The organism is Paractinoplanes durhamensis, assembly GCF_016862175.1.
Lineage (GTDB): Bacteria > Actinomycetota > Actinomycetes > Mycobacteriales > Micromonosporaceae > Actinoplanes > Actinoplanes durhamensis.
Genome location: NZ_BOML01000065.1, coordinates 1 through 57671, shown reverse-complemented (window position 1 = coordinate 57671; position 57671 = coordinate 1). Strand labels below are relative to the sequence as shown.

The 57671-nt window shown below is 71.5% G+C and carries 46 protein-coding genes and 1 pseudogene (1 of these 47 running past the window's edge); 29 read left to right on the top strand and 18 right to left on the bottom strand.

Annotated features, from left to right (window positions below; genetic code table 11):
• From Adu01nite_RS39640 to Adu01nite_RS39615, 6 genes are all read left to right on the top strand, one after another.
• A protein-coding gene (locus tag Adu01nite_RS39640) for a glycosyltransferase family 4 protein (protein WP_203734488.1) crosses the window boundary here: on the top strand, positions 1 to 568 show its 3' portion. 530 nt of this gene lie to the left of the window's left edge; the window shows 568 of its 1098 coding nt (coding positions 531–1098); its start codon lies off the left edge, out of view; it ends in the stop codon at positions 566 to 568.
• Positions 565 to 2901, top strand: coding sequence for a DUF2206 domain-containing protein (locus tag Adu01nite_RS39635; RefSeq protein ID WP_203734487.1), 2337 nt, complete (start codon positions 565 to 567; stop codon positions 2899 to 2901). Before Adu01nite_RS39640 ends, Adu01nite_RS39635 begins: the two co-directional genes overlap by 4 nt.
• The gene (locus Adu01nite_RS39630; protein WP_203734486.1) at positions 2898 to 4013 is read left to right on the top strand and encodes a glycosyltransferase family 4 protein; all 1116 of its coding nucleotides are present in this window, start codon (positions 2898 to 2900) and stop codon (positions 4011 to 4013) included. The genes Adu01nite_RS39635 and Adu01nite_RS39630 overlap by 4 nt, the downstream gene beginning before the upstream one ends.
• Complete coding sequence (locus Adu01nite_RS39625; RefSeq protein WP_203734485.1) at positions 4010 to 5263, top strand: MATE family efflux transporter; 1254 nt, start codon at positions 4010 to 4012, stop codon at positions 5261 to 5263. Before Adu01nite_RS39630 ends, Adu01nite_RS39625 begins: the two co-directional genes overlap by 4 nt.
• Complete coding sequence (locus Adu01nite_RS39620) at positions 5260 to 6417, top strand: glycosyltransferase family 4 protein (protein ID WP_203734484.1); 1158 nt, start codon at positions 5260 to 5262, stop codon at positions 6415 to 6417. Before Adu01nite_RS39625 ends, Adu01nite_RS39620 begins: the two co-directional genes overlap by 4 nt.
• Positions 6418 to 6502: 85 nt before the next feature.
• A complete protein-coding gene (locus Adu01nite_RS39615; protein WP_203734483.1) occupies positions 6503 to 7642 on the top strand; it encodes a glycosyltransferase family 4 protein in 1140 nt (379 codons plus the stop codon).
• Here the strand turns inward: Adu01nite_RS39615 and Adu01nite_RS39610 are convergent.
• Positions 7577 to 8542 (bottom strand): endonuclease/exonuclease/phosphatase family protein, encoded by a 966-nt coding sequence (locus Adu01nite_RS39610; protein ID WP_203734482.1) that lies wholly within the window; start codon positions 8540 to 8542, stop codon positions 7577 to 7579. The two genes, Adu01nite_RS39615 and Adu01nite_RS39610, sit on opposite strands and share 66 nt — an antisense overlap.
• A gap of 48 nt (positions 8543 to 8590) precedes the next feature.
• Between Adu01nite_RS39610 and Adu01nite_RS39605 the strand changes: the two genes are divergently transcribed.
• Positions 8591 to 9700: a cellulase family glycosylhydrolase gene (locus Adu01nite_RS39605; RefSeq protein ID WP_203734481.1), complete on the top strand. Its 1110-nt coding sequence runs from the start codon at positions 8591 to 8593 to the stop codon at positions 9698 to 9700.
• Positions 9701 to 9731: 31 nt separating this feature from the next.
• Entirely contained in the window at positions 9732 to 13139 is a 3408-nt protein-coding gene (locus Adu01nite_RS39600) for a serine protease (protein ID WP_203734480.1), read from the top strand.
• A 3-nt stretch (positions 13140 to 13142) separates the two neighbouring features.
• Here Adu01nite_RS39600 and Adu01nite_RS39595 read toward each other — a convergent pair whose 3' ends face one another.
• Both Adu01nite_RS39595 and Adu01nite_RS39590 read right to left on the bottom strand, forming a co-directional pair.
• Positions 13143 to 13694, bottom strand: coding sequence for a hypothetical protein (locus Adu01nite_RS39595; RefSeq protein WP_203734479.1), 552 nt, complete (start codon positions 13692 to 13694; stop codon positions 13143 to 13145).
• Positions 13678 to 14457: a hypothetical protein gene (locus tag Adu01nite_RS39590; RefSeq protein WP_203734478.1), complete on the bottom strand. Its 780-nt coding sequence runs from the start codon at positions 14455 to 14457 to the stop codon at positions 13678 to 13680. The genes Adu01nite_RS39595 and Adu01nite_RS39590 overlap by 17 nt, the downstream gene beginning before the upstream one ends.
• A gap of 56 nt (positions 14458 to 14513) precedes the next feature.
• Here Adu01nite_RS39590 and Adu01nite_RS39585 point away from each other — a divergent pair, with 56 nt between their 5' ends.
• On the top strand, positions 14514 to 14966 hold the full coding sequence (locus tag Adu01nite_RS39585; protein WP_203734477.1) for a hypothetical protein: 453 nt from the start codon (positions 14514 to 14516) through the stop codon (positions 14964 to 14966).
• A 7-nt stretch (positions 14967 to 14973) separates the two neighbouring features.
• Positions 14974 to 15807 carry a pentapeptide repeat-containing protein gene (locus Adu01nite_RS48220; RefSeq protein ID WP_239133053.1) on the top strand — a complete coding sequence of 278 codons (834 nt, stop codon included), beginning with the start codon at positions 14974 to 14976 and terminating at the stop codon, positions 15805 to 15807.
• On the opposite strand, the gene Adu01nite_RS39575 is transcribed toward Adu01nite_RS48220, so the two are convergent.
• Entirely contained in the window at positions 15789 to 16277 is a 489-nt protein-coding gene (locus Adu01nite_RS39575) for a hypothetical protein (RefSeq protein ID WP_203734476.1), read from the bottom strand. The two genes, Adu01nite_RS48220 and Adu01nite_RS39575, sit on opposite strands and share 19 nt — an antisense overlap.
• A 108-nt stretch (positions 16278 to 16385) precedes the next feature.
• Between Adu01nite_RS39575 and Adu01nite_RS39570 the strand changes: the two genes are divergently transcribed.
• A complete protein-coding gene (locus Adu01nite_RS39570; protein WP_203734475.1) occupies positions 16386 to 17435 on the top strand; it encodes a sensor histidine kinase in 1050 nt (349 codons plus the stop codon).
• On the top strand, positions 17432 to 18082 hold the full coding sequence (locus Adu01nite_RS39565; RefSeq protein WP_203734474.1) for a response regulator transcription factor: 651 nt from the start codon (positions 17432 to 17434) through the stop codon (positions 18080 to 18082). Before Adu01nite_RS39570 ends, Adu01nite_RS39565 begins: the two co-directional genes overlap by 4 nt.
• An 11-nt stretch (positions 18083 to 18093) precedes the next feature.
• Here the strand turns inward: Adu01nite_RS39565 and Adu01nite_RS39560 are convergent, their stop codons facing one another.
• A complete protein-coding gene (locus Adu01nite_RS39560) occupies positions 18094 to 18195 on the bottom strand; it encodes a zinc-ribbon domain-containing protein (protein ID WP_203734499.1) in 102 nt (33 codons plus the stop codon).
• 190 nt (positions 18196 to 18385) lie between these two features.
• Here Adu01nite_RS39560 and Adu01nite_RS39555 point away from each other — a divergent pair, with 190 nt between their 5' ends.
• Positions 18386 to 18733 carry a response regulator gene (locus tag Adu01nite_RS39555; protein ID WP_203734473.1) on the top strand — a complete coding sequence of 116 codons (348 nt, stop codon included), beginning with the start codon at positions 18386 to 18388 and terminating at the stop codon, positions 18731 to 18733.
• A gap of 61 nt (positions 18734 to 18794) precedes the next feature.
• Here the strand turns inward: Adu01nite_RS39555 and Adu01nite_RS39550 are convergent.
• The 3 genes and pseudogenes from Adu01nite_RS39550 to Adu01nite_RS39540 all read right to left on the bottom strand — a co-directional run.
• A pseudogene (locus tag Adu01nite_RS39550) lies at positions 18795 to 22505 on the bottom strand (DNA gyrase subunit A); the annotation flags it as partial.
• A gap of 109 nt (positions 22506 to 22614) precedes the next feature.
• Positions 22615 to 24666, bottom strand: coding sequence for a DNA gyrase/topoisomerase IV subunit B (locus tag Adu01nite_RS39545; protein ID WP_203734471.1), 2052 nt, complete (start codon positions 24664 to 24666; stop codon positions 22615 to 22617).
• Between the two features lie 182 nt (positions 24667 to 24848).
• Entirely contained in the window at positions 24849 to 25478 is a 630-nt protein-coding gene (locus Adu01nite_RS39540; protein WP_203734470.1) for an adenylate/guanylate cyclase domain-containing protein, read from the bottom strand.
• A gap of 177 nt (positions 25479 to 25655) precedes the next feature.
• Here Adu01nite_RS39540 and Adu01nite_RS39535 point away from each other — a divergent pair, with 177 nt between their 5' ends.
• Positions 25656 to 28475, top strand: coding sequence for a helix-turn-helix transcriptional regulator (locus Adu01nite_RS39535; RefSeq protein ID WP_203734469.1), 2820 nt, complete (start codon positions 25656 to 25658; stop codon positions 28473 to 28475).
• Positions 28476 to 28631: 156 nt separating this feature from the next.
• Positions 28632 to 29408, top strand: coding sequence for a DUF5995 family protein (locus Adu01nite_RS39530; RefSeq protein WP_203734498.1), 777 nt, complete (start codon positions 28632 to 28634; stop codon positions 29406 to 29408).
• Positions 29409 to 29457: 49 nt separating this feature from the next.
• Here the strand turns inward: Adu01nite_RS39530 and Adu01nite_RS39525 are convergent, their stop codons facing one another.
• The 6 genes from Adu01nite_RS39525 to Adu01nite_RS39500 all read right to left on the bottom strand — a co-directional run bounded on the left by Adu01nite_RS39525 (position 29458) and on the right by Adu01nite_RS39500 (position 34263).
• Positions 29458 to 29940 carry a hypothetical protein gene (locus Adu01nite_RS39525; protein WP_203734468.1) on the bottom strand — a complete coding sequence of 161 codons (483 nt, stop codon included), beginning with the start codon at positions 29938 to 29940 and terminating at the stop codon, positions 29458 to 29460.
• A 35-nt stretch (positions 29941 to 29975) separates the two neighbouring features.
• Entirely contained in the window at positions 29976 to 31331 is a 1356-nt protein-coding gene (locus tag Adu01nite_RS39520) for a HAMP domain-containing sensor histidine kinase (protein ID WP_203734467.1), read from the bottom strand.
• On the bottom strand, positions 31324 to 32013 hold the full coding sequence (locus tag Adu01nite_RS39515) for a response regulator transcription factor (RefSeq protein WP_203734466.1): 690 nt from the start codon (positions 32011 to 32013) through the stop codon (positions 31324 to 31326). The genes Adu01nite_RS39520 and Adu01nite_RS39515 overlap by 8 nt, the downstream gene beginning before the upstream one ends.
• Positions 32014 to 32017: 4 nt before the next feature.
• Complete coding sequence (locus Adu01nite_RS39510) at positions 32018 to 33232, bottom strand: RNA polymerase sigma factor (protein ID WP_203734497.1); 1215 nt, start codon at positions 33230 to 33232, stop codon at positions 32018 to 32020.
• A gap of 136 nt (positions 33233 to 33368) precedes the next feature.
• Positions 33369 to 33716, bottom strand: a complete 348-nt coding sequence (locus Adu01nite_RS39505; RefSeq protein ID WP_239133057.1) for a YciI family protein — start codon at positions 33714 to 33716, stop codon at positions 33369 to 33371.
• Between the two features lie 115 nt (positions 33717 to 33831).
• Complete coding sequence (locus Adu01nite_RS39500; protein ID WP_203734464.1) at positions 33832 to 34263, bottom strand: helix-turn-helix domain-containing protein; 432 nt, start codon at positions 34261 to 34263, stop codon at positions 33832 to 33834.
• Between the two features lie 48 nt (positions 34264 to 34311).
• On the opposite strand from Adu01nite_RS39500, the gene Adu01nite_RS39495 reads away from it, so the two are divergent.
• The 5 genes from Adu01nite_RS39495 (at position 34312) to Adu01nite_RS39475 (ending at position 41097) form a co-directional block, all read left to right on the top strand.
• On the top strand, positions 34312 to 35577 hold the full coding sequence (locus Adu01nite_RS39495) for an MFS transporter (protein ID WP_203734463.1): 1266 nt from the start codon (positions 34312 to 34314) through the stop codon (positions 35575 to 35577).
• 716 nt (positions 35578 to 36293) lie between these two features.
• Positions 36294 to 39257, top strand: a complete 2964-nt coding sequence (locus Adu01nite_RS39490; RefSeq protein WP_239133052.1) for a galactose-binding domain-containing protein — start codon at positions 36294 to 36296, stop codon at positions 39255 to 39257.
• A gap of 66 nt (positions 39258 to 39323) precedes the next feature.
• A complete protein-coding gene (locus Adu01nite_RS39485; protein WP_203734461.1) occupies positions 39324 to 40040 on the top strand; it encodes a hypothetical protein in 717 nt (238 codons plus the stop codon).
• Between the two features lie 88 nt (positions 40041 to 40128).
• On the top strand, positions 40129 to 40380 hold the full coding sequence (locus Adu01nite_RS39480) for a hypothetical protein (RefSeq protein ID WP_203734460.1): 252 nt from the start codon (positions 40129 to 40131) through the stop codon (positions 40378 to 40380).
• A 159-nt stretch (positions 40381 to 40539) separates the two neighbouring features.
• Positions 40540 to 41097: a DUF305 domain-containing protein gene (locus tag Adu01nite_RS39475; RefSeq protein WP_203734459.1), complete on the top strand. Its 558-nt coding sequence runs from the start codon at positions 40540 to 40542 to the stop codon at positions 41095 to 41097.
• A gap of 49 nt (positions 41098 to 41146) precedes the next feature.
• Here Adu01nite_RS39475 and Adu01nite_RS39470 read toward each other — a convergent pair whose 3' ends face one another.
• Positions 41147 to 42565: a DUF1996 domain-containing protein gene (locus Adu01nite_RS39470; RefSeq protein ID WP_379132267.1), complete on the bottom strand. Its 1419-nt coding sequence runs from the start codon at positions 42563 to 42565 to the stop codon at positions 41147 to 41149.
• Positions 42566 to 42863: 298 nt separating this feature from the next.
• On the opposite strand from Adu01nite_RS39470, the gene Adu01nite_RS39465 reads away from it, so the two are divergent.
• Positions 42864 to 43901 (top strand): LacI family DNA-binding transcriptional regulator, encoded by a 1038-nt coding sequence (locus Adu01nite_RS39465; RefSeq protein WP_203734457.1) that lies wholly within the window; start codon positions 42864 to 42866, stop codon positions 43899 to 43901.
• Positions 43902 to 43945: 44 nt separating this feature from the next.
• Here Adu01nite_RS39465 and Adu01nite_RS39460 read toward each other — a convergent pair whose 3' ends face one another.
• Positions 43946 to 44185, bottom strand: a complete 240-nt coding sequence (locus tag Adu01nite_RS39460; RefSeq protein WP_203734456.1) for a hypothetical protein — start codon at positions 44183 to 44185, stop codon at positions 43946 to 43948.
• A gap of 399 nt (positions 44186 to 44584) precedes the next feature.
• Complete coding sequence (locus tag Adu01nite_RS39455) at positions 44585 to 45685, bottom strand: calcium:cation antiporter (RefSeq protein ID WP_203734455.1); 1101 nt, start codon at positions 45683 to 45685, stop codon at positions 44585 to 44587.
• A gap of 45 nt (positions 45686 to 45730) precedes the next feature.
• On the opposite strand from Adu01nite_RS39455, the gene Adu01nite_RS39450 reads away from it, so the two are divergent.
• On the top strand, positions 45731 to 46735 hold the full coding sequence (locus Adu01nite_RS39450; RefSeq protein ID WP_203734454.1) for a glutathione S-transferase family protein: 1005 nt from the start codon (positions 45731 to 45733) through the stop codon (positions 46733 to 46735).
• Here Adu01nite_RS39450 and Adu01nite_RS39445 read toward each other — a convergent pair.
• Positions 46732 to 47379, bottom strand: coding sequence for an NAD-dependent epimerase/dehydratase family protein (locus tag Adu01nite_RS39445; protein WP_203734453.1), 648 nt, complete (start codon positions 47377 to 47379; stop codon positions 46732 to 46734). The two genes, Adu01nite_RS39450 and Adu01nite_RS39445, sit on opposite strands and share 4 nt — an antisense overlap.
• Before the next feature lie 71 nt (positions 47380 to 47450).
• Between Adu01nite_RS39445 and Adu01nite_RS39440 the strand changes: the two genes are divergently transcribed.
• The 7 genes from Adu01nite_RS39440 (at position 47451) to Adu01nite_RS39405 (ending at position 57509) form a co-directional block, all read left to right on the top strand.
• Positions 47451 to 50222 (top strand): SWIM zinc finger family protein, encoded by a 2772-nt coding sequence (locus Adu01nite_RS39440; RefSeq protein WP_203734452.1) that lies wholly within the window; start codon positions 47451 to 47453, stop codon positions 50220 to 50222.
• Positions 50219 to 51280: an ATP-binding protein gene (locus tag Adu01nite_RS39435; RefSeq protein ID WP_203734451.1), complete on the top strand. Its 1062-nt coding sequence runs from the start codon at positions 50219 to 50221 to the stop codon at positions 51278 to 51280. The genes Adu01nite_RS39440 and Adu01nite_RS39435 overlap by 4 nt, the downstream gene beginning before the upstream one ends.
• Positions 51273 to 53780 carry a DUF5682 family protein gene (locus Adu01nite_RS39425; protein ID WP_239133051.1) on the top strand — a complete coding sequence of 836 codons (2508 nt, stop codon included), beginning with the start codon at positions 51273 to 51275 and terminating at the stop codon, positions 53778 to 53780. Before Adu01nite_RS39435 ends, Adu01nite_RS39425 begins: the two co-directional genes overlap by 8 nt.
• Positions 53777 to 54943 (top strand): VWA domain-containing protein, encoded by a 1167-nt coding sequence (locus Adu01nite_RS39420; RefSeq protein ID WP_203734450.1) that lies wholly within the window; start codon positions 53777 to 53779, stop codon positions 54941 to 54943. Before Adu01nite_RS39425 ends, Adu01nite_RS39420 begins: the two co-directional genes overlap by 4 nt.
• Positions 54944 to 54978: 35 nt before the next feature.
• Entirely contained in the window at positions 54979 to 55734 is a 756-nt protein-coding gene (locus tag Adu01nite_RS39415; protein ID WP_307836674.1) for a class I SAM-dependent methyltransferase, read from the top strand.
• Positions 55735 to 55752: 18 nt separating this feature from the next.
• Positions 55753 to 56190: a nitroreductase family deazaflavin-dependent oxidoreductase gene (locus Adu01nite_RS39410; RefSeq protein ID WP_203734448.1), complete on the top strand. Its 438-nt coding sequence runs from the start codon at positions 55753 to 55755 to the stop codon at positions 56188 to 56190.
• Between the two features lie 173 nt (positions 56191 to 56363).
• Positions 56364 to 57509, top strand: coding sequence for a DUF5925 domain-containing protein (locus tag Adu01nite_RS39405; protein WP_203734447.1), 1146 nt, complete (start codon positions 56364 to 56366; stop codon positions 57507 to 57509).
• Positions 57510 to 57671: the final 162 nt, after the last annotated feature.

Genomic DNA, 57671 nt, shown 5'->3' with positions numbered 1-57671 from the left:
CGGGGCCGAGCACTTCATGGCGCCGCGGCCCGCTCCCCCGGCCGGCCGGCCGCTGCACCTGCTGTTCGTCGGGCGGCTGAGCCCGCAGAAGAACGTCACCCGGCTGCTCGACGCACTGGCGCTGTGTGCCCGGCCGGTCCGGCTGACCGTGGTCGGCGACGGCGAGGAGCGGGCGATGCTCGAGGAGCGGGCGCGCGCGCTGCACCTGACCGGGGTGACCTTCGCCGGCTCCCGGCTCGGGGCCGAGCTGCGGCGCAGCTACGCCGAGGCCGATGCGCTGGTGCTGCCGTCCGACCGGGAGGGCATGCCGCTGGTCGCGCTGGAGGCGATGGCGGCCGGGCTGCCGATCGTGGCCACCGCGGTGCCGGGCAACATCGAGTTGCTGACCGGCGTCGCGGCGCTCGCCGAGCCCACCCCGGCCGCGTTCTCGGTCGCCATCGACGAGGTCGCGGCGGATCCCGGATGGTATGAGCGTCTCGGCCGGCAGAGTGCGACCGCGGCCCGCAACTACTCGTGGGACGTGGTGGTCCAGCGGCTCGACGACCTCTACTCCGAAGTTCTGACGTGAGTCAGGCGCTGCTCGAAACGTTCATCGTCGACACCCTTCGCGGGCGCGGCCGGCGCCGGCAGGGAATCAGCTTCGCCCCCGACGTCCTGGTCGACAACCTGGTCGACCGGTCCTCGCTGCTCCTCGCGACGTTCGTGGCGGTCGTGCTGAACCTGGCGTTCGGCGACTGGCACGCCGTCGCCGCCCTCACCGGCCTGTGGCTGCTGCTGGGCGCGCCGGTCATCCTGTGGTTCGCGGCGGCCCGCCCGTTCGTGTCCACCCGCGACGGACGGTTCCTGGTCGCGACCGGGCTGACCGTGCTCACCGACATCCTGGTCGCGCTGGGCGTCAACACCGTGCTGCCCTGGGTCGGCGTCGCGGCGCCGCTGCGCGCGGTTCCGCTGGTCATCGGCTCGGTGCTGGTCATCGTCGCGATGGCGGCGATCATCCCGGCCGGCGAGTCGGCCGAGAGCGTGCCGCTGCGGTCCGCCCCCGGCCTGTTCGCGGTGGCCGGCACCGGGCTGCTCGCGGTGACCCTGTCGGTGGCCGGCCCGACCCGGCTCAACAACGGCTTCGGCGGCACGGTCGCGGTGCTGGCGCTGCTGGCCGTGGCGGGGCTGATGACACAGCTCTTCCTGGGCCGGCGACGGCATCCGGCCGCGGTCACCGCGCTCGGCATCTTCTTCGTCGCGCTGTCCCTGCTGCTGCTGACGTCGCTGCGCGGCTGGTTCATCAGCGGGCACGACATCCAGCTCGAGTACGGCGTCTTCCAGCTCGCCCAGGAGACCGGCCGGTGGAGCATCGCGGCCTTCCGGAACCCCTACAACGCGTGCCTGAGCGTCAACCTGCTGCCGGTGTCGTTCGCCGAGCTGACCGGCATCCCCGGCACGTACGTCTTCAAGGTTCTTCTTCCGGTGCTCTTCGCGGTGGCGCCGGCCGCGCTCTACCGGGCGGTCCGCAACACCGCCCCGCAGTCGGTCGCGCTGCTGTCCGCCTTCTACTTCGTGGCGTTCCCGACGTTCTTCACCGACATGGCCTTCCTGACCCGGCAGGAGATCGCCTTCCTGCTGCTGGCCTGCGCCATGGTGGTGCTCACCGACTCAGGCCGGCCGCTGCGGGCCCGGCGGATCGCGGTCACCGTGCTGCTGACCGGCATCGTCCTGTCGCACTACTCGACGACGTACGTCGTGCTCGCCACCCTCGGCATCGCCTACCTGGCCGGGAAAGCAGTCCGGCTGGCCGGCCGGTTCCGCGGCCGGCCGGCGTTCCTGACCTGGTGGATGTTCGCCATCACGGCGGTGACCGCGCTGCTCTGGACCGGCCCGGCCACGCACACCAGCCTGCAGGCGCAGGTCACCACCCGGGCGGTGGTGCAGGAGTTGCTCGGCAAGCGGTCGGCGACCGGGTCGTCGGACACCGCGTACAGCCTGTTCGGCGGCGAGAAGATCAGCGCCGAGCAGCGGCTGGACGACTACACCGCGGACACCACCCGCTCCACCAGCCAGGCCCGCAAGGACGGCGACTTCCTGCCGCTCAAGGTGATCCGCAAGCATCCGACCGGCGCGGTCGAGCAGGCCGACATGCCGCTGACCTTCGTCGGCCGGCTCCTGGGGCACGCCGGGGTGAACGTGAGCACCGCGAACACCGTGGTGCGCCAGTCGGCGGCCCGGCTGCTGCAGCTCCTGCTGCTGATCGGCCTGGTCCTGACGGTGGTCGGCCGGCGCCGGATCTTTCGCGCCACCGCCGACCAGCTCACCCTGGGCGTCGGCGCGATGGGCGTGCTCGGCGTCCTCACCGTGCTGCCCGAGCTGAGTGTCGACTACGGCGTGCTGCGCGCCTTCCAGCAGGGGCTGTTCTTCTTCACGCCGTTCATCGCGGCCGCCTCGATCTGGATATTCCGCTGGGCCGGCCGGCGCGCCGCGGTCCTCGGATTCGGCCTGTGCGCGCTGCTCTTCCTGGATCTGGTCGGGGTCGTCCCGAAAGTGCTCGGCGGCTATCCGCCGCAGCTGCACCTGGCCAACTCCGGTCAGTACTACGACATCTACTACGTGCACCCGGAGGAGCGCAGCGGCATCGACTGGCTCCGGCAGCGGCCGCCCGGCGACGACGTGCAGACCGACTCGTACAACTTCGACCGGCTGCCGGTGGTGCTGAAAAAACGGGCCACCAACGACATCTACCCAACGCTCATCGGAAGCAACAGTTACGTGTTCCTCGGCTACACGACCGTCCGCAAGGACGAGGCGACGGTCTTCTACCGCGGCGACCTCGTTACCTACCGCTATCCGATCGACCTGCTGGATTCGATGAAGAACAAGGTCTACAGCAACGACGGAGCGGAGGTCTACCGATGAGGGTCCTGCTCGTCAGCCACTATTTTCCGCCGCATCTGGGCGGCATCGAGAACGTCGTGGAGCACCAGGCCCGCAACCTGGCCGCGGCCGGCGCCGAGGTGGTCGTGCTGACCACCGGCGAGCGCAGCGAGCTCGTGCCTCTCGACGACCGGATCCGGGTGCAGCGCATCGCGGCGTGGAACGGGTTCGAGCGCCGGCTGGGCATCCCGTTCCCGGTGCCCGGCCCCGGCCTGTTCGTGCACGCGGCGCGGTGGGCCCGGTGGGCCGACGCGGTGCATGTGCACGACACCGCCTACGTGACGTCGTGGGTGGGCGGCGCCGCCGCGATGCTGACCCGGACGCCGTTCGTGATGACCCAGCACGTGGCCCTCGTGGACCATCCGGCCCGGCTGGTCGGCGTGGTCCAGCGGGCGGTGCTGGCCTGCGCCGGGCGGGTCCTGCTGCGCCGGGCCGCCGCCGTGTTCGTGCTGAACGACACCGTCGCCGCGTTCGCCCAGGACAACGGCGCCCACCCGACGCGGGTGCATCACCTGCCCAACGGGGTGGACACCGGGGCGTTCACGCCGTGCGCCTCGCCGGCCGAGCGCCGCAGCCTGCGCGAACGGCTCGGCCTGCCGGTCGACCGGGTGCTGGTGCTGTTCGCCGGGCGGCTGGTGCCGAAGAAGGGGTACGACCTGTTGCTGGCGGCCGCCGGACCCTCCTACGACCTCGTCTTCGCCGGCGACGGCCACCAGGGCGTGCCCGAGTCGGGGCCGGGCACCCACCATCTCGGCCGGCTGAACGCGGGCGAGCTGGCCGACGCCTACCGCGCCTGCGACATCTTCGCCCTGCCGTCGACCTCCGAGGGGTTCCCGCTGACCGTCCAGGAGGCGATGGCCTCCGGCCTGCCCATCCTGACCACCGACGATCCCGGCTACGAGTCCTACCAGCTCTGCCGCCGGCACGTCCGGCTGGTGCCGCGCGAGGTGGCCGCCCTGCGCACCGCCCTCGCCGAGCTGGCCGGCGACCCGCACCTGCGGGAGCGGATGGGCCGGTGGTCGCGGCAGTACGCGATCAAACGGTTCTCCTGGGCGATGCACGCCGAGCAGCTCCTCGGGCGGTACCCGCTATGAGCGTCGTGCAGGAGCACCTCACCGAGTGGCGGCGCGATCCGCTGATCCGCAACTCGTTCTTCCTGATGGCCACGACCGCGCTCGGCGCCGGCTCCGGCTTCCTGTTCTGGCTGGTGGTCGCCCGCTTCTACCCGACCGCCCAGGTCGGGCAGGCGTCGTCGCTGCTGTCCTGCGTCGCCCTGCTCTCCTACTTCAGCCTCTTCGGCTTCAGCAACGCGCTGATCCGCTACCTGCCGACCAGCGCGCACCGGGCCCAGGACACCAGCACCGCGATCTGCTCGGTGCTGGTGTGCGGGGTGGTGGTGTCGCTGACGTTCGCGGTGGTCGGCCCGTGGTTCGCCGCCGACCTCGGCTTCGTCCGGTCCTCGCTGCCGCACCTCGGCCTGTTCGTGCTGCTGGCCTGCGGCGCCGCGGTCAACCTGCTCACCGACTCGATCTTCCTGGCGGCCCGGGCGGCCGGGGCGAACCTGCTGATCAACGGCATCTTCATGAGCGTGATCAAGCTGGCGCTGCCGATCGCCACCGTCGCGTTCGGAGCGTTCGGGATCTTCGCGGCCAGCGGCATCGCGTCGACGCTGGCCGCCGCGATCAGCCTCGGGGCGATCCGCCGGTCGCTGCGGATCCCGGTCCGGGTGGAGATCGCCTGGGCGTCGCTGCGCCGGATGGTCCGCTACTCGATGACCAGCTACCTCTCCGGCAGCCTGAACATCATCCCGCAGATCGCCCTGCCGATCATCGTGCTGCACCACCTCGGCCCGATCGTCGCGGCCGTCTACTTCATGGCCCTGCAGATCTCCAACCTGATCTGCGCGGTGTCCTACGCGATCGGCGAGTCGCTCTTCGCCGAGGGCTCGCACGAGAGCCGGGACCTGCGCACCCTCGCCGCCCGGTCGGGCGGCCTGATGTTCGGGATCACCGGGGCGGCGGTGCTGGTGGTGATCGCCCTGGCCCGGCCGATCCTGCAGCTCTTCGGCGACGACTACGCCCGGATCGGCACCAGCACGCTGATCATCTTCGCGGCGACCGCCCTGGCCGTCGCGTTCCACACCTGGACCAGCTTCCTGCTGCGGGTGACCTGCCAGATGCGGGCGCTGGTGCTGTCCGATGTGGTGTTCGTCGTCGTCATCCTCGCCGTGGCCCTCTGGAAGGTGCCGGACGGCCTCGACTGGGCCCCGATCGCCTGGGGAGCGGGCAACCTCGTCGCCGGCCTCGTCGCCGCCGGCGCCCTCCGAAAGCCGGTCAAACCATGAAAATATTGCAAATCAACGACATGGCGTACGAGGCGGGAGGCGCCGAGAAGAGCGTCCGCCTCATCGCCGACGGCCTGACCGATCGCGGCCACCGGATCGAGGTGGTGGCCACCGACCACCAGGCGGACGGCCGGAAGCTCTTCGCCGACCATCTGGTGCCGGCCATCACCGGCTCGGCCCCGGCCCGGTTCTCCAAGAAGCTGTGGCACCGGGAGGCCTACCGGCAGGTGCGCACGATCGTCGACGACTTCGACCCGGACTGCATCCACCTGCACACGATCGGCCTCTACAGCCCGGCCGTCCTCGCCGCCACCGCGAGCCGCCCGCGGATCCTCACCGTGCACGGGCCGGAGGACTGGACGCTCAAGCTGCTGCGCTGGAACCTGCCCACCGCCACCCGGGCCGAGGGCCTGTCCGCCGCCGACCGGGCCCGCTACGCCTACCTGCGGTTCGTGCAGCGGCCCGCCTACCGGGCCCGGCTCAAGCACGTCGACCGGATCCTGACCCCGAGCCGGTTCTTCGCCGAGACGGTCCGGCCCGACGTCGGCAGCGCCCGCACCTACGTCGTGCCGAACGGCATCGAGCGGGTGCTGGCCGCGGCCCCGGTCCGCCGGCTCGACCGGATCCTGTTCGTCGGCCGGCTGGAACGCGTCAAGGGCGTCGACGTGCTCCTGCGCGCGTTCCGGACGGTGGTGCGGGCCAACCCCGACGCCCGGCTGGTCATCGTCGGCGACGGCGGCGATCGGGCCGCCCTCGAAGCGGCGCACGCGGGCCTGGTCGCCACCGGTCAGGTCAGGTTCACCGGCTGGCTGACCCCCGCCGAAGTGGCCGGCGAGATCGCCGAGGCCGCGGTCGTGGTGGTGCCGTCGCTGTGGCCGGAGAACTTCCCGACCGTGGCCCTCGAAGCACTGCAGGCCGGCCGGGCGCTGGTCGCCTCCCAGGTCGGCGGGCTCCCCGAACTGGTCGGCAACGACAACGGCGTGCTCGTGCCGCCGGGTGACGTCGCTGCGCTCGCTGACGCGCTCGGCGGCCTGATCGGACAAGCGGAACGGCTCGCTCAACTCGGTGCGGGATCTGCTGCCCGCGCCGGCCGGTACGACATCGGCCTTTTTCTGGACACGTTGGAACATCACTACGAGGAGGTATCCGCATGACCGCCTGCACCGAGCGGCACCCAGCCGCACCGACCGACGGCCTCGGAGGCGAGGGCCAGAAGGGCATGCCTAAGGAGGACACAGCATGACGACGGTGCTGCTGGCTACGCCGTACTATCCGCCGAGTCTCGGCGGGGTGCAGCAGTACGTCTGGAATCTCGCCCGCATGCTGCGCAAACGCCACGGATGGCGGGTCGTGGTGGCGACGACGAGCGACGCGGAGAGCACCGACGACATCCCGGTCTACCGGCTGCCGGTCGCCGGGCGGATCTCCAACACCCCGGTCGGGGTCGGCTGGACCCGGGCGCTGCGCCGGATCATCCGCGACGAACAGATCGACGTGATCAACGCGCACGGGCCGGTGCCGCTGTTCGCCGACGCCGCCCGGCGGGCCGCCGGGGACGTGCCGTTCGTGCTGACCTACCACGCCGGACGGATGCGGACCGGGCGGTTCCTGCCCGACATGGTGTGCGCGATCTACGAGAAGACCGTGCTGGCCGCGACCGCGCGCCGGTCGGCGCAGCTCATCTGCGCGTCCGACCATGTGGCCGACGAGCTGCCGGAGCTGTTCGACGGGCGGCACATCACCATCGAGCCGGGGGCCGACCTCGAGCTGTTCCGGCCGGCCCCGCTGCCGGACGAGCAACGGATCGTCTTCGCGGCGTCGCTGGAGCACCAGACCGCCTACAAGGGACTGCCGGACCTGCTGCGCGCCGTCGTGCGGCTCGACGGCGTACACCTCGAAGTGGTCGGAACCGGATCGGCGGAGGGTGACCACCGGCGGCTCGCCGCGGAGCTCGGCATCGCCGAGCGGGTGACCTTCGCCGGGCACCTCAAGGGGGCCGACCTGGCCGCGGCCTATCGGCGGGCCCGGGTGCTGGCGCTGCCGACGCACTTCGACAACTACCCGACCGTGATCGTCGAGGCGATGGCGACCGGCCGGCCGATCGTCTCCACCCGGGTCGGCGCCATCCCGACCGTGGTCGGCTCCGGTGAGCGCGGGCTGCTGGTGGACGCCGGTGACATCCCCGCGCTGACCGGTGCGCTGCGGGCGGTGCTGACCGACGACGAACTCGCCGGCCGGCTGGGTGCGGCCGGTGCCGCGTTCGTCGCGAACGAGCTCTCCTGGAACCGGCAGTCGGACCGGACCGCCGAGGTGCTAGCCCGGAATCTGCAGCGTCGCCAGGACCGCCCGGTGGTCGCTGCCCGGAAGATCGTGAACTGACACCGCGGTCACCCCGATCCGCCGGTCGGCCAGCACATGGTCGATGGTGAGCAGGCGGATCGGGCGGATGCCGTACGGGCCCCAGGTGGGTTTGAGGCCGCTGCCGACGGCGTCGGCGGCGTCCCGGTAGCCCCGGCCGGCCAGGGCCCGGAACGGCGGATGGTCGAGCGTCGAGTTGAAGTCGCCGAGCAGGATGCGCGGCGGCCCGGCCGGGTCGGGCACCGGCTGGTTCGCGAGGTCCACCCGCCATTCGCCGACGGTGGCCGGGGTGACCGGGGCCAGCGCGTGCGCCGACTCGGCCGGCAGCGGGCCGGCCCCGGGGATCTGGACGATGCCGTACGCCTGCTGGAACCCGCCCTCGTTGAGCCGCACGCCCGGCGCGTCGATCGGATAGCGGGAGTACAGCGCCGACCCGGTGGTGTCGAGCGGGTCCGCGCTCCGCGGGGGTGCGAGTGAGGCGTACGGCAGCAGGGTGCCGAGGCCGGCCGCGGTCAGCCCGGCCTGACCCGTCGGGGTGAATTCCTGCAGCGCGAGCACGACGACGTCGTGGTCGCGCACCAACCGCACTATCGTCGCCGGATCGGCGCCACCCGCGAGCATGTTCGCCGTCATGACGTGCACCTCGACGCCGGTGCGCGGGCCGCGGTCGCGGTCCGGCAGGCCACGGTCGCGGTCCGGCAGGGCGCGCGGGAGCACGCAGGCCACCAGCAACACGGTCGCCAGGGCCGCCAGTGCGGTCGCCGGCCAGTGCCGCTGGAAGACGGCCAGCCCGAGCGGAAGTAATGACCACAACGCGGCGTAAGGGGTGAAAACCATCAGCTGGGCGAGTGCGTCCACCTGCCAGCCCGCGGCGCGCAGCGCGCCCCACAGCAGGCCGGGTAGTACGAGCACTGCCGTCATAGGTCAAAAACGTACCTGCCCGAAGCGCCAGCCGAGATGATGGGAAATGTGGTGAAAATCCTGCGGAAAGCGATTGCCTTCGGCCTGCTGGTGGCGTCCATCGACTTCGCTCTCAGTTTCTCCCATCCCGCGACCTCCGCGCGCCAGCTGCCGCTGCGGCCCGGCATCTCCTACGGCGACACGCTGGTGTGGATGTCCGAGGGCCGGTTGAACGACGCGCTCAGCGACGCCGAGACGGTCGGGGCCACCTGGGTGCGCGCCGACCTCTCCTGGCAGGACGTGCAGGCGGACGGGCCGGGCAAATACTGGTGGGACGGATTCGACCGGCTGGTGCGCGCGGCCCGCAGCCGCGAACTCACCGTGCTGCCGGTCCTCGCGTACACCCCGGCGTGGGCCCGGCCGGCCGGCTGCGACGTCCCGGCCTGCGCACCCGCCGACCCGGCGAAGTTCGCCGCGTTCGCGAAGACCGCGGCCGAGCGCTACCGGAACCTCGGCGTCCACACCTGGGAGATCTGGAACGAGCCGAACGCCGGGTTCTGGAAACCGGCCCCCGACCCGCGCGCCTACGCCGCCCTGCTCAAGGCGAGCGCGGCGGCGATCCGGGCGGCCGACCCGAAGGCGCAGATCATCATGGGCGGGCTGGCCGCCAACCCGACCGGGCCCGGCCGCGTCTCCCAGGTCTCGTTTCTGTCGACGGTGTCCAAGCTCGGCGGGAACCGGGTGGTGAACGCCGTCGCCTACCACCCGTACACGTATCCGTTCCTGCCGAGCGCGAAGACCCGCTTCGGCACCTCCTGGGAGAAGATGCGCAGCCTGCGCAAGGTGCTGGCGGACAACGAGACGCCGGACCTGCCGATCTGGCTGACCGAGGTGGGCGCCCCGACCGGCGGCCCCGGGGCCGCCTCCGACGGGCACGCGGTCGCCCGCGAGACCACCCACGTGACCGAGAAACGGCAGGCCGAGATCGCCAAGGACACGATCGCCACGGCCGCCGGCGACCAGCTGATCAGCGCGGTCTTCTGGTACGCCGACAAGGACCTGAGCACCGATACGTCGAGCAACGAGAACTTCTACGGCCTCCGCCGGACGGACGGCTCGGCCAAGCCGGCCCTGGCCGCCCTGCGCGAAGCCATCGGCGACGTGACCCGGCCCCGGTAAGTTGCTTACCGACGGCTAGGTGAGGAGTCGGATGGGCGGTCCGGACGCGTGGCTCGCACCGCCCAGCCCCAGCCTGGTGAAGGTCTGGTCGGCGGACGGCGAGTTCCGCGGCACCGGCTTCTTCATCGCCGCGCGAACCGTCGTCACCTGTGCGCACGTGGTGGAGCACGACGAGCACGTCATCATCGGCTGGTCCGGGCCGGACCTGCCCGGGCGGGTGCTGGTGCGAGACCCGCCGGCCCGATCGGGGACGCGGTATTACCCGGCCCCCGACATCGCCTTCATCGGCGTCGAGACCCTTGACAATCCGCACGTCTTCATGGACCCCAGTGCCGTCGGGCGGGACCTGAAGGAGTTCTTCATCGAGGGGTTCAGCACGCTCAATCCGACCGGCGGCGTTGCGCTGGAGCGCCGCCTGGTGCCGGTGCTCGGCGAGTCCGACCGCTACCAACTGCTCAGCGACGCACACATCGTCCCCGGCATGAGCGGCTCGCCGGTGGTGGAGCGCGAGGGCTCGGAAAACGTCCGCGGCATGCTGAAGTCCGGGAAGCTGGCCCAGGGCAACAGCGCCTACATGATCCCGACGTGGGAGATCAAGAAGGCGTTCCGACTGAACAAAGCCGTGCTCCGGGCCCACATGAAAAGCCTTCCCACGCTGGTACGCCCACGGCCGGGCACGCCGCTGCACATGCTGCTCACCGCCCAGCGTGAGGTCGCCAAGCGGTACCCGTACCGGGTGGCCTCGCTGACCAGGCGCGAGCCGCCGCCACTGTCCAGTGTCTACGTCGAGCAGCGGACCCAGGCCAGCGCGACCGGGCGGGCCAAGACGCCGCTGGTGCTGAGCCCGATCGAGCTGCTGCACCGGCACCGCAACGCGTTGATCGTCGGCGGTGCCGGCGGCGGGAAGAGCACCCTGATCCAGCAGTTGGTGGCGGCTTCCGCCGACTGGTGGCTGCGGGAGCCGGGCGGCGGGACGGAACCTCCGCTCGGCCGGGTGGTGGCGGTCCGGGCCGCGGCCCAGGACCTGCTGGGCGGCGGCGCCTGGTACGCGTCGCTGGCCCGGGCGGTCAACAACGATCTGGGCGGCCGCCTCGACACCCTGCTCGCCCCGGAGCACTTCGAGCGGCCACCCGCCACCGGCGCCGACTGGCTGATCCTGGTCGACGGCCTCGACGAGGTGCTCGACCGGGGCGTCCGGCGCGAACTCGTGGACGTGCTCGGCTTCCGCGTCAGCCAGTACGGCTCCACCAACCGGTTCGTGGTGGCGAGCCGGCCGCTGGAGGACCGCGAGTTCGGGCGCCTGCGCACGAGCCTGACCGGCAGCGACCGCACCAAGCGCTACGGCGAGTACGACCTGCGGCCGTTCGACTGGGACGGCGTGCGGAAGTTCGCGGGTAACTGGTTCCGCCCGGCTGACGGCGAGCACTCCCCGGTCGAGCCGGCCGAGTTCCTCGACGCGATCACCACTGCCGGGGTGGCTCCCCTGGTCGAGGTTCCGCTGCTGGCCACGATTGCCGCGATCGTCTTCGAGGAGAAGCCGGCCCTGCCGCTTCCGCTCGACCGCGCCGGCCTGTACAAGATGTTCGTCCGGGTGCTGCTGACCCTCCGCGTCCAGCGGCAGGGGGTGCGCCTCGCCCTCCGGGAGCAGCTCGCGCCACTGGGCCGGTCGGCCGAGGAATTCGGCGATCGGCTCCTCGAGGACCGGCTCTCCTGCCTGAGCTACCTGGCCGTGCAGTACCTCCGGTCCGCCCGCCGGCTCAGCGACGCGCTGGAGACGTGGATCGGCACACGGTATTCCGGCTTGCCGCTCGGCGTCACCATCGACCATCTGCGCGACGTTCTGGTGGACACCGGGCTGGTCGCGGTCTACGGCGACGATCTCGTCTTCATCCATCAGAGCTTCGCCGAGTACCTCGCCTCCCTGATCCTGGTCGACGAGTTCGATCCGGACCGGTGGCTCGCCGAGGTCCGTCGCTCCGGACCGGACAGCCTCGGCCTGTTCGTCCTCGCCGCCTGGGGCGATGCCGGCCATGACGCCCGGCCGATCGTCGAGGCGCTGATGACACCGGGCGAGAAGTGGGACTTCCCGCATCTGCGGCAGGCCGCGGCGATGATCCAGGACGGCGGGGTGCTCGCCTCCGGCGGCACCCAGGAGATCATCGACCTCGCCGAGGTGGCCGTACGTCAGCTCGCCGAGCCACCGGAGCGCCGGGTCCTGGAGGCCCCGAAGCGGGCGGCCCAGGAGCCGGCCGACCGGACCACCCCGGCGGTCAGCGAGGTGCTGCGGGCGATCCTGCAGCGCACTCGCGACGCGGCCCGGGTGGTCCGGCTGGTCGAGGACAAGCGGCTCTCGATCCGAAAGCGGGTGGCGGCCGCCCGGACCCTGATCACCAGCGAGAACTCCGCCGACCATGACCTCGGCCTCACCGAATTGATCAAGCTGGCGTACGAGACGGACCTGCGCCGGCGGGAGCGGCTGCTGGCGCTGCTCACGATCGTCGAGGTGGCACCCCGGCACGAACGGCGGCATGGGGTACAGCGGCTCGCCCAGATCGTCGAGACCGAATATGACGTGGGTATTCGGATGGACGCCATGGACATCCTGCGCCGGGTCGGGGAGATGCCGGCCGCCGCGGCGGCCCTGCTGCGCCGCGCCCTGGACATGCGCCGACCGGCGGACGAGCGGGCGCAGGCCAGCCTGTTGCTCGCCTTCTATCTCGACGAATACCGGTCCGATGCGGAATTCGAGCTCGGCCGCGGCGACGAGTTGGAGGAGCGGACCTGGCGCGCTCCGCCGATCCAGCCCGGCCCGGCCGACCGCGACATCGAGTGGGCCGTCGGCAAGGTCGCCGCCGAATCCGGCCTACAGCTGGCGAGTTCGGTCATCGGACGGTACATCCGCACCCGCCGGATCGACTGGGCGTCGCGGGCCCAGGTGGCGTCCGTCCTGGCGACGTCCGCCGTGGTGGCTCCCCTCCACGGCGGAGGTGACGTTCCCGTTCCGCCCGGGGAACCGATCTCCTGGCAGGCCGTGAACCTGCTCGCGGCGGACCGGCAGGAGCCCTGGCCGCACCGCATCGCCCTGCTGCTCGACTACGCCCGGCAGGTGCCGAGCCGCCGCGGCGACGTCACCCGGGTACTGTCGAGCCGGCTACGGGACCCGTACGTCTCGAGGCGGGAGCGGGGGGCCGTCCTGTCCGCCCTGCTCGGCCGGATCGATGCGGAGGAGATCCGGGTGCTGGCGCTCGAATCCGGTCTGCCGATCCGGTTGCGGGCCAGGGCGGCTCTCGAGTACGGCCTGCGCAGCAACCAGGCGGAGGCGGCGGCCGCGATGCTGACCACGCTCGCCCGGCTGCCGTCGGCGTCGCTGCGAGACCGGGCCGACTGCGTGGTCCGGCGCCGGATCCTCCCGCTGATGCTCCGGCTGGAACGACTCTGATCGTCAGGACCACGGGACGTCGATGTCGGGCAGTGCCGCCGCCACCTCGTGCCACCACCGGCCGGTCGGCTCCGCACACCCGGCCGCGGCGTTCCGCGTGCAATACCCCCGGCTCCACAGGACGACGATCACGACGCCCGCCATCAGCAGCACCACCGGGCTGAACCAGCGCAGCCGCTCGCCGATCCGGAGCAACCGGGACCGGCTCGCGTTCCGCGCGCTCCGGGAGCCGGCCACCGCCCAATCCCCGATCGCGTAGTGCACCCCCGTCAGCGGCAACCAGAACACCCGGAACAACCGGGCGGCCAGGAAGTCCACGATCAACCCGGCGGCCGCCACCACCGTGGTGACGACGACGGCGACCGGCACCAGCACCCACCGCGCGGCCCAGGGCAGGATCCGGTGCACGACGACCATGGGCGCGGCCAGCATCACCACCACGACGATCGGCACCACGACATATCCGCGGACGTCGGCGGACAGCCATTCCAGCGCCTCCGGCAGCCAGGCCAGGAGGCGGTCGAAGAGCCCGAGGACGTCACCCGGGCCGGTCATCGCCGGCTCGATCGTCGCCGGGCGGCAGCATGTCGCCCATCCGGATCACCAACTCCTGGAAGCGGGCCAGCGCCCGGCCGGCCGTGCCGTCGGCGCCGTGCTCGGCGAGCCCCTGCCGGGCCAGGTCGGACAACTCCAGCAGCAGCTGGCCGGGATCGGAACCGCCGGGATCGCCGGGATCGGCGTCCTCCTGATCGGCCATCAGCAGGTGCAGCACCCGCTCCCCGGTGAGCACCTCGACCGCGGTCACGGCGACGCGCAACTCGTCGAGGCGGACACCGCCGGGCACCGGCAGCTCCTCGGCGAGTGCCGCGGTCAACCGCTCGCGCGCCTCCTCAGCATCGTCCACCTTGGCCGGGAGCGCGGCCGCCATCCGCTCGCCGAGCACGGTGGTGCACGCGTACTCGACGTCGCTGATCCGGTTGGCCACCACGGCGACCGGGTCGACGACCGTCCATCGCCCCTCGACCTCAGCCGCGAGTGCCGAGCCGATCTCGAACTCCGCCCGGAAGCCGTGCGGCGTGATGTCGATCTGATAGCCGGTGCGCGGTCCGAGGAAGAACATCTCGCCGGCCGAGTAGCCGCCGGCCGGCGCATGGAGGCGACCGGAACGGGTGCGGAAGACCAGGGCGGAGCCGACCGCCGGGACCTGGGACCGGTTCAACGGAAGCCGGCGCAGCTCCTCGATGTACAGGATCGGGTTGTCGAAGCCGTCGGTCTCGCCCGCTCGGACGAGAGGCGAATCCTGCAACGGCTCGGACAAGTAGGCTCCTCGGCAATTGAGCAATCATCGTAACCAGTCATGAGCGGAAGGTGACCATGCAAGTTTCCGACGCCGGCCGGTTACGGTCATTCGAAGTCCATTCCGCCGACGGGCATTTCCTGGGCCATGTCGGAACGGTCTACCGTGCCGAGGATTCGGTTCAGCCGCTGCTGGTCAGCTTCCCCGCCGAGCGGGACACACCGTTCGTGGCACCGCTGTTCGGCGCGGAACTGACCGCCCACACCCTGGTACTGGCCTATCCAGCCGCGCAGGTGACCGACGGCCCCACCGTGGACACCGATGTGGTGCTGTCGGCCGGTGAGGTCGGCGCCGTGCTCGGCTACTACGGACGGCGGGTGCGCTTCAGCCGGCCGCTGACCGAGCGGAGGGAAGGCACCGGCGACGTCGCCGCCGCGTTCAGCGAGGTGCAGGTCATCCCACCGGTACCAGGCATCGGCGACGAGGACCTGCCGCCGATCGTCGTGACCCGCCCCGGTCTCGCCGGGTGAGGCCGCGATGACCGCACCGGCACCCGAGCAGAGCCCGATCACGGCCGCCAACCAGCGCATCCGCGACACCGCGAAGTGGCTCATCGCCAGCCAGGCCGCGGTCGGCGCGGCCCTCATCGCCGGTAGTCAGCTGGCCGGCATCGGGCGGCTCGACGCGACCGGCGCCCGGCTGTGGGTCGCGGCCGCCGGCGCGCTGCTCGCCCTCGGCGCCGTCGTCGCCGCGATCGCCGCCACCGTCCGGGTGCTCCTGCCGGCCCAGGTGCTGATCGGCGAGCTCGAGGAGGAGTGGGCGAAACCGGGGCCTCGGCTCCGCCGCGCGGTCGGCTTCCTCCGCCGCCGTCCGAAATACCTGCAAGGGCTGAGCAGCCCGAAAGACCTCATCGACCGCCGGGACGCCCTGGTGGCGCAGCTCGGCAAGCCGGACACCGACCCGCAGACCCGCGACCGGATCACGGCGATGGATCAGCGCATCGAGGCGGTCGAGGAGATCGCGACCCACGAGACGCTGGCCGCAGCCTTCGAACGCTGCCTCGGGCGGTTGCTGGTGGCCGCCGTGCTGGCCGGGGCCGGCATCCTCGCGTTCGCCTGGGCGGCCAATCCCCCGCCCAGGACGGTCACCGCCGACCTGCGCAACGCCCGCCTCACCGGCGCCTTCCTGCGCGATGCCGACCTGCGCAACGCCAAACTGGACGGTGCCGACCTCACCGGCGCGGACCTGACCGGTGCCGATCTGTCCGGCGCCTCCCTGATCAAGGTGATCTGGTCCCGGACGACCTGCCCGGACGGCACGGTGAGCGAGGCGAACGGTGGCACCTGCCAGGGTCACCTGCGCGCCGGGTAAAGCGCTTTCGCAGTGCGGCCCCACGGCTTGTAGACCGACAGCACGGTGGCCAGGCTCAGCGCGGTCAGCGACACGATCGGCGGCATGAACAGGGCGGTGCGGTCGATCACCGCCTGCGTTCCGGCGCCGTAGGCGATCGCCTCCGCCATCGTGGGCCGCAGCGCCAGCAGGATCAGGGTGCACAGCGTCAGGTTGAGCACCAGCTTCACCGCCACCCACCAGTAGCGGATCAGGCCCCACTTCGTGCCCCAGCCCAGCACCAGGCCGGTGATCAGGCAGATCAGCGCGGACGTGAGCATCGGCCACCACACGAACGTGCCGAGCGCCCGCAGGGCCAGCCCGCGCCGCTCCGCGCTCCCGCCGAGCAGCCCGGCGGCGACCAGCACCGCCACCAGGACGTCGATGCCGAGCCAGGCGCCGGCCGACGCGATGTGCAGTACCAGCCAGAGTTTGCGGGTCCTCGGTCGCATCACCCCAGCCTGGCGGCCCGCCCGGCCGGGATCGTCGGCCGGGGAGCGGCTCCCGATCTACGCCCGGTGACGTATGCGAAACGCCGCCCGATGGCGCACGGTGGGAGCATGCGCCTCCGTGCCGCGGCCGTGCCCACCGCGCTGATCGTGGTGGGCCTGGCGACGCTGCCGCTGATCGACCGGCGCTCCATCGTGGACCGGCCGGTCGACGTCGTCGCCGCCCTGCTGGTGCTCGCGGCCGGCACGGCCACCGCCCTCCGCCACCGGCTGCCGGTGCCCGCCCTGCTCGCCGCGGCCGCCCTCACCTCGGCCTACCTGCTCGCCGGCTACCCGTACGGGCCGATCCTGCTGTCCGTCGCCGTCTGTGTGTACGCGGTGGCCCGCCACCACCGCCCGGAATGGGCGGCCGCCTGGTCCCTGCCCGCGCTGGCCCTGCTGCTCCTGCACACCACCGACGGCACCGGCCTGATCCCCGGGGCGGCCTGGGTCGTCGTGCCGTTCACCCTCGGCGTGGCCCGCCGGCAGGTGGTCGAGGCGCAGCGGCGGGAACGCGCCGAGACCGAACGGCGGATCGCCGACGCCGAGCGGCTGCGCCTCGCCCAGGAGGTGCACGACGTCGTCGGGCACGGCCTCGCGGCGATCCAGATGCAGGCCGACATCGCGCTGCACCTGCGGGACACCCGGCCGGACATGGCGTTCCCGGCACTGGCGGCGATCAGCGCGGCCAGCGCCGAGGCACTCGACGAGTTGCGCGCCACGCTGGCCGAGGTCACCCAGGGGCCCGGTCCGGGGCTGGCCCGGGTCGGCGACCTGTGCGACCGGATCCGGACGGCCGGCGTGACCGTGGACCTCACCGTCGACGGCAGTCCGGCGCCGCTGCCCGCCCCCGCCGACCTGGCCGCCTACCGGGTCCTGCAGGAGGCGCTCACCAACGTCGTCAAGCACGCGGCGCACCCGCACGCCCGGGTGGCGATCCACCACGGCCCGCGCAGCGTCGACCTGCGGGTCACCAATCAGGCCCGGGACGCCGGGCACGCCGACGGCTTCGGCATCACCGGCATGCGCCGCCGGGTGGAGCTCGTCGGCGGCACCCTGGCGGCCGGCCCCGGCCCCGGTACCTTCGCGGTCGCCGCTGTCATCCCCCGGGAGTCGCCATGATCAGCGTGATGCTCGCCGACGACCAGGATCTCGTCCGGCTCGGGCTGTCCGCCCTCTTCGACAACGAGGCCGGCTTCACCGTGGTCGCTCAGGCCGCCGACGGGCTCGCCGCGGTGGCGCAGGCCCGCCGGGCCCGGCCCGACGTCGTGCTGATGGACATCCGGATGCCCGGCATCGACGGCCTCGAAGCGACCCGCCGGATCGTCGCCGACCCCGAGCTGGCCTCCACCCGGGTGATCGTGCTGACCACCTTCGAACGCGACGAGTACGTCTTCGACGCACTCCGGATGGGGGCCAGCGGCTTCCTGCTCAAGAACACCAAGCCGGCGCTGCTGCTCGACGCCGTCCGGACCGTCGCCGACGGCGGTGCGCTGCTGGCGCCCTCGGTCACCAAGACCCTGATCCGCGAGTTCACCGGCCTGGCGCCGCGGCCGGCCACCCCGCATCCGCACCTCGGCCGGCTCACCGACCGGGAACGCGAGATCGTCGCCCTGGTCGCCCGCGGCCTCAGCAACCACGAGATCGCCGCCCAGCTGGTGGTCAGCCCGGCCACCGCGCGTACCCACGTCAGCCGTTCGATGATCAAGCTGGGCGCGCGGGACCGCGCCCAGCTCGTGGTCTTCGCCTACCAGTCCGGGCTGGCCTGACGTCCGGTCCTTCAGGCCGACGCGGTGCCGCAGCCGGTGCAGAACATCGCGCCCGGGTTGACCTGGGTGCCGCACTGGCCGCAGAAGCGGTTCGCCTCCGGCGCGGCGGCCAGCGGGGTGCCGCAATGCTGGCAGTACCTCCCACGCCGGTGTCATTGGCCCGCGTGTCCCTCTCCCTCTTGCGGCGAAGGGGGTACGCCCATTCGTCTGACTTTTCGAGACCGGCTTTGGCCAGGCAGCGCGTCCCGTAGCCTCCGAACCAGGAGGTTCCGGGTGAATATGCGCCAACCTACAGTTCTGGTGGTGGACGACGACGTCGACATCCTGGAGTTGACCGCGCACGCGCTGAGCACGCGGGGATTCGCGGTGCGCGGCGTCAGCAGCGGCACCGAGGCGGTCGACGTGGTCCGCCGCGAGCAGGGACATGTCGACCTCCTGGTGGCCGACCTCTCCCTGCCCGGCGACACCAGCCGCTACACCCAGACGATCGCCGCCGAGTTTCCCGGCGTGAAGATCGTCTACGCGACCGGGATCCCGCGGCACATCGCGCTCTCCACCGGGCTGGTCCCCGCCAACGCGCCCTACCTGCAGAAGCCGGTCGACTCCGACCTGATGGCAAACGTGCTGCGCGGCGAACTCGCCAAAACCTGACCGACCCGGCCCGCCGTGACCGGCGCGGGCCGGGCCCTCGGGCTCGGCCTGACCGGCCCGATCAGCCCCGCTCGATCAGGTGCCCGATGATCTGCGGGCCCATGATCACGGCCGTGCCCGAACCGTCGCGCCGGGTGTCCGGCTCCGGCAGCTCGACCGGGTCGCCGGTGCTGCTGGCGCCGACCGGGCGCGGCCCGACCCAGGCGACCGCGAGCCGCGTCTCGCCCTTGAGGAAGCGCTGCACGCGGACCCCGCCGGTGGCGCGGCCCTTCGCCGGGTACGACTTGAACGGCGTCACCTTCACCTGGGTGCCGGTGGAGGTCACCACCATCGGCTCACCGTGCTCGGCATCCGCGGTCACCACGACGTTGAACGAGACGACCTCGGACTCGGCGGTCAGGTTGATGCCGGCCATGCCGCCGCCCTTGAGACCCTGCGGCCGCACCAGCTTCGCCGGGAAGCGCAGCATCGACGCGTCCGAGCTGACGAACGCCAGCGTCTCGTTGCCGTCGGTCAGCCAGGTGGCCTGCAGGACCTCGTCACCCTCCTTGAGCGTGATCACCTCGAACTCGTCCGAGCGGACCGGCCACTCGGGCGCACACACCTTGACCACCCCGTGCTTCGTGCCCAGCGCCAGGCCGGGCGAGCCGTCGGCGAGCGGGGCAAGGCCGACGACCTTCTCCCCCTTCTCCAGCGGGACCAGCTCGGCCGCCGACATGCCGCCGCGCACCGAGACCGTGCCGGCCTGGTCGGGCAGCACCGGCAGCGGCAGCACATCGGTCTTGAACGCCCGGCCGCGGTTGGTGACCAGCAGGATCCGGCCGCGGGCGGTCGAATGGATCACCGCGCGGACCGCGTCGTGCTTGACCCGGCCGGACCGGCGGCGGCCCTCGGTGGCCTCCTCGCTCTCCGCGGCGGTGCGGGCGATCAGCCCGGTCGCCGACAGGATCACCTGGCACGGGTCGTCGGCCACCTCGAGCGGACCGGCCGGAACCGACGCCGCGAGGACCTCCTTGAGGTCACCGTCGATCAGCGTGGTGCGCCGGGGCGCGCCGAACTCGCTCGCCACCGCGGCCAGCTCGTCCGAGACGAGCTGCTTGAGCACGTCGACGTTGTCGAGAATGCGGGACAGCTCGGCGATCTCGTTACGCAGCCGCTCCTGCTCGGTCTCCAGCTCGATCCGGTCGAAGCGGGTGAGCCGGCGCAGCGGAGTGTCCAGGATGTAGGTCGCCTGGATGTCGGACAGCGAGAACTCGCTCATCAGCGACGCCTTGGCGGCGGCCGCGTCGTCGCTGCCGCGGATGATGGCGACCACCCGGTCGATGTCGATCAGGGCGATGAGCAGGCCGTCGACCAGGTGCAGGCGATCCTGCCGCTTGGTGCGGCGGAACTCGGTGCGCCGGGTCACCACGTCGTAGCGGTGGTTGACGAAGACCTCGAGCAGCCGCTTGAGGCCGAGCGTCTGCGGCTGGCCGTCGAGCAGCACCAGGTTGTTGATGCCGAACGAGCTCTCCAGCGGGGTCAGCCGGTAGAGGTCGGCCAGCAGCGCCTGCGGGTTGACGCCGACCTTGCACTCGACGACCAGCCGGGTGCCGTGCTCGCGGTCGGTGAGGTCCTTGACGTCGGCGATGCCGGCCAGCCGGGCCGCCTGCCGCTGACCGCGGCGCGGCCCCGAGGTGATCAGCTTGCCCTTCACCTCGTCGGTGATCGCCTCGATGATCTTCTCGGTGCCGATGCCGTAGGGCAGCTCGGTGACCGTGATGGCCTGCCGCCCGCGCCCGCCCTCGAGCAGCCCGGTCTGCGCCCGGGCCCGCATCCGGACCACGCCGCGCCCGGTCTCGTAGGCGCGCCGGACCTCGTCGAGGCCGAGCAGCTGACCGCCGGTGGGCAGGTCGGGCCCGGGCACGAACCGCATCAGGTCGTCGAGCGACGCCTCCGGCTCGGTGATCAGATGCCGGGCGGCCGCCACCACCTCACCGAGGTTGTGCGGAATCATGTTGGTCGCCATCCCGACCGCGATGCCGGACGTGCCGTTGACCAGCAGGTTGGGGAACGCGGCCGGCAGCACCTTGGGTTCGAGGGCGTCACCGTCATAGGTGTTCTTGAAGTCGACCGTGCCTTCGCCAAGCTCACCGACGAGCAGCATCGCCTCCCGGGACATCCGGGCCTCGGTGTTGTGATTTACGAATCCACCTGCAAGGAAGGAGTGGTCTTCCGACTGGACACGGACGGAATAGACCTCGGCCGGCTCGCATGCCTCAACCGAGGTCACCTCCTCATAGCGGTAACCCGCGTCCATCACCGGCAGGATTGTCGCTAGAATCTCGGGATCCTTGATCCGATCGATGATGCGTAGGCGCTCGGTCTCCCAGCGTTCGACCCGGTCGAAGTTGTGGACGGTCAACCACTTGCGTCCGCTGCCACGCCGGTCAAAATCGAGAGCTCCACGAACATAGGCCGCGACGAACGGCACATGGTCCTTGCTCAGCCGATGAGCACGCAATGGCGAGTGGCGCAGAAGCTCGACGACCCGGCTCTGCTTGGTGCGCATAAAGCCGACGCGCTGTACGAATGCGTGCACATTGCGAAGGCCCGACACGACGAGGCGGTACTCGACTGAGCCGCTTGCACGGGTGTATTGCCGGCGGGCCGCGATGACACCGAACTCGGCAAGCAACTCCTGGATCCCGCGAGCAAGGACATCGCTGTAGGTGGAGTACTGGACGGTGAATCCGTCAAGAGCGACGCGGACGCCGCCGTCACCCTCGAAAACAGCCATGAGGAAGGCCCGTTTGACACCCGGACCGCCGTTCCAGACGAATTCCGGGATCATCTTCGCGGTTGCCTTATGCCCGATGAACTCGGCCAGTGGACTGGCCCGGAACGCGTCCATGCCGCCCGCGTAATCCTGGATGTCCATTTCTCGAACTGCTTTGCGATTGACACGCGTCTTGCGCTCGGCAACGTAACGCCGACCACCGACAATGTGGTCGTACGCATAGAGCACTTCGGAGAAGAAGTGCTCGTCCGTGTTGTTGAAGCCGGCTCGGGTCGCGCTCGCCCAGCCTTCCGATGCCCAGGCCCCGGCCAGCACGCCCAACATGTACTCATGAGCCGTCGGGACGACCTGAGTCCATGCGTTGCGTGCTACACAAACCACGGCTCCGGGCTTGATCTCGTCGAGCTGTCGCCATTGGAAAATCGGCACACCCATGGGGGCCTCGAGGCAGAGAACCGGGTGGTTCTCAGTGCCGCGCAACGAGAATCCCGATTTTGTCGTGATGCGAACAGTCGGGTGAATTCCGGAGTTGAACACCCGGTCGACGCGGACAGCCTTGCCGTCTTTGTCGAGGACCTCGAAGTCCGCCTCGGCCTCGCTGTCCGGCGCAAGCTTCGCAAGATCGGCGATTCGTGAACTTGAGCCGTCAGCCAGGCGGACCCGGGTCTCCCCCGTCACGCAGTACCGCGCGGCGGCCGGGCCGTCGTCTGGCGACCCGAAATTGCCGTGGCCGTCGATCAGCGGCGCGTTGAGCGAGAAGTCCTGGGCCAGCCGAACTAACGCATCGTAGATCGCGACGTCACCGTGTGGATGGTATTTACCCATCACATCTCCGACAACTCGGGCAGACTTCACATAACCCCGGTCGGGGCGGTGGCCCTGCTCGGACATCGACCACAGGATGCGGCGGTGCACCGGCTTGAGGCCGTCGCGGGCGTCCGGCAGGGCGCGGGAGTGGATCACCGAGTAGGCGTACTCCAGATAGGAGTCCTCTACCTCGGTGGTCAGCGGGTTGTCGATGACCCGGGCGCCGGCCTGGTCGAAGGCGGACAGGTCGACGCGGTTCTCGGTGTTCTTGCGGCGTGCCATGAACAAGTGCCTCTCAGGCGTCGATCGTCTCTTGGTCGATGCGGCCCGCCGCCTCGATCAGCCAGTTCTTCCGGGGCTCGACCCGCTCGCCCATCAGCAGCTCGAGGGTCTCCTCGGCGCGCTCGGCGTCGGTCATCGTGATGCGCCGGACGGTCCGGGTCGCCGGGTTCATCGTGGTGTCCCACAACTCGTCGGCGTCCATCTCGCCGAGGCCCTTGAACCGGGGCACCGGCTTCTGCACGGAGCGGCCGGAACGCTCGAACCGGGCGACCGTCGACTCCATCTCCTGCTGGGTGTACGTGTAGATCGTCTCGGAGCTGCGCCCCTTGGTGACGACCTTGTGCAGCGGCGGCATCGCGGCGAACAGCCGGCCGGCCTCGATCACCGGCCGCATGTATTTCGCGAACAGGGTGATCAGCAGCGTCCGGATGTGTGAGCCGTCGACGTCGGCGTCCGCCATGATCATGACCCGGCCGTAACGCAGCGACGCCAGCTCGAACGTGCGCCCCGAGCCGGCCCCGAGCACCTGCACGATCGCCGAGCATTCGGCGTTGTCGAGCACCTGCTGCAGGGAGGCCTTCTGCACATTGAGGATCTTGCCGCGGATCGGCAGCAGCGCTTGATATTCCGAGCTGCGGGCCATCCGGGCGGTGCCGAGGGCGCTGTCGCCCTCGACGATGTAGAGCTCCGAGCGGGAGATGCCGGTGGCCCGGCAGTCGACCAGCTTGGGCGGCATCGACGCGCCTTCGAGCGCGGTCTTGCGGCGGGCCGCGTCCTTCTGCTGCTTCTGGGTCAGCCGGACGCGGGCCGCGTCGACCACCTTCTGCAGGACGGTGCGGGCCTCGGCCTTCGTCCTGCGCCCGTCGACCCATTCCTTGATGTACGCCTCGACCAGGCTCTGGACCACCCGGGTGACGCCGGCCGTGGACAGCTCGTCCTTGGTCTGCGAGGTGAACTGCGGCTCGGGGACGCGCACGTGGATGACCGCGGTCATGCCCTCGAGCAGATCGTCGAGGACCGGCGGGTCTTCCTTGGGGCGCAGCAGGCCGCGGGTGTTGCGGATCGCGTCGGTGAGCGCCCGCACGAGTGCCCGCTCGAATCCCTTACGGTGTGTGCCGCCGTGCATGTTACGGATCGTGTTGGTGAAGGACTCGACGGTGCGGTCGTAGCCGGTGCCCCAGCGGAACGCGACCTCGATCTCGGCGCGGCGCTCGACGTTGGACTGCATCACGCCGTTCGCGTCGGCGGCGTTCTCCTTGTAGGTGCCCGAGCCGGTGACCATCAGGATGCCGGAGACCGGCTTGTCACCCGCGTGGGTGAGGAACTCCACCATGTCGGTGAGGCCGTGCGGGTAGTGGAAGGTCTCAGTGGTGACCTCTTCGGCGTTCTCGTCCCGCAACGTGTAGATCACGCCGGGGACCAGGAAGGCCGTGTTGCGCAGTTTGGCCCGGACGGCGTCGGCGTCGAGCCGGGCGCCGGTCTCGAAATACCGCGCGTCGTACCAGTAGCGGATCGAGGTGCCGGTCGACTCGCCGCGCTTCATCTTGCGCACCACGCGCAGGCCGGACTCGGGCGTGAAGCGGGCGGTCGGCCCGGGGCCGTCGAAGACGCCCGGCTGGCCGCGGTGGAACGAGAGTTCGTGCACCTTGCCGTCGCGCTTGACGGTCACGTCGAAGCGCAGCGAGAGTGCGTTGACCGCGGAGGCGCCGACGCCGTGCAGGCCGCCGGAGGTCTTGTAGCCGGAGCCGCCGAACTTGCCGCCGGCGTGCAGCCGGGTCAGCACCAGCTCGACGCCGTTGAGGCCGGACTTGGCATTGATGTCGGTCGGGATGCCCCGGCCGTCGTCGTCGACCTGCACCGAGCCGTCGGCGTGCATGATCACTGCGACGCTGGTGGCGTGGCCGCCGACACCCTCGTCGGTGCAGTTGTCGATGATCTCGTTGGCCAGGTGGTTGACGCCGCGGCTGTCGGTCGAGCCGATGTACATGCCCGGGCGCTTCCGGACGGCGTCCAGCCCTTCGAGGTGCGTGAGGTCGTCAGCCCCGTACAGGATTTCCGCGGTCACGAGGTGGTTCTCCCGATCGGCCCTAGGTGGTCAAGACGCGGCGAGCCTACCGGGAGCCTCTGACAACTTCCCTGCAACACCGCCCGCGCCACCCGCACGATCGTGCCCGATCGTGCGGGATGACACAGTGCGGGCGGGTGGACGCCACTGCCCAGGTCGGCGTCCACCCCGAGGTGCGCCGGTTATTCGGCGCCCACCCCGCAGAGCTGCCCAGCGCCGGCCGGAACCCGCTGCGGCTGCAACGCACGCCACAGATCCAGCGGGTACGGCTTGCCGGCCACCCGGACCGGCGGCAGCTCTTGATAGGCGATCAACTCATCGGTGACCGCCTGGGTCGCCGCGCACACCACGACGGTGTCGTGCGGCGCGTACGCCTGAAGACGCGCGGCCGTGCTGACCACGCTTCCGCTGACCATGCCGTGCCCGAAATCCCGGGCGGCCGCGAGGTCGACGATGACGTCGCCGGTCGCTAGACCCACCCGGGTGCGAACAGCGAACCTGCCGGCCAGGAGTTGCCCCCTCAACGCCTCCTGGACCGACAGGCCCACCCGTACCGCCGAAGCGGCCGCTTCCGGACCGAATCCCCCGGTCCCTGTTCCGAACACCGCCATCACTGCGTCCCCGACGTATTTCTCCACTACGCCGCCCCCCGCGCGGACCACCTCGGACACGGTCGAGAAGTAGTCCCGTTGCAATGCGCGGACCACCGCACAGTCGAGCTCGTCGACGAGCGAGGTGAAGCCCACTATGTCGATGAAAAAGACGGTGACGGTCTGACGCCGCTCCTGCTCCGCCATAGCGATTGCGGTCATGTCTCACGCTCCCCCAATTCCTTGCTTGCCCCGGGAGAGAACGGTGCCAGCCGCCGTCCAGTTCGGGATCGTCAGAACGACGTATCTCTGACAGGGCGGCGCCCCGTCATTTTTGTGACGCAGAACAGACCGAACCGACGACAACGTGCTAGGTCGATTCGCACTAGGCTGCCGTGCATGGCCAGCGAGGAGGGGGACGACGGCCCGCTTGTCGGTCGCACCGACACGCTCGCCGGAGTCCAGTCCGACCTGCGCAATGTCGGCCCGGGCGGCACCGCCGCGGTGTTCGTCACCGGCGAGAGTGGCGTCGGGAAGAGCCGGCTGTTGCGGGAGACCGCCCGGGCGATGAGCGCCGCGGGCGTTGCTGTGCTGTCCGGAACCTGCCTCGACATCGGCGATGCGTCCCCTTTGCACCCGGTTTTGCAGGCTTTGCGGCAGGCGAACTCCCCGGCCCAGCAGCCGACCAGCGCCGACGACCCGGGCGCGCTGCTCGACCGGGTGTCCCGCGACCTGCGTGAGCTGGCCGGCGACCGGCACCTGCTGCTCGTCCTCGACGACCTGCAGTGGGCCGACCGCAGCACCCGCCAGTTGTTGCTCTACCTACTCGCCGGCCTGGGCGGCGTCCGGCTGTCGGTGCTGGCCGCGGTGCGCGCCGAGGCCCTGCACGGCGCCCACCCGCTGCGCCGGGTGCTGGCCGAGCTGCGCCGGCTGCGGTCGGTCAAGGTCGTCGATCTCTCCCCGCTCGACCGCGAGCAGACCCTCGAGCTGGTCAACGCGATCGCCGGCGGCGGCATCGAGCCGGAGGACTCCGACCGGGTCTTCAAGCGTTCCGGCGGCAACCCGTTCGTGGTCGAGGAGCTGGCCCGCGACCTGCGCGACGGCCGGATCGAGCTGTCCGACACGCTGCGCGAGATCTTCCTGTCCCGGGTGGACGAGCTGCCGCCGAAGGCGCACTCGGTGGTGCACGCGGTCGCGGCCGGCGTCGAGCCGGTGGAGCACGTCGTGCTGGCCCGGGTCACCAAGCTCGGCGAGGACGAGCTGATCGAGGCGATCCATGCGGCCGTGGCGCACCGGTTCGTGGCCAGCTCGCCCGAGGGCTACCGGCTGCGGCACCGGCTGGTCGCCGAGGTCCTCGAGGCCGAGGTGCTGCCGGCCCAGGCCGCGTCGCTGCACCGCCGCTACGCCGAGGCGATGGAGGCCGGCGGCGTGGTCGACCACGCCCGGCTCGCCCACCACTGGCAGAAGGCCGGCGAGCCGGCCCGGGCCCTGCCGTCGGTGGTCGCCGCGGCCCGCTCGGCGGAAAAGCTGTACGGCTTCACCGAGGCCCACCGCTACTGGTCGCTGGCCCTCGACCTGACCACCGACGACGTGCCCGAGCGCACCGAGCTGCTGGCGCACGCGGCCGAGTCGGCCCACCTGTGCGGCGAGCACCAGCGGGCCCTGACCCGGCTCGCCGAGCTGGCCGCGCGGCCGGACGCACCGGGCCGCTGCGAGCTGCACCTGCGCCGCGCGCGTTACCTGGCCGCGGCCGGCCGCTCGGCCACCGCCGAGGTGGAATACGAGCTGGCCCTGCAGGCGCCGGACTGCACGCCGCGGCAGCGCGCGTCGGCCGCCGCCTACCTGGCCGAGCTGCTGGTGCATCTGGGGCGGTACGGCGACGCCTACGACCGTGCCAGCGAAGCCCTCGATCAGGCCGCCGAGAACGGCACGACCGCCGATCTGGTCCGGGCCAGCGCCGCGCTCGGTTACAGCTCCGCGTTCCGGGAGGACCCGGACGCCGGTCTCGCGGTCATCCGCCAGGCGGTGGAGATCGCCGAGCGCTCCGGCCACCCCGACGACCTGGGCGTGGCCTACCTACACCTGGCCGAGCTGCTCACCGGTCCGCTCAACAAGGTCGAGGAGGGGGTGCTGGTCGCCCGCCGCGGTGCGGAGCGGCTGGCCTCGCTCGGGGTCGGCCGCAGCTACCAGACCCGCCTGCTGGCCATCGCCGGCAACGGCCTGTTCCGGGTCGGCCAGTGGGCGGAGGCCGATCAGGTGCTCGAGGCGGCGATGCGGCACCGGCCGTCCGGTGCCGACGCGGTCGAGCTGCTGCTGGCCCGCTGCCGGCTCTGGGTCGGCTTCGGCGACGTCGACGCGGCCGTCCGCGACCTGGACGCGGTCGCCACCCTGCTGGCCGGCGGCGGCGCCCGGCACGTGCTGCCGATGCTCACGCTGCGCTCCGGCCTGGCCATGTGGCAGCGCCAGCACGCCCAGGCCCGCGCGGCCGTCCAGCGCGGGTTGACCGAGACCCGCTCCGACGACCTGATGCTGCTCGGCATCCTGGCGTGGCACGGCCTGCGCGCCGAGGCCGAGGCGCTCAGCGACGGCGAGCAGGTCGACCCGGGTGCGCTGCGCCGGCTCAAGACCGTGGTGGAGCGGATGGTCGACGGCGTCGGCAATGCGGCCACGCCGGTGCGTGGGGTCATCGACGGCTACATCGATCTGTGCAACGCCGAGATCAGCCGGATCGAGCAGCGGCACGACCCGGAGCCGTGGGTGCGGGCGGCGGCCGCCTGGGATCGGCGCAGCCAGCCCTACCCGGCGGCGTATTCGCGGCTGCGCCGGGCCGAGGCGGTGCTGACCCGCCGGACGACGCGGCGGGCCACCGCGGTGGTCGCGCTGCGCGAGGCGTACACGATGGCGATCGCGATGGGAGCGCGCCCGTTCACCGCCGAGATCGTCGCGACCGCGCAGCGGTTCCGGGTGGCGCTCGCCGACGACGCCGACACGGTGCCGCTCAACCCGCCGAGCGCCGTGCCCGACGACGAGCTGAGCATCCTCACCCAGCGCGAGCGTGAGGTCCTGGCCGCGATGGCCGAGGGCCTGACCAACCGGGAGATCGGCGAGAAGTTGTTCATCTCGGAGCGCACGGTCGGTGTCCACGTCGGGCACATCTTCGACAAGCTCCAGGTCCGTACGCGAGTCCAGGCGAGCCGGGTCTTCCTCACCGCGGCGTGACCTGTTCGTTATCTACGTACGCGGAATACGTAGATCTACCGATCCCTGCGTACGTCCCCGGTGGAAGGCTGACTCCACGGGGGAGCACCGCCCGGCGGCTACCGTCGCCGGGCGGTGCTGGGGGCCCTCCGTGTGGAGAAACACCTGGAGGAACCGATGATGCAGTCGGTCTGGGGTCCGGTCCGGCAGGAGATGTTCGACCTGCTGCAAACGCACCCCGACGACGTACCCGCCGTGGTTGATCAGCTGACGAAGCTGCAGGACATCCTGGGCCGCGTGCCACCCCTGCTGGCGGAGAACCCGCTCTGCGACTTCAACAAGCTGTACCTGACAATCACCGAGGGTGTTCTGGAGCGCCTCTACGCGGGCAAATTCAAGGACCCGGCTTTTCTCTCGCGCCTCGACGTGGAGTTCGCGGCGCGCTACTTCGATGCACTGCGTGCGTGGGCCGGCCCGGAGGCGAGTCCGCTGTGCCCGCGCGTCTGGTCCGGGCTGTTCCAGCGGATCCCGGGGCCGGACTGCCGCCCGCTGCCGGCCGCGTGCGCCGGGGTGAACGCGCACATCAACTTCGATCTGCCGTTCGCGCTGGTCACCACGTTCGACCACCTGGGCACCGACCCGATCGACGACAGCGACCAGCACCTCGACTACCTGCAGATCAACGAGATCTTCGCGCACTCGATCCCCGGCCTTCGCCGCGGCTACCTGGACAAATGGCAGCTGCTCATCGACACGATGAACGGAAGCCTCGACGACTGGTGGCAGGGCGAGGCGGTGGAGTACACGCGGAACGTCGCCTGGCGTAACGCGCAGAAGCTGTGGGGTCTCCGGCACGACATGTCGGCCACCGACAAGGAACGCGCCCACCTCGACCGGGTCGCCGCCGATCTGGGAAAGCTCCTGCTCTCCCCGCTCGGCGAGTTCCTCCAATAAGCCTTCCTGTGTCGTCGCGGCCCGCCCCGGGGGAGGCGGGCCGCGACCCTCATTTGATCGCTATCAGCCGGGCCGAGGTGACGTCGCCGTCCTTGGTGCCGGCGAGGCCGATCTCGGCGCCGGTCGTCAGCGCGGAGGCCTCGACCTTCTTGCGGTTCTGCACGATCCGCAGCTTGTCACCAAACGTCCAGGTCAGTGCGAATCCGTCGGACGACTTCACCGACACGCCGGTCGCGGTCACCGCGGTCACCGTGCCGCGCTGGACGACGACGGTCTTGTTCCCGTTCTTCTTGGTCGCGATGACCACCTCGCCGTGCAGGGTGTTGCGGCGCAGCTGCTGACGGAGGGCCTTGCGCGGGGCGTCGCCGGTGCCGGCCGACGCGGTGTCGTCCAGGCCGGTCTCGAAGCCGACCTGCTGAAGGGCGACGGCCTCGTCGGCGACGTCGGAGCTCGCTGCGGCACCGGCACCGACACCGCATCCGGCCAGGAGCAGCGCGCCGGAGATACCTAGGGCAACCAGGGTTCGTCTCATGGATGCGATCCTGCGGGCCGAACAGCAGGCCGAGGTCAGGGCAATGTTCGGGCTGGGTAAGGAAGCTCCACGGTGAACAACGCGCCGCCCTCCGGGGCGTGCCCGGCACTGATCCGGCCGCCGAGCCGGCCCACCAGGCGGGCGGCCAGGGCCAGGCCGAGCCCGCTGCCGACCTTGCGGATGCCCCGGTAGCGGCGGTTCAGCGCGCCCCGCTCGAACGCGACCTCGAGGTCCTCGTCGGTGAAGCCGGGGCCGCCGTCGCGCACCTCGAGCACGGCCGCCTCCGCACCGGCCCGGGCCGCCAGCACCAGCGGTGCCTTGGCCGGGACGACCCGCAGCGCGTTCTCGCAGAGGCCGTCGAGCACCTGCCGGATCCGGCCCGGATCGGTCTCCACCAGCAACGGCTCCGGCGGCAGCTCCACCCGCAGCCGCGGGCCGTCCGGGGCGCAGCGGGCCGCCCACGCCTCCCCCGCCGCCCGGACCAGCTCGGCCAGGTCGACCGGGACCACGTCCAAGGGCAGGTCGGCGGCCTCCAGCCGGGACAGCACGAGCAGGTCGGAGATGAGCCGGTCCAGCCGTTCCGACTCGGCGAGCATGGTGGCACCGGCCTTCTCGGCGCCGTCCGCCCCGACCACACCGTCGGCCAGGGCCTCCGCGTAGCCCCGGATGGTCGCCAGCGGCGTACGTAATTCGTGGGAGACCGACAGCAGAAAGTCCCGCTCCCGGCCCTCGCTGATCTGCAAGGCGGTAGCGAGATGGTTGATGGCGTCGGCCAGTTCGCCGGCCTCGGCCGGCCCCTGGCGGGAGATGCGCACCGAGCGGTCGCCCGCGGAAAGCTTGCCGGCGGCCGCCGCCGCCCGGCGGATCGGCCGGGCGATGAAGCGGGCCAGCAGCGCGCCCGCCCCGATGCCGCCGGCCAGCCCGGCGAGAAGCGCGATCCAGATGCGGCCGAGCACCTTGCCGGCGGTGCCACTGGCGACCGGGCGGGTGAGGACCACGCCCGCGTTGCGCCCGCTCAGCGGACGCCCGACGATGAACGACGGCCGGCCGTTGACCGGCGACCGCGTGTCGACCGTCTGACCGGCCGCGATCTGCTGCACCACCCGGCTCGGCAGCCCGGTCCGGTCGACCGTGCCGCGCCGGATCAGATAGACCTCGACGTCCTGCGCGCGCAGCTCGGTGACGATCGTCTCCCGGGCGGCCGGGCGCTCGGTGGCCAGCAGCTCGACCGCGAGTTTGCTCTGCTCGACCAGCTCGGCGCGGACCTGCGTGTTGACCGCGCGGATCGACACCGGCACCGCCACCAGCGCCGTCACGATCACGGCGACGACCGCGGTGGCCGCGGTGACCAGCATGACCCGGCCGGTCAGGGTCCGGAGGAAATCACGCATCGGCGGTGTAGCCGACCCCGCGCACGGTCCGGATCAGCGCGGCGGCCCCGCCGAGCTTCGCCCGCACCTGCGCCACGTGCACGTCCACCGTGCGGGTGCCGGCGGCCGACGCGTACCCCCAGACGGCGGCCAGCAGCTCCTCCCGGGTGAAGACCCGGCCCGGCCGGCCGAGCAGGTGCCCGAGCAGGTCGAACTCGGTCGTGGTGAGCGACAGCGGCGACCCGTCCACGGTGACCAGCCGACGACCCGGGTCGAGCCGGACCGCGCCGAGCTGCTTGATCCGCTCGCCGTCCGGCGGCCCGGCCGCCCGCCGCAGCAGCGTCTTGACCCGGGTGACCAGCTCGCGCGGGCTGAACGGCTTGGTCACGTAGTCGTCGCCGCCCATCTCCAGCCCGAGAATCCGATCCACCTCGTCGTCACGCGCAGTGAGGAAGATCACCGGCGTCCAGTCACCCTCCGCACGCAATTGGCGGACGATCTCGGTGCCTTCCAGGCCCGGCAGCGCGATGTCGAGGATGCAGGCGACCGGCCGCAGCCGCCGCGCCGCCGCCAGCCCGGCCGGGCCGTCGTGCTCGACCTGCACCCCGAACCCCTCCCGGCTCAGATAGAGCCGCACGAGGTCGGCAATCGGGCGCTCGTCCTCGACCACGAGGACCAGGCCCTTGGCGGGGGCGTCGGTCACCGCATCATTCTGCCGGGTTTCCCTGTTCGAGCAATGTAAGAGCTTTCCGCTGCAGGTAGCGACGCTCCGGGACGCTCGCGGTCAGCGTCGCGGCCCGGGTGAACGCGGCATGCGCCTCGGCCCGGAAGCCGGCCCGTTCGAGCAGGTGCGCCCGCACCGCCTCGACCCGGTGGTTGCCCTCCATCCGGGCATCACCGTCGAGGTCGGCGAGCACGGCCAGGCCGGCCAGCGGGCCCTGCGCGCGGGCGACCGCGACCGCCCGATTCAGCGTCACCACCGGCCCGGGCGAGATCTTCTCCAGCACCTCGTACAGCGCGAGGATCTGCGGCCAGTCGGTCTCCGCGTCGCTCGGCGCCTCGTCGTGCAGGGCCGCGATGGCGGCCTGGATCTGGTACGGGCCGAGCGGCCCCCGGCCCAGCGACGCCGAGACCAGGGCGACCCCCTCGGTGATCTGCTCCTTGCTCCACAACGAACGGTCCTGGCTGTCGAGCGGGATCAGGTTGCCGTCGGCGTCGGAGCGGGCCGTCCGGCGCGCGTCGGTGAGCAGCATCAGGGCCAGCAGGCCGCCGGTCTCGGTGTCGCCCGGGAGGAGTTTGCGCAGCATCCGGGCGAGCCGGATGGCCTCGGCGGTCAGCTCGGCCCGCTGCAGCGCCGGACCGCCGGACGCGGTGTAGCCCTCGTTGAAGATCAGATAGAGCACCTGCCGGACGACGCGCAGCCGCTCACCACGCTCCGCCTCCGGCGGGGATGCGAAACCACGCCCGCTGCGGCGGATCAACTGCTTGGCGCGGCTGATGCGCTGAGCCATGGTGCTTTCGGGTACGAGGAAAGCCTGCGCGATCTCCCCGGTCGTCAGGCCGCCGACCGCTCGCAGGGTGAGCGCGAGCTGCGACGGGCCGGAGAGTGCCGGGTGCGCGCAGAGGAACAGCAGGTCGAGGGTGTCGTCGGAGTCCGGGACCTCGGCGGCGGTCTCGGTCAGGGTCACGTCGGCTTCCCGCCGGCGCCGGGCGCTCTCGCTGCGGAACTCGTCGACCAGCCGGCGCGCCGCGACCGCGGACAGCCAGCCCCGCGGGTTGTCCGGGATGCCCTCTCGCGGCCATTGCAGGGAGGCGGCCAGGAGGGCTTCCTGAACGGCGTCCTCGGCCGCGTCGAACTGCCCGTAGCGCCGGACCAGCCCGCCGAGCACCTGCGGAGCAAGCTCCCGCAGCAGCATCTCCATTCCGCCCGGGTCGGTCACCGCTCCCCTCCCTGCTCTTCTTGGCCGCTCGCTTGGCCGCTCACTTGGCCGCTTTCATGGCCGCTTTCATGGCCGCGGAGCGGCGCCCTCCTCGGGCGCCGCATCCGAAACCGGCGGATCAGACCTCCGGGGCCTCGCCGATCTTGCGCAGCTCCACCCGCTGTGCCCAGACCACGATCTTGCCGGCCAGCTCGACGGCGCGGGCCTCGTCCTTGACGTCGAAGATCCAGTAGCCGGCCAGCGCCTCCTTGGCCTCGGCGAACGGGCCGTCCGACACCACGACCTGGCCGTCCACGAGGCTCACCGTCTTGGCCGTGGACGGGAAGTCCAGACCCTGCGCATCCACGAACTCCCCGGCCTTCTCCAGGTCGGCGTTGAACTCGCCCATGAACGCGATCATGTCGCGCACCCACTCGGTCGACCGCTCCTGCATCATGTCGGCGGCGTCCCCGAACATCATCAGCATGTACTTCACGTCGATCTCCTCGTTTCTCCGGCGACCCCGCGGCCGCCGTCAGCCCTTGGTCGGAGCCCGCTGACCCCATTCGACATCGCCGCGGAACTTTTTTGGCCCACCCCGCCTAATCGCGATTCAGCAGGATCGCCGTGTCGAGGATGCGGTGCCAGTCGAGGTCGGTCAGCGGGCGGGACGCCAGTGCGGCCATCGCGGCCATGGCGGTGAGCAGGCGCTCCCGGGTCGCAGTCGCCGGCGTCCGGCTCGCGGCCGCCAGCCGGGTCACCTCGGCGTGGAAGCGGGGGGCACGCGCGAACTGCACGAGCGACGCGGGCCACGGGTCATCGCCGGGGTCCCCCTCGGCCGGCCGCACCACCAGCTCGGCGCCCAGTGCGGTGGCGAGATTGCTCACCGCGGACAGCGTCGGGTTGCCGCGGCCGTTCTCCAGATTCGCGATGTAGGGCACCGACAGACCGGCATCCGCCGCGACCGAGGCGATCGTGCGCCCGGCCGCCACCCGGCGGCCACGCAGCATCGCGCCCAGCTCCGCTATTTCCACGAGACACATCTTGCCATGAAGTTTTCTGTGGGGATAGCGTGCGACGGCATGTGGCACCACCGAGGCTTCCGCCGGCTCTGGGCCGCCGCCACCGTCGACGCCTGCGGCACCTGGCTGCTGGTGATGGCGGTGCCCGTGCAGGTCTATGCGGTGACCGGGTCGGCGACCTCGACCGGGCTGGCCCTGGCCGTCCAGGCGCTGCCGGCCGTCCTGATCGGACCATGGGCGGGCGCCCTGACCGACCGGTGGCCGCGCCGGGTCGTGCTCGTCGGCGCCAACGTGGCCGCGGCGCTCGGGGTGAGCATCCTGCTCGTGGCGACCAGCGCCGACCGGGTGGGATACGTCTACCTCGCCCTGGCGGTGGAGAACCTCGCGGCGTGTTTCCTGCGGCCGGCCTTGCAGGCGGCGATCCCCGCGGTCGTCACCGACCCGGCCGACCGGGCCTCCGCGAACGCCCTGCTGGCCACGTCGCACAGCGCGCTGCGGATCTGCGCTCCGCTGGCCGGCACCTACCTCACCGCGGCCGGCTGGTTCGGCGCCGTCGTGGTGGTCGACGTGGTCAGCTACCTCGCCGCCGCCGCGATCATCGCGGGGCTGCCCCTGCCGGCGACGACCCGGCCGGCCGGCGGCGCGCTCGGCCGGCCGGACAACCCGCGTCCCGGCGCCGGCACGCTCGACCGGCCCGCCGGCCCGCATCCCGGCGGCACTCGGCTGGTCGACGAGTTGCGGCAGGGGTGGCGGCTGGTGGTGCACAGCCGGATCCTGGCCGGCCTGCTCGCCGGCAGTTGGCTCTACTGGACCGCCAATGCGGCGTTGACCGCCCTGCTGGTGCCGTTCGTCGTGCACCGGCTGGACAGCTCCGGCCAGGCGGTGGGTTATCTGGTCACCGGGCTCGGGGTCGGCTACCTGTGCGGTTCGGCCGTCAGCCGGACGGTGCTGCTCCGCTCCCCCGCACGCACCCAGCTCACCATCTCGTACGCGCTGGTCGGAGTTTGTTTTCTGATCATGTTCAGCACCAGCAGCCTGCTCGTGGCGGTCGTCGCGGTCACCGCCGCCGGCCTGCCCGGAGCCGTGGCCGGCGTCGCCACCACCCACCACGTCCAGAACGCCAGCCCGCCCTGGGGCCGCGCCCGCGTGTCCGCAACGTTCATGACCAGCGATGCCACCGCCGCGGTCATCGGAGCTCTCGCCGCGCCCGCACTCGTCGCGATCGCGGGCCTGCCCACCGCCCTGATCACTCTCAGCGCCGCGGTCCTGCTCGCCGCGGCAACCGCCGCGTTCCTGCTGCCGGCCGAAAGTGGCCCGCCGACCTGACGGTCCATCGCGAAGCTCTCCTGCGCGCGGAGGGCGGCGCAGACGGAACGCGCACAGGAGCGCAGGAGCGCCAGCGGGGCGCAGCTCAGGCCGAGTGCGGCGCGGCGCGGGCAGAGCGCGGCGCGGCGCGGGCAGAGCGCGGCGCGGGCACGGCGCGGCGCGGGCACGGCGCGGCGCGGGCACGGCGCGGCGCGGGCACGGCGCGGCGCGGGCACGGCGATGTTGTTGGGTTTCGGCCCGCGCCGAACGGCGGCTCTTCACGATCGGGGCGCAGGTGGCGCCCACCTGAATCCCCGCCGCACTGCGGCCCGATCTTGTGCAGCTGACGCTCGGCACGGGACGGAACTCGACAACATCGCCACCCGGGATCGCCGGCCCCGGGTTGGAGCGAGGTGGCCGGAGAGAGGGTGCTGCCGCCGGCCACCTCGTTTGGAGAGCGCTCTCCAACTGCGCCCAACTTTCCCCTCCGACGCGCGGATCTGTCAAGAGGGTGCCGGATTTGTGGGGCTTGCTGGGCCGCCTCGGGCAGGTTTGGCCATGCGGTATTGACACGCGGGAAAGCGCGGCGTAACACTTCGCGCTAGGACGGAGAGCGCTTTCCCCGAGCGCTACGCACTTCCCCGGGTGCCTTGACCGCTCTATCCCCAGGAGTTTCCGTGAATACGGCTTCCTCGCCGCCCCTCTTCCGTTGGCGGCGCCTCGTCCCTGTCGTTGTCGTGGCCCTCATCGCCGCCTATCTCGCCGTGGCGCAGATCGGTGCGCACGCCGCCGACACCCTGCTCTCGCAGGGCAAACCCACCACCGCCTCCTCGTCGGAGGGCGCCGACACCGCGGCCGCCCTCGCCACCGACGGCAACGCCGGAACGCGATGGTCCAGCCAGTTCAGCGATCCGCAATGGCTCCGCGTCGACCTCGGCGCCACCGCGACGATCACCTCGGTGGTCCTGCAGTGGGAGAGCGCTTACGGCAAGGCGTACCAGATCCAGACCTCGCCCGACGGCAACGCCTGGACCAGCATCTACTCGACCACCACCGGTGCCGGCGGCACCGAGACGCTCACGCTGAGCGGCACCGGCCGCTACCTCCGGATGTACGGCACGGTCCGTGGCAGCGGCTACGGCTACTCGCTGTACGAATTCAAGGTCTTCGTGTCCGGCACGGTGACCACGCCGACCACCCCCACGACGCCGACCACCCCGGCCGACAACTTCACGACGGTCTGGACGGACAGCTTCGACGGCTCGGCCGGCACCTCCCCCGCGGCGGCCAACTGGCTGCTGCGCACCGGCACCGCCTACCCGGGCGGGGCCGCCAACTGGGGCACCGGCGAGGTGGAGACCGCGTCCGCGAGCACGGCGAACGTCGCGCTGGACGGCGCGGGCAAGCTCACCATCAAGGCGATCCGGGACGGTGCCGGCAACTGGACGTCCGGCCGGATCGAGACGCAGCGGACCGACTTCGAGCCGCTGGCCGGCACCCAGACGAAGTTCACCGCGGTCCTCAAACAGCCCGACGTGGCCAACGCACTCGGCTACTGGCCGGGTTTCCGGGCCACCGGCGCGGCCTACCGCGGCAACTACAACAACTGGCCCGGCGTCGGCGAGACCGACATCATGACCGACGTCAACGGCCGCAACCAGCTGGCGCAGACGCTGCACTGCGGCACCGCGCCGGACGGGCCGTGCGCGGAGTACAACGGCCGTTCCTCCGGCTTCGCCAGCTGCACCGGCTGCCAGAGCGGCTACCACGAGTATTCGCAGGTCATCGACCGGACCAAGACCGACGAGGAGATCCGTTTCTACCTCGACGGCCGGCAGACCTGGCTGGTCCGCGAGTCGCAGGTCGGGGTGACCGCCTGGAACGCGGCCGTGCACCACGGCTTCTTCCTCCGGTTCGACCTGGCGATCGGCGGCTCGCTGCCGAACGCGATCGCCGGCCGCACCACACCGACCGCCGACACCACGTCGGGCGGCGTGCTCAGCGTGGATTCGGTCACCGTGTCCCGGGCGGCCGGCACGACGCCGGCGGCGATGACCGATCCGGCCACTCCGGGCGGGCCGAGCGTGGTGAAGGTGACCGGCACCCAGGGCAACTGGCAGCTGCAGGTCAACGACGCCGCGTACCGGCTGAAGGGGTTGACCTATGGTCCGCCGCAGGCGGCCGCGGACGGCTACATGCGTGACCTGAAGAGCATGGGCGTCAATACGATCCGGATCTGGGGCGTGGACGACGCGAATACTCCGGGGCTGCTGAATCGGGCCGCCCAGCAGGGCATCAAGGTGGTCGTCGGGCACTGGCTGAATCAGGGCGCCGACTACGTCAACGACACCGCGTACATGAACTCGGTGAAGACCGAAGTGGTGAACCGGGTCAACGCTCTGAAGAACAACCCGGGCGTACTCATGTGGGATGTCGGTAACGAGGTCATCCTCACCATGCAGGACCACGGCCTTTCCGCCGCCGAGGTGGAGGCGCGCCGGGTCGGCTACGCGAAGTTCGTCAACCAGCTGGCGCAGGCCATTCACGCGGCCGACCCGAATCACCCGGTAACGTCGACCGACGCCTATACCGGTGCGTGGCCGTACTACAAGCAGTACGCGCCGGACCTGGACCTGCTCGCGGTCAACTCCTACGGCGCGATCGGCAACGTCTACAACGACTGGGTGGCCGGCGGCTACCCGAAGCCGTACATCGTCACCGAGGGCGGGCCGGCCGGTGAATGGGAGGTTCCGAACGACGTCAACGGCGTGCCGACCGAGCCGACCGACGTGCAGAAACGGGACGGCTACGCGAACAGCGTGAGCACCATCAACGCGCATCCGGGCGTGGCGCTGGGCGTGACCGAATTCCACTACGGACTCGAGAACGACTTCGGCGGAGTTTGGCTGAACACCTTCACCGGCGGGTGGCGGCGGCTCGGCTACTACGCGCTCGCCCAGGCCTATTCGGGTCAGGCGGCCGCGAATACGCCGCCGGTCATCTCCTCGATGTCGGTGTCGAATCAGACCGCGGTGCCGGCCGGCGGCACGTTCACCGTCAATGTGGCGGCCAGCGATCCGCAGGGCGATCTGATCCGCTACAACCTGATGTACTCGGACAAGCACATCAGCGGCGGGACCGGGCTGACCAATGCCGGCTTCACCGACAACGGCAACGGCTCGTTCACCGCGAAGGCGCCGGACAAGCTGGGCGTGTGGAAGGTCTACGTCTACGCGTACGACGGGCAGGGCAACGTCGGGATCGAGCAGAAGTCGATCCGGGTGGTGCCGCCGACCGTGCCGGGAACGAATCTGTCCAAGGGAAAGACGACCACGGCGTCGACCTATCAGCCGACCGGCACGAACGGGCCGCAGCTGCCGCAGTACGCGACGGATGGTGACTACGGAACGCGCTGGGCCAGCGAATGGGTGGACACGGCGTGGCTGCAGGTCGACCTCGGTTCGGTGCAGTCGTTCAACCACGTGCAGCTGGCGTGGGAGGCCGCCTATGCGACCGGTTATCAGGTGCAGACCTCGGCGGACGGCTCGAATTGGACGACGGTCTACACCACGACCAGCGGTGACGGCGGATTCGACGAGCTGAACGTCAGTGGCTCCGGCCGCTATGTGCGGGTCAACGGAACCGGCCGGGCGACCGCCTACGGTTACTCGCTCTGGGAGTTCGGCGTCTACCGCTCCTGACCGGAACCCGTGGCGCCCTCGATTTAATCGGGGGCGCCACGGCGCTTTTGCGGATAGACATGGCGGATGCGGGAGATCGCCTGCGACGAATCCGGGTACGAGGGTGAGAAGCTCATCGGCTCGACCACCCGGTTCTTCGCGCACGCTTCGGTCCGCATACCCGATCCGGCCGCCGTCCTGGCCGAGCTGCGCGCCCGCATCAAATCCCCGGCCACCCAATACAAGGCCAACCATCTGCTGCGGCCCCAGCACCGCGCGACCCTGCGCTGGTTTCTCGGCGACACCGGCCCGGTCCACGGCCGCGGGCACGTCTTCCTGCTCGACAAGACCGCCTTCGTCCGGGATCTGGTGGCCGAGCACATCGGCACCGAAATCGCCGACGACCAGGTCGCCAACGATCTGCTCCGGGTGAAGGGCGATCCCGATCTCGAATTCCTACCGCCGCCCGCCCGCGCTCGCGCGGCCGCGTTCCGGGAATGGCTCGGCGCCGACCCGATCGGCCGTTCCGTGCTCGATCCGCTGGTTCCCGCGATCGTCGCGGCGGTCGCGCATTGGGGCCCGGTCACCATCGCGCACGACCGGCAGACCCAGTTGCCGCCGCGGCGCGTCGCGGTCCTGACCGAGCGCTGCCCCCTCGCGGGCATCCGTTTCCTCGACGCCACCGGCCATCCCGAGATCCAGATAGCCGACATCCTCGCCGGGACCGTCCGCGCGGTCACCGAGTCCGGCGATGCTTCGCTGACCCCACTGCTGCCGCCCTACCTCAGCGCCGTGACCCCATAGAGATTTCACAGCCGGGAAGTTCACATGACCGGGCCGGCCCGGACGATGTTCCCGGTCGACCAAGTCAGCACGGCAAAAGGGGCAACGAATGACTGTTTCCGCGATCGACTCCGCCGGCACCAGCAGCGCCGAGTCCGAACTCGTCAAGTACCAGCAGAAACTCGCCGCCGATCTGGCCGCCAAGGCCTCGGCCAAGGTCGCCGAGACGGACCGCGAGCGGGTCATCGCCCAGGACCGCAGCGCCGTCGCCAAGGCCCAGCAGGCGGTACAGCGGGAGAAGGAAACCACACAGACCGTCAGCACCAGTGGTTTCCAGAGCAAGCTCGACGTCACGGTCTGATAGCTTCCGGCCGGGATGCCCGTTATATCGGGCATCTCCGGCGGGCCGGAAAGCGCGAGAGAGCGCTTCACCGAACCGGGCTAATTGTTACGCGAGCGTAGCCATCCATCAATATCGAATCGTTGACATACGTATAGGTAAAAGACCAGACTCGTCGGCGTGAAAGCGAAAGCCGGGGTCCTACTCGCGGGCCTGTTGCTGCTGACCGGGTGCACACCCTCGGCCGATCCGTCGGCCACCCCCACGGTCACCACGGCCAGCCAGTTCGGCGGCACCGACCTCGCCTGGATCGAGATCAACATCGCGATGGACGAGGAGCTCCTGCCGCTGCTGGAGCTGGTTCCGGAGCGCAGCGGCAGCGACGATGTGCAGGCCCTGGCCCTGCAGGTGCAGGGTTTCACCACCGCCGAGCTGGCCGCCCTGCGCGCGCTGCACGACCAGGCCGCCCTCCCGTCGGAAAACCCGCACAAGGGCATGCCGATGCCCGGCATGGTCACCCCGGAGAAGGTGACCGAGGCCTCCGCGCTGACCGGAAAGGCCTTCGACGCCCTGGTGGTCGGGGCGATCGAGGCCCATCTCGACCAGAGCAAAAACCTCGCCGACAGCGAGGACAAATCGGGGGTCGAGCCACAGACCCGCGCTCTCGCCGAGCAAATTCTCCGCACTCGCGAGCTCGCGAAAAACACCCTGGACAATGCTTCCCAGGGTGTTTCCTGAATCAATTGGGGAAAGAATGGAGGGGACGCGGTCCCCTCCATTCCTGGCGTTACGGCAGAACGTAGTTCTCGTTGAGCGCAGCCCCGCGGTCCGGCTTGTAGAGGTCGAAACCGCGCGGGTCGCACTGCAGGCCACCGTTGATGCAGTGGGTGGTGAGGGCGGCCAGCGTCGGCGCGTCCCAGGCGTTGTAGACGTCGTAGTGGAAGCTGAAGCCGCGTCCGCTGGCGAAATGGACGTTGCTCATGGTGCCGCTCACCGGCCACGCCATCTTGAACTCGATCATCGGAACCGCGACCGGGTGATCGTTCGGGCAGACCCCGAGCACCGGGTACGCCATGTGGCTCTTGTGATCGGGAGTGTCCAGGTGCAGGCCGTCCCAGCAGCTCGGCGCCTGCATACGCGCGTTCAGCTGGGTGCCGGCCGGACAGTTCGCGGGAATGTCCCAGTTGAATGAGCTGTCCCCGCATTCGAATCCCTCGACCGCGCCCGGGCTGTTCCGGAAATCGTCGATGGTCGCCGTCGGGCTGCCCACCACATAACGCAGGCCGACCGGGAACGGCCGCACGCTGCGGTAGTCGATGACGCCGCTCTTGTAGTAGATGACCTGCCGCCCGACCGGTTGCACAGCGTCGGTGCCGTTGAGCAGCGTCGGCATCCAGTAACCGGTCTTGTCACCCGGCGTGATGCAGGAGGTGCCGCCCGCCTGCAGGCTACCGAGCGTGGTCGCCGCGTTCGTGGTCGTGTTGCCCATGAACGTGTGCGAGTGCGAGGCGCCCGGCAGGTTCGGGAAGACGATCGGGTCGTCGTTCAGGTTGGTCCGGCTCACCGAGCAGTTGGCCTGGAACTCGTGGTGCGTGGTGGGCGGGTTGGTGTTCGGCGGGGTGGCCGTCGACGGCACCACCCCGGTCACCGGCGGGTTGGCCATCACGTAGCCGGGCCCGTCCGAGGCCGGCGGGTTCGCCAGCGTTCCGTACACCTTGAACTCGAACAGCGAGTAACCGTAGCCGGTGGCCCGCTGCGTACCGTACATCCGGACGTAGCGCCCGGAACCACTCAGCGTGAGTGTCTCGGTGCCTCCGGCACCATTGGTCTTGGTAGAGACCGTGGTCCAGGCATTGCCGTCGGGCGATGTCTGAATTTGGTACGCCGTGGCGTACGCGGTTTCCCACTGCAGTTGTACGGAACTGATCGTGGCGGTGCCGCCGAGGTCGACGCGCAGCCACTGGGGATCGCTCCAGGCGCTGCCCCAGCGGGTGGACGTGTTGCCGTCGACGGCCGCGGCGGCCGGGGAGCCACCGCTCTCGGCCGACGAGGCGAGCGTCGGCCGGCCCTGCGAGAGCAGGGTGTCCGCGGCGTTCGCCGAGTGCATGCCGACGATGGTCAGAGTTCCGGCCAGGGCGGTCGCCGCGAGTGGCGCGACGATCCGCCGCAACCGGCGGCGTTGGCGTTGTTCGGTGGGAGTCTTCACTCGGATCTCCAGGGGATAGACGAGTACGCCCGGGCGCGGGGAACGCCGAGCGCCTTTGGAGAGCGCTTTCCGAGTGTTACGCCAAGATGTCATGCCCGTCAATGCCATCGGGTTCCGGAACCATCGGCCGGGCGATTTGCCTGCCCGTCGCCACACGCGAGACCCGCGCTGCGGCCCGGAGTGGGCAGTGAGATCGCGCCGAGCGGCGGGGGCTGCCCTGGTTTTCGGGGACCTGCTGCCTCGTACATCGCCAAAGGTCTTTTCGGAGAGCGCTCTCCAGGTGTGCTATAAATCCTTCATGCAACAGGGGACGCGGCTGCCGACGCTCGAGGACGTGGCACGGGTGGCCGGTGTGTCGAGGGCGACCGTGTCCCGGGTGATCAACGGGATTCGCAACGTCGATCCGCACCTGCACGAGGTGGTGTGGGATGCGGTCGGCCGCACCGGTTACGTGCCCAACCGGATGGCGCGCTCACTGGTCACCCGCCGCACCGGCACGGTGGCGCTGGTGGTCTCCGACTCCGAGTCGCACGACGACGACCCGTTCATGAGCAGGTTCTTCGCCGACCCGTATTTCGGACGGGTGGTCGGCGGCCTGATGAGCGTGCTGCGCCAGGCCGGCGTGCAGCTGGCACTGCAGATCGTCGGCACCGACGAGGGCCGCAAACGCCTGGTCGGCGACCTGCGCAACGGCCAGGCCGACGGCGTGATCGTGCTGTCCCTGCCGGCCGTCGACGCCCTCCCCCGCATGCTCACCGACGGCGGCGTCCCGGCCGTGATGATCGGCCGCCCGACCGAGCCGGTCCCGATCAACTACGTAGACCTGGCCAACGAGACCGGCGCGACGCTGGCCGCCGAGCACCTGCTGGCCCGAGGCTGCCAGCGCATCGGCATGATCTCCGGCCCGGCCGACGTCCCCGCCAGCCACGACCGCATCTCCGGTTTCCGGCGCGCGATGGCAAGACACGGCCACGGCTGGGTCCCGATCGCCGCCGGCAACTTCACCCAGGACAGCGGCGAGGCAGCGATGCGCACGCTGCTGACGGAGAGCCCCGACCTGGACGGCCTGTTCGTGGCAAACGACCTGATGGCGGTGGGCGCGCTGCTCACCCTGCGCGAGGCCGGCCGCCGCGTCCCCGACGACGTGGCGATAGTCGGCTTCGACGACAGCAGCGCCGCCACCGCCGCGGCCCCCGCCCTGACCACGGTCCGCCACCCGTTGGAGGACATGGCCGCCGAGGCCGCCCGCCTGCTGCTGGCCCGCATCGAAGACCCCGAGATGCGTGCGTCATCTGTCATCTACGAGCCGACGTTGGTGCTACGCCAGTCGGCCTGAGGCTGGCGGGCGAGGCGCCGACCACGGGGCGACGCCTCGCCCGCCTACTCCCCTTCGCGGACGATCTGGCGGATGCGCTCCCGGCTGTAGCCGGTGGCCGCCACGATGTCCACCTGACGCAGCCCGGCCTGGTCGGCGGCCCGGATCTGCGCAGCCAGCTCGGAGCGCGCCTGGTCCACCTTCTCGCGCGCCTCGGCCACGATCCGAGCGGCCCGCTCCTGCGCGCGGGGGACACCATCCTCCGCCACGCGCAGCTTTCGTACCGCCGCTTCCAGGTCCGCCATTTGGCCATCGTCCCTGGCCAGGCGTTAGGCCAACCACAATATCCATGTAGTTGGCCAAATCTGATGCTTTACATTTGGCCAACTATGTAGTTTTATATTTGGCATACGGCCGACAGGTAAGCGGTCGCCGACCGAGCTGGCCAGCCGTACGGCACAGAGAGGCCCCGCGCGATCGAACGCGCGGGGCCTCGGCGTTTCCGCTGCTCCTCGGGTACGTGGCTGGGTCACTCACGGCCTGCTGATTTTCAAGGACCGGAGCGCCTACCGGACGGCCGGCGGCTGGCCGACCTGGACGACGGCCGCGGTACGACGGCGATCTACGCCCTGCGCGTGCGCGAGTGCCGGGGATGACGTGCTTGAGCCCCGGCCATCCGGCCGGGGCTCATTCTTTTCGGCCGGCTACGGGCTTGCGGCCAGGAACAGGAACGCGGCCAGCAAGGACAGGTGGACGCCGCCCTGCAGGACGTTGGCTCGGCCCGGGACGATGGTCAGGGTGCCTACGCCGACGGTCAGGGCCAGCAGGACCATCTGGGTGCCGCCCAGGCCCAGCAACAGCGGGCCCGGCAGCCAGATCATCGCGATCGCGATCGCCGGGATGGTCAGGCCGATGCTTGCCATCGCCGAGCCCAGGGCCAGGTTCAGGCTGGTCTGCACGCGGTCGCGGGCGGCCGCTCGCATCGCCGCGATGGTCTCCGGCAGCAGCACCAGCAACGCGATCACCACGCCCACCACGGCCTGGGGCAGGCCGGCCCGGTCGACCGCCGACTCGATCGACGGGGAGACCCCCTTCGCCAGGCCGACCACGCCGATCAGCGCGACCAGCAGCAGGCCGAGGCTGATCTTGGTGGCCCGGTTGGTGGGCGGTTCGAGGTGCTCCTCGGTCGAGATGACCTCGCCGGCGGTGGTGATCGGCAGGAAGTAGTCGCGGTGCCGGCGGGTCTGCACGGTCACGAAGAGGGCGTAGAGCGCCAGCGAGGCGACCGCGGCGAAGCCGAGCTGGGCCGGCGAGAACTGCGGGCCGGGGCGGCTGGTGGTGAAGCTCGGCAGCACCAGGCTCAGCGTCGCGATCATCGTGACGGTGGCGAAGGCTCCGCCCGTACCTTCCGAATTGAAGACGGCGAAACGCCGGCGCGCCGCCCCGACCAGCAGGGACAGGCCGAGAAGGCCGTTGCAGGTGATCATCACGGCGGCGAAGACGGTGTCTCGCGCCAGCGACTGGGCTTTCTCGCCGCCGCTGATCATCAGCGTGACGATCAGGGCCACCTCGATGATGGTGACGGCCACCGCGAGGACCAGCGAGCCGAACGGCTCCCCCACCCGGTGGGCGACGACCTCCGCATGGTGCACGGCGGCGAGCACGGCCCCGCCGAGCAGCAGAGCGACGATCACCACGGCCGGCGGCGGCAGGTCGCGGCCCCAGGTCAGGATCAGCGCCGCGACGGCGAGGATCGGAACGTACACGGTCCAGTGCGCGAGATAATCGCGAATCCTTGCTCCCATCCGACAACTCTGCCAGACCGCACGGCTCGTAGCAGGATGTATGACATGGCTTACGTGAATCCGTCGGGCGAGTTCTCCCGGGACCAGCGCTACATTCCCACCCGGATCACCGCCGACGGCCGGGACGGTTATCCGGTCGAGCCGGGCCGCTACCGGCTGGTCGTCGCCCGCGCCTGCCCGTGGGCCAATCGGGCGATCATCGTGCGCCGCCTGCTCGGCCTCGAGGACGCGCTGTCGATGGGCATCTGCGGGCCGACGCACGACGAGCGGAGCTGGACCTTCGACCTCGACCCGGACGGCCGTGACCCGGTGCTCGGCATCGAGCGGCTGCAGGAGGCGTTCCTCGCCCGCTTCCCCGACTATGACAAGGGCATCACGGTACCGGCGATTGTCGACGTGCCGACCGGTCAGGTGGTGACCAACGACTTCGCGCAGATCACCATCGACCTGTCGCTGGAGTGGTCGGCCTTCCACCGCCCGGGCGCGCCGGCGCTGTATCCGCCGGAGCTGCGCGAGCAGATCGACAAGGTCAACCGTTTCGTCTTCGCCGATGTCAACAACGGCGTCTACCGTGCGGGCTTCGCCGGGACCCAGGAGGCGTACGAGGCTGCCTACCACCGCCTCTTCGACCGGCTCGACAAGCTTTCCGCGCTCCTGGAGACGCAGCGTTACCTGGCCGGCGACACGATCACCGAGGCCGACGTGCGGCTGTTCACGACGCTTGCCCGCTTCGACCCCGTTTACCACGGACATTTCAAGTGCAATAACAGCAAACTCAGCGAAATTCCAGTGCTTTGGGCGTACGCGCGGGACCTGTTCCAAACTCCGGGTTTCGGGGACACGATCGACTTCGTACACATCAAGCGGCACTACTACGTCGTACACAAAGATGTGAATCCCACTCAGATCGTCCCCGCCGGGCCGGACCTGCGGAACTGGCTTGAGCCGCACGGGCGCGAAAAGCTCGGGGGCCGGCCGTTCGGTGATGGCACGCCTCCGCCGCCGCCCCGGGCCGCCGAGGTGGTGCCGGCCGGGCACGGTGCGGTTTAGCGCAGGTCGACGTTTTCCAGAATGTGCCGGGGGAAGCCGACCCGGGCGACCTGGAGCATGGCCCGGCCGAGCCGGTCGGTCGTGGTGACGTATTTCGGGAAGGTGCGCTCGAGCACCGGCATCAACGGGTTGATCGTGGTGTAGATCGCGTTGTAAAGGCGCGTTTTGGACCGTACGCCATGGGTCGGCTGGATCATCGCGGGGCGGACCGCGTAACCGTGCGGGAGCAGCCCGATGACCTCCCGCTCGGTGCGCGCCTTCACCCGCGCCCACATCTGCCGGCTCTGCGCGCCGGTGCCCGCGCCGCTGACGTAGATGAAGCACGTCTCCGGGTTGATCTCGGCGAACGTGCGGGCGGCGGCCATCGGGTAGTCGTAGGAGACCCGGGTGTAGCCCGCCTCGTCCATCCCGACCGAGGAGACGCCGAGGCAGTAGAAGACGGCGTCGTAGCCGTCGGCGAGCTGGTCGCGGATCGGCGCCAGGTCGGCGAAGTCGGTCGGCTCGACCTCGTGCAGCTTCGGATGGCGCACGCCGGTGAGCTTGCGGGTCACCACCAGAACCTGCTCGACATCCGGCGCGAGAAGACTCTCGCGGAGCACGCCCTGACCGACCATCCCGGTCGCTCCGAAGATCACTACCCGCATGCGTTCACCCTACCTACCGGCCGGTTCGCAGGGCCCCCGAAAATGTCGTACGCCGCGTCTAGGGTTTCCCCGTGCCCGCTGAGAGATGGTCCACCGCCCAGGCCGAGACGCTCGCGCCCGACGCGTCCTCGGTGCGCGCCGCGCGCGTTCTCTCCGCCCCCGGTTCCTGGTCCGCGTCCGGCCGGCTCGACGACCTCCTTTGGGGACGATGCCGCAGCTACCAGGTGTGCGTCGACCTGACCGGCCCGGCCTTCACGTGCTCCTGCCCGAGCCGAAAGGTGCCCTGCAAGCACGCGCTGGGCCTGCTGCTGCTCTGGGCCGAGTCCGATGTGTCCGCCGCGCCCGCTCCGGCGTTCGCCGTCGAGTGGCAGGCGGCGCGGGCGGCCCGGGCCGCAGCCAAGCCGAAGGCCGACGCCACCCCCGATCCGGTGGCCGCGGCGAAACGGGTCGAGCAGCGCGCCGAGCGGGTGGCCGGCGGCATGCTCGAGCTGAGCCGCTGGCTCGACGACCAGGTCCGGCAGGGCCTGGCCGGCGCCCAGCGGGGTGGGCCCCGGCCGTTCGACGCGATGGCGGCCCGGCTGGTCGACGCGCAGGCGCCGGGCGCCGCGAGCGCGGTGCGCCGGCTCGGCTCGATCGCCGGCATCGGCCCGCACTGGGCCGACCGGCTGCTCGGCGAGCTCGCCCTGCTCCGCCTGCTGGTCGCGGGCCACGAGCGGCTGGCCGAGCTGCCGCCCGGGCTGGCCGCCACCGTCCGCCGGCAGATCGGTTTCCCGGTCGGCACCGAGGAGGTCCTGGCCGGCCCGCGGGTCACCGACCGGTGGCAGGTGATCGGCCAGTTCGACGTCGACGACGGCGTCAACCTGACCACCCGGCGCACCTGGCTGCGGGGCGCGTCGACCGGCCGGTTCGCGCTGGTCCTGGCGTTCTCGGCGGCCGGCCAGCCGCTGATCTCCGACCTGGTGCCCGGCACCGAGTTCCGCGGCGACCTCACCTTCTACCCCGGTTCGCTGCCGCTGCGCGCCCTGGTCGCCGAGCGGCACAGCGCCGCCGAGCCGTTCGGCGAGCCCGACGGCGCGCTGCCGCTCGGCGAGGCGCTCGGCGGCTGGGCCGCGGTGCTGGCCGCCGAGCCGTGGCGCTCCGACGCGCCGGTCCTGCTCGCCGGGGTCACGCCGAGCGACGACGGCTGGCTGATCGATGCGGCGGGTTCGGCGCTGCCGCTGGCGCCCGGCCATCGCGAGCCGTGGTGGCTGCTCGCCGCGGCCGGATCCGCCCCGGCCACGGTGGCGGCCGAGTGGTCGCCGATCGGGCTGCGTCCCCTCGCCGCCTGGGCCGGCGGGGTGTTCGTGCCGGCCGCCGCCCCGATGCTCGACCCGGCCGCGCCGCGCGCTGCCGAGCTGCCGCCCGACCTGCTCGCCGCCGCCCTGGTCGGCACCGCGCGGCGGCCGTGGCAGGGCGAGTCCACGCTGCTGGAGACCGCGGCCATCGCCCTCACCCGCCGCCGGGCCGGCCTCACTCCGGCCGACGCCAGCCACGCCCCGATCCCCGCGGCACCGGCCGAGACCGCGCCGCCGCTGCCCGAGGCGAGCGGTCGCCGCCTGATCCGCATCCTCGGCGAGGGCGTGCCGGGCGGCGCCCAGCTCGCCCAGGAGTTGCTGGCGCAGTGGCTCGCCGCCGCCGCGGCCCGGGGCGGCCACGTCCCGCCGGTGGTGCTCCCGGCGCTGCTCGACGCCGGCCGCCGCAACTCGCTGATCCGCCCCGCGCTGGCTCAGGTGGCCGGCCGGCGCGGCGCCTGGCTGGCCGGCATGCGTGCCGACTGGCGCTGGCTGCGCGACGAGACGGTCGCCGTGCCCCCATCGTCTGAGGTCCGGTCGGCCGAGATCTGGGAGACCGGCACCGTCGGCGAGCGCCTCGGCTGCCTCACCGAGCTGCGCGCGGCCGACCCGGCCGGCGCCCGTGAGCTGCTCGCGGCGACCTGGGCGCAGGAGTCGTCGGACGATCGGGCCCGGTTCGTGACCGCGCTGGCGACCGGGTTGTCCGCCGACGACGATGCGTTCCTCGAGCAGGCTCTCGACGACCGCCGCAAGGAGGTCCGGGAGGCCGCGCTCGACCTGCTGCGCACCCTGCCCGGTTCGTCCCTCGCCGACCGGATGGCGCAGCGGGCCCGGGCCACCCTGCGGGTCGAGCCGCACCGGCTCGCCGTCACCCCGCCCGACGATCTCGACACCGCGATGCGCCGCGACGGCGTGGCCGCGACCCCCGCGCGCGGGCTCGGCGTCAGCGCCTGGCTGATCGAGGAGATCCTGGCCGGGGCGCCGCTGTCGCTCTGGGCCGACCCGGCCACCATGCTGCGGCTCGCCCGCGGCAACGACTGGGAGGTGGCCCTGCTGCACGGCTGGGCCAAGGCCGCCGTCGCGCAGGGCAGCGCCGTCTGGGCGACGGCGCTGCTCGCCGACGCCGGTGCGCTACGCGAGTCGGTCCGCTGGGATCTGCACCTCGTGCTGCCGTCCGACGAGCTGGGCCGGCTCGCCGCCGACGCGCTGCGCCGGGAGGACAGCATGGCGCACCGGCTGCTCGCCATCCACCCTGGCAGCTGGCCCGAGGAGCTGTCCGTGACGGTGCTCGAGACGATCGCCCACCGGGCCCGCACCGACCGGCACACCTGGCAGCTCGGCGAGCTGTGCCGGTCCGCCGCCGTGTCCATGCCGCCGGGCTACGCCGACCTGGTCGGCCGCCTCGCCCTCCAGCTCGACCAGGAGCCGTCCGACCAGTCGCGGGTGCGGCCGGTGGCCGACCTCGCCCGCACGCTCACCTTCCGCCACGAGATGCTTCAGGAGTTCCAGTGACCGCTCTGCGCCCGCACGCCGAGGACGAGTACGCCGAGGAGCTGGCCCTGCTCGCCGCCGCCGACGACCGCACCCGGCCGCCCGGCTGGCGGCTCTCCCCGCAGGCCGTGGTGACCTACCTGCTCGGCGACGGCGCCAAGATCACCCCGAAGTACGTGGGGCCGCGCCGGCTCGTCGAGGTCGCGGTCGCGACCCTGGCCACCGACCGGGCGCTGCTGCTGCTCGGGGTGCCCGGCACCGCCAAGACCTGGGTGTCCGAGCACCTGGCCGCGGCCATCTCCGGCGACTCGAAACTCCTGGTGCAGGGCACCGCCGGCACCGCCGAGGAGGCCATCCGCTACGGCTGGAACTACGCCCGCCTGCTGGCCGAGGGCCCGTCCGAGGACGCCCTGGTCGCGAGCCCGATCATGCGGGCCATGCGGACCGGCACGGTCGCCCGCCTGGAGGAGCTCACCCGGGTGCCGTCCGACGTGCAGGACGCACTGATCACCATCCTGTCCGAGAAGACGCTGCCGGTCCCCGAGCTGAACACCGAGGTGCAGGCGCAGCGGGGCTTCAACCTGATCGCCACCGCCAACGACCGCGACCGCGGGGTCAACGAGCTGTCCAGCGCGCTGCGCCGCCGCTTCAACACCGTGGTGCTGCCGGTGCCGGCCTCGGCCGACGAGGAGGTCGAGATCGTCGCCCGGCGGGTCGCGCAGCTCGGCACGTCGCTCGACCTGCCCGAGGTGCCGACCGCGATGGAGGAGATCCGGCGGGTGGTCACCGTCTTCCGCGAGCTGCGCTCCGGCCTCACCGAGGACGGCCGCACCAAGCTGAAGTCGCCGACCGGTTCGCTCTCCACCGCCGAGGCCATCTCGGTGATCACCAACGGCATGGCGCTGGCCGCGCACTTCGGCGACGGCATCCTGCACCCTGCCGACGTGGCCGCCGGCATCCTCGGCGCCGTGGTCAAGGACCCGGTCTCCGACGGCGTGGTCTGGCGCGAATACCTGGAGACGGTGGTGCGGGAGCGCCCCGAGTGGCTCGACTTCTACCGGGCCGCCCGCGATGCCTGAACGGCTCTACGGCATCCGGCACCACGGTCCGGGCTCGGCCCGGGCGGTGGTGCAGGAGCTGACCCGCCACCCACCGCAGGTGCTGCTGGTCGAGGGCCCACCGGAGGCGGACGACCTGGTCCGCTGGGTGGCCGACGAGGGCCTGGAGCCGCCGGTGGCCCTGCTGGGCTACGCGGCCGACGACCCGCGGCGAGCCGCGTTCTGGCCGTTCGCGGTCTTCTCCCCGGAGTGGCAGGCGATCCGCTGGGCGGTGCGCAACGACGTGCCGGTCCGCTTCTTCGACCTGCCGTTCGCCTACCGCCTCGGCGGCGACACGGCCGGCCGCCGCACCCCGGCCGCCGCACCGGAGCCCCCGCCCAACGCCACGCGGCCGCAGCCCAACGCTCAGATTCAGCCTGGCGCACAGCCTCAGCCTGGCGCGCAGCCTGAGGCGGTCGCCGCGCGGTCTCAACCAGACTCCGCGCCGTCTCAGCCGGACGCCGCGGAGTCGCATGTGGACCCCGCGGCCACACCACCGCAGGCCGGTGAACCGCAGGACGGCACGGTCGGCGAAGCCGCTGAGCCGCCGGCCGGCGACGCCGACGAGCCACCGGCCGGCGACGCCGACGAGCCACCGGCCGGCGCCCAGGTCGAGCACGTGCCGCAGCGGCCGGTGGATCCGATCGGGGAGCTCGCCGCCGCGGCCGGCTACGACGATCCGGAGCGCTGGTGGGAGGACGTGGTCGAGCATCGCGGCATGCCCGCGTTCGAGGCGATCGCCGAGGCCATGGCCGCGATCCGGGAGGACTCCGCGGAGGATCCGGACGACCTGGTCCGCGAGGCCTACATGCGGACCGTGCTGCGGGAGACCCGCAAGACCTACGAGGAGATCGCCGTCGTCTGCGGCGCCTGGCACGTCCCGGCGCTGACCCGCAAGATCCCGATCAAGGACGACACCGCCCTGCTCAAGGGCCGTCGCAAGGCGAAGGTGGCGTTCACCTGGGTGCCGTGGACCTACGGGCGGCTGGCGTCGTGGTCCGGTTACGGCGCCGGCGTGCGGTCGCCGGGGTGGTATCACCACCTGTTCACCACCGCCGACGAGGTGGTGCCGCGCTGGCTGGTCGACGCGGCCGGGGTGCTGCGGGCCGAGGGGGTGCCGACCTCGTCGGCGCACGTCATCGAGGCGACCCGGCTCGCCGAGGCGCTGGCCACGCTGCGCGGGCGCCCGCTGGCCGGGCTGGCCGAGGTGACCGAGGCGGCCGAGTCGGTCATGTGCGACGGCGAGCCGCTGCGGATCAATCTGATCAACAACCAGCTGGTGGTCGGCGAGCGGCTGGGTGGCGTACCGGAGGAGATGCCCGCCGTACCCCTCGCCAAGGACCTGGCCATGCAGCAGCGTGCGTTGCGACTCAAGCCCGAGGCTCTCGATCGGGATCTCGAACTCGATCTCCGGAAGGAGATCGGGCTGCACCGCAGCCGCCTGCTGCACCGGCTGCGCATCATCGGCGTGCCGTGGGGTGAGCCGCCGCAGGCCCGGCGGGGCAGCATCGGCACGTTCCGCGAGGAGTGGCGGCTGCGCTGGCAGCCCGAGTTCGCGGTCCGGCTGGTCGAGAGCAGCATGTTCGGCACGACCGTGGCGTCCGCCGCCACCGCCAAGATCACCAAGGCCGCCGACGACGCGGAGACTCTCGCCGACGTCACCGCCCTGGTGGAGACGTGCCTGCTCGCCGACCTGACCGACGCCTACCCGCCGGTGCTCGCCGCGCTCGACGTCCGCGCCGCGCTGGACGCCGACGTCGGCCATCTGATGTCGGCGATCCCGGCGCTGGCCCGCACCCTGCGCTACGGCGACGTGCGGCACACCGACCTGGGCGGCCTCGCCACGGTGACCGCCGGCCTGCTGACCCGGGTGTGCGCCGGCCTGCCGTCGGCGGCCGGCTCGCTCTCCGACGAGGCCGCCAAGATGCTGCGCGACCGGATCGACGGCGTGCACACCGCGGTCGGCCTGCTCGCCGACGACGACCTGCGGGAACGCTGGATCGGCACGCTCGCGTCGCTGACCGGGCGGGCCGACCTGCACGGCCTGCTCGCCGGGCGGCTGGCCCGGCTGCTGCTCGACGCCGGCCGGCTCGACGCGGCCGAGGTGCGGCGCCGGCTGCGGCTGCCGCTGACCGTCGGCAACCCGCCCGCGCACGGCGCCGCCTGGGTGGAGGGCTTCCTGGCCGGCGGCGGGCTGCTGCTCGTGCACGACGACGCGCTGCTCGACCTGCTCGACGAGTGGCTCGCCGACATCCCGGCGGACGCGTTCGACGACGTGCTGCCGCTGCTGCGCCGCACGTTCGGCGCGTTCGAGGCGGGCGAGCGCCGGGCGATCGGCGAGCGGATCGCCGGCGAACGGCAGCCGCGAGCGGAGGCCGGCGCGCTGGGCTTCGACCCGGAGCGGGCCGACCTGGTCCTGCCCACGCTCAGCGCATTGCTGGGCCACACCATCGGGGGCCACACCATCGGGGGGACCAGATGACCGACGAACGGGCCCGGCGCTGGCGGCTCGTGCTGGGCGGGGCCGCCGACGAGGCCCTGGGCACGGCCGAGGGGCGGGACGGCGCGATGGATGCGGCCCTGGCCGCGCTCTACGACGCGGGCGGGACCGGCGACCCCGAGACCGGCAGCCGGCGCTCGGCCGGGCTGGGCAGCTCGGCGCCCAAGGTGGCCCGCTGGCTCGGCGACATCCGGGAGTATTTCCCGTCGACCGTCGTGCAGGTCATGCAGTCGGACGCGATCGAACGCCTCGACCTGACCCGGCTGCTGCTGGAGCCGGAGATGCTCGCCGCCGTCGAACCGGACGTGCACCTGGTCGGCACGCTGCTCTCGCTCAACGGGGTGATGCCGGCCAAGACCAAGGACGCCGCCCGCCAGGTGGTGCGGCAGGTCGTCGAGCAGTTGGAGAAGCGGATCACCCAGAAGACCCTGGCCGCGGTGAGCGGGGCGCTCAACCGGGCGGCCCGGATCAACCGGCCGCGGCACGCCGACATCGACTGGGACCGCACGATCCGCGCCAACCTGAAGCATTACCAGGCCGAGCACCGCACGATCATCCCGGAACGCCTGGTCGGGTACGGGCGGCGGACCACGGCCGTCCAGCGTGACGTCGTGCTCTGCGTCGACCAGTCGGGCTCGATGGCCGCCTCGGTGGTGTTCGCCGGGGTGTTCGCGGCGGTGCTGGCGTCGATGCGGTCGCTGCGCACGTCGCTGGTCGTCTTCGACACCGCGGTGGTCGACCTGACCGATCAGCTCAGCGACCCGGTGGAGGTGCTGTTCGGCACGCAGCTGGGCGGCGGCACCGACATCAACCGGGCGATCGGCTACGGCCAGCAGCTGATCACCCGGCCCCGGGACAGCATCTTCGTGCTGATCAGCGACCTCTACGAGGGCGGGATCCGGGAGCAGATGCTGCGGCGGGTGGCCGAGATGACCGCGGCGGGGGTGCAGGTGGTGGTGCTGCTCGCGCTCTCCGACGAGGGTGCCCCGGCGTACGACCACGACAACGCGGCCGCGCTGGCCGCGCTCGGGGTGCCGGCCTTCGCGTGCACGCCGGATGCCTTCCCCGATCTGATGGCGGCCGCGATCGAGCGGCGGGACCTGAAAGCGTTCGCCGAGCGCCTTGAATCCGACGCCGCCCGGTAACTACCGTGGAGCCTATGACTGCTTACAGCGAAACCATGCGAAGCGAAACCGCGCGGGTGTGGCAGGAAAGCTGGGACCGTCAGCAGGAAGGCTTCATCCCCGACCGTGAGGAGCGCTTCGCGGCCATGCTCACCGCCGTCGCCGCGGTCACCGACGGCGAGCCGCCCAAGCTCCTCGACCTGGCCGGCGGCACCGGCACGATCGCGCTCCGCACGCTGGCCCGCTTCCCCGCCGCCCGGGTCACGGTGCTCGACCAGGACCCGGTGCTGCTGGCGATCGCCGGGGCGTCGCTGCGCGACCGCGGCACGATCGTCGACGCCGACCTCGGCGATGAGTCCTGGCGGGCCAAGCTGCCGGCCGAGGGCTTCGACGCGGTGCTCACCGCGACCGCCCTGCACTGGTTGCCGGCCGAGCGGGTGGCCGCGCTCTACGCCGAGATCCGTGAGGTGCTGCGGCCGGGTGGGATCTTCGTGAACGCCGACCACATGCCGGAGGAGTCGCTGCCGGGGCTGTCCGAGCGGCTACGCACGCACGGGCGGAAGGTACGCGAGGCGCGCTACGCGGCGGGCGCCGTGACCTCATGGCCGGACTGGTGGCAGCGGGTGGCCGCCGACGAGACCCTCGCGCCCCGGATGGCCGAGCGCGACCTCATCTACCCGCACTCGACCCACCACCACGAGTGGACGCCGCCGGCCGTCTGGCACATCGACGCGCTGCGGGCGGGCGGCTTCACCGAGGCCGGCGTGCTGTGGCGGGGCGGCACCGACGCGGCGGTGATCGGCGTCCGGTAAGCGAAATAGGCTTAGCTCATGCCATTGACCGGAGAATACGCACCAAGTACGTCGGACTGGGCCCGCCAGCAGGCCGAGAAGATCGAGGCGTCGGGCGGCGCCGAAGGCACCGAGATGCAGGGCATGCCGGTCATCGTGCTGACCTCGGTCGGCGCGAAGAGCGGCAAGCTGCGCAAGACGGCGCTGATGCGGGTCGAGCACGACGGCGAGTACGCCGTGGTGGGCTCGCTCGGCGGGGCGCCGAAGAATCCGGTGTGGGTCTACAACCTGCGCAAGGAGCCGCACGTCGAACTGCAGGACGGCCCGGAGAAGCACGACTACCTGGCCCGTGAGCTCGAGGGCGACGAGCGCGCGGCGTGGTGGGAGCGGTCGGTCGCGGCGTTCCCCAACTACGCCGGCTACCAGAAGAAGACCGACCGGCTGATCCCGGTCTTCGTGCTGACCCGCCTGCCGTAGGGCCGGCCCGCCGGCCGCAACAGGCCGGCCCGCCGGCCGTGGCGACAAGGGGCCGGCCGCCTCAGGCGGCCGGCCCCTGCCGGGCCGGCCTCAGGCAAAACCGGCCGGTCCCTTCTGGGCCAACCTCAGGAAAACCGGATGCCACAAGGGCATCGAAGGCCGATCATGGCATCATGCGCACTCCCCATCAGCCTGTCGACCGGCATGCCGCCGGGCGCGCCGTGGATCCGGTGGCCTCGCCATCGGCGCCCGGCGGCCTGCCGCTGTCCGGAGCCGTCGATGACGGCGACCGGCTGGTGGATGTCGTCGATCTCCTGGCGCTCGACGCGTTCGTCACCGGGCGCGAGCCGTTCGGCCGCAGCATGTATCTGGAGAACGTCCGCGCCGACGCCCCGCTGACCACCGACGACGCGAAGGTGATCCGCGACGCGGTGGAGGACGACGGGCAGGGCCGGCTCTCCGTCGGCGAGGGCTGGACGCTGCACGTCTCCCGCTGGAAGCAGAGCCGGCGGGCCCGGGTCACGGTCACCGCGATCTCGGCCGAGCTGGCCGAGTCGGTGCTGGGCGCGGCCACCGACGGCGCGGTCGAGGAGCCGGAGCCGGCGGGCGACAGCGTACCCATCGGATTCTGGCATTTCGGTCCGCACGGACCGCGCCGCGTGCAGCGCGAGATCGACGCGGCGCCGTGGGAGAAGATCCGGCACAACTACGCCGGGCCGGTCGGGCAGACGCTCGAGCGGCTGATGGCGCTGGACGGCTCGGTGATCAACGGCCGGCTCCTGCTGCTGCACGGCGAGCCCGGCACCGGCAAGACCACCGCGCTGCGGGCGCTCGCCCAGCAGTGGCGGGCGTGGTGCCAGGTCGACTGCGTGCTCGACCCGGAGCGGCTGTTCAGCGACCCGGCCTACCTGATGAGCGTGGCGCTGGGCAGCGACGAGGACGAGCCGCGCTGGCGGCTGCTCATGCTGGAGGACTGCGACGAGCTGATCAGCGGCGAGGCGAAGGCGAGCGCCGGGCAGTCACTGTCCCGCCTGCTCAACCTGACCGACGGGCTGCTCGGGCAGGGCCGCAACGCGCTGATCGCGATCACCACCAACGAGGACCTGGCGACCCTGCACCCCGCGGTGGTCCGGCCGGGCCGCTGCCTGGCCAGCATCGAGGTGCGCCGGCTCCCCTACGTGGAGGCGAGCGCGTGGCTGGGCACCGCGCGCGGCATCAGCCCCGAGGGCGCCACGCTGGCCGAGCTGTACGCGTTGAAGACCGGCGCCCACCCGGTAACGGTCCCGACAACCACCCCGACCACGGGCATGTACCTGTAGGCCACTCACCCTCAGCCCAGCCCGGTCCGCCAACGGCGGCTACTCGACTCAGCCCGACTCAGCCCGGCCCGGCGCGGCCCGGCCCGGCGCGGCGCGGCCCGGCCCGGCGCGGCGCGGCGCGGCGCGGCCCGGCCCGGCGCGGCGCGGCGCGGCCCGGCCCGG

What these genes read in the sequence shown, in the direction of transcription:
- Adu01nite_RS39630 (WP_203734486.1), top strand. Translation starts at nt 2,898, where the DNA reads ATGAGGGTCCTGCTCGTCAGCCACTATTTTCCGCCGCATCTGGGCGGC.
- Adu01nite_RS39625 (WP_203734485.1), top strand. Translation starts at nt 4,010, where the DNA reads ATGAGCGTCGTGCAGGAGCACCTCACCGAGTGGCGGCGCGATCCGCTG.
- Adu01nite_RS39620 (WP_203734484.1), top strand. Translation starts at nt 5,260, where the DNA reads ATGAAAATATTGCAAATCAACGACATGGCGTACGAGGCGGGAGGCGCC.
- Adu01nite_RS39615 (WP_203734483.1), top strand. Translation starts at nt 6,503, where the DNA reads ATGACGACGGTGCTGCTGGCTACGCCGTACTATCCGCCGAGTCTCGGC.
- Adu01nite_RS39610 (WP_203734482.1), bottom strand. Translation starts at nt 8,542, where the DNA reads ATGACGGCAGTGCTCGTACTACCCGGCCTGCTGTGGGGCGCGCTGCGC.
- Adu01nite_RS39600 (WP_203734480.1), top strand. Translation starts at nt 9,732, where the DNA reads ATGGGCGGTCCGGACGCGTGGCTCGCACCGCCCAGCCCCAGCCTGGTG.
- Adu01nite_RS39595 (WP_203734479.1), bottom strand. Translation starts at nt 13,694, where the DNA reads ATGACCGGCCCGGGTGACGTCCTCGGGCTCTTCGACCGCCTCCTGGCC.
- Adu01nite_RS39585 (WP_203734477.1), top strand. Translation starts at nt 14,514, where the DNA reads ATGCAAGTTTCCGACGCCGGCCGGTTACGGTCATTCGAAGTCCATTCC.
- Adu01nite_RS48220 (WP_239133053.1), top strand. Translation starts at nt 14,974, where the DNA reads ATGACCGCACCGGCACCCGAGCAGAGCCCGATCACGGCCGCCAACCAG.
- Adu01nite_RS39575 (WP_203734476.1), bottom strand. Translation starts at nt 16,277, where the DNA reads ATGCGACCGAGGACCCGCAAACTCTGGCTGGTACTGCACATCGCGTCG.
- Adu01nite_RS39570 (WP_203734475.1), top strand. Translation starts at nt 16,386, where the DNA reads ATGCGCCTCCGTGCCGCGGCCGTGCCCACCGCGCTGATCGTGGTGGGC.
- Adu01nite_RS39565 (WP_203734474.1), top strand. Translation starts at nt 17,432, where the DNA reads ATGATCAGCGTGATGCTCGCCGACGACCAGGATCTCGTCCGGCTCGGG.
- Adu01nite_RS39540 (WP_203734470.1), bottom strand. Translation starts at nt 25,478, where the DNA reads ATGACCGCAATCGCTATGGCGGAGCAGGAGCGGCGTCAGACCGTCACC.
- Adu01nite_RS39535 (WP_203734469.1), top strand. Translation starts at nt 25,656, where the DNA reads ATGGCCAGCGAGGAGGGGGACGACGGCCCGCTTGTCGGTCGCACCGAC.
- Adu01nite_RS39530 (WP_203734498.1), top strand. Translation starts at nt 28,632, where the DNA reads ATGATGCAGTCGGTCTGGGGTCCGGTCCGGCAGGAGATGTTCGACCTG.
- Adu01nite_RS39525 (WP_203734468.1), bottom strand. Translation starts at nt 29,940, where the DNA reads ATGAGACGAACCCTGGTTGCCCTAGGTATCTCCGGCGCGCTGCTCCTG.
- Adu01nite_RS39520 (WP_203734467.1), bottom strand. Translation starts at nt 31,331, where the DNA reads ATGCGTGATTTCCTCCGGACCCTGACCGGCCGGGTCATGCTGGTCACC.
- Adu01nite_RS39510 (WP_203734497.1), bottom strand. Translation starts at nt 33,232, where the DNA reads ATGGAGATGCTGCTGCGGGAGCTTGCTCCGCAGGTGCTCGGCGGGCTG.
- Adu01nite_RS39505 (WP_239133057.1), bottom strand. Translation starts at nt 33,716, where the DNA reads ATGCTGATGATGTTCGGGGACGCCGCCGACATGATGCAGGAGCGGTCG.
- Adu01nite_RS39495 (WP_203734463.1), top strand. Translation starts at nt 34,312, where the DNA reads ATGTGGCACCACCGAGGCTTCCGCCGGCTCTGGGCCGCCGCCACCGTC.
- Adu01nite_RS39485 (WP_203734461.1), top strand. Translation starts at nt 39,324, where the DNA reads ATGCGGGAGATCGCCTGCGACGAATCCGGGTACGAGGGTGAGAAGCTC.
- Adu01nite_RS39480 (WP_203734460.1), top strand. Translation starts at nt 40,129, where the DNA reads ATGACTGTTTCCGCGATCGACTCCGCCGGCACCAGCAGCGCCGAGTCC.
- Adu01nite_RS39465 (WP_203734457.1), top strand. Translation starts at nt 42,864, where the DNA reads ATGCAACAGGGGACGCGGCTGCCGACGCTCGAGGACGTGGCACGGGTG.
- Adu01nite_RS39460 (WP_203734456.1), bottom strand. Translation starts at nt 44,185, where the DNA reads ATGGCGGACCTGGAAGCGGCGGTACGAAAGCTGCGCGTGGCGGAGGAT.
- Adu01nite_RS39455 (WP_203734455.1), bottom strand. Translation starts at nt 45,685, where the DNA reads ATGGGAGCAAGGATTCGCGATTATCTCGCGCACTGGACCGTGTACGTT.
- Adu01nite_RS39450 (WP_203734454.1), top strand. Translation starts at nt 45,731, where the DNA reads ATGGCTTACGTGAATCCGTCGGGCGAGTTCTCCCGGGACCAGCGCTAC.
- Adu01nite_RS39445 (WP_203734453.1), bottom strand. Translation starts at nt 47,379, where the DNA reads ATGCGGGTAGTGATCTTCGGAGCGACCGGGATGGTCGGTCAGGGCGTG.
- Adu01nite_RS39425 (WP_239133051.1), top strand. Translation starts at nt 51,273, where the DNA reads ATGCCTGAACGGCTCTACGGCATCCGGCACCACGGTCCGGGCTCGGCC.
- Adu01nite_RS39420 (WP_203734450.1), top strand. Translation starts at nt 53,777, where the DNA reads ATGACCGACGAACGGGCCCGGCGCTGGCGGCTCGTGCTGGGCGGGGCC.
- Adu01nite_RS39415 (WP_307836674.1), top strand. Translation starts at nt 54,979, where the DNA reads ATGCGAAGCGAAACCGCGCGGGTGTGGCAGGAAAGCTGGGACCGTCAG.
- Adu01nite_RS39410 (WP_203734448.1), top strand. Translation starts at nt 55,753, where the DNA reads ATGCCATTGACCGGAGAATACGCACCAAGTACGTCGGACTGGGCCCGC.
- Adu01nite_RS39405 (WP_203734447.1), top strand. Translation starts at nt 56,364, where the DNA reads ATGCGCACTCCCCATCAGCCTGTCGACCGGCATGCCGCCGGGCGCGCC.